Origin of the sequence: Streptomyces albiflavescens (assembly GCF_014645835.1) — a bacterium.
Classification (GTDB): Bacteria; Actinomycetota; Actinomycetes; order Streptomycetales; family Streptomycetaceae; genus Streptomyces; species Streptomyces albiflavescens.
Window position 1 is genome coordinate 224,826 of the sequence record NZ_BMMM01000014.1, and the last position, 57,671, is coordinate 282,496.

The 57,671-nt window shown below is 67.8% G+C and carries 27 protein-coding genes and 6 pseudogenes (1 of these 33 only partly in view); 16 read left to right on the forward strand and 17 right to left on the reverse strand.

Annotated elements, in window-relative coordinates:
- Nucleotides 1-648: 648 nt before the first annotated feature.
- The 3 genes and pseudogenes from IEY95_RS33385 to IEY95_RS49490 form a co-directional block, all read left to right on the forward strand.
- A pseudogene (locus tag IEY95_RS33385) lies at nt 649-1,077 on the forward strand (IS30 family transposase); the annotation flags it as partial.
- 46 nt (nt 1,078-1,123) lie between these two features.
- Entirely contained in the window at nt 1,124-1,357 is a 234-nt protein-coding gene (locus tag IEY95_RS33390) for an integrase core domain-containing protein (RefSeq protein ID WP_189189909.1), read from the forward strand.
- Nucleotides 1,358-1,579: 222 nt separating this feature from the next.
- Nucleotides 1,580-3,397 (forward strand): DUF2637 domain-containing protein, encoded by a 1,818-nt coding sequence (locus IEY95_RS49490; RefSeq protein WP_229703539.1) that lies wholly within the window; start codon nt 1,580-1,582, stop codon nt 3,395-3,397.
- Nucleotides 3,398-3,668: 271 nt separating this feature from the next.
- Here IEY95_RS49490 and IEY95_RS33400 read toward each other — a convergent pair whose 3' ends face one another.
- Both IEY95_RS33400 and IEY95_RS33405 read right to left on the reverse strand, forming a co-directional pair.
- The gene (locus IEY95_RS33400; RefSeq protein WP_189189910.1) at nt 3,669-4,220 is read right to left on the reverse strand and encodes a hypothetical protein; all 552 of its coding nucleotides are present in this window, start codon (nt 4,218-4,220) and stop codon (nt 3,669-3,671) included.
- A 52-nt stretch (nt 4,221-4,272) separates the two neighbouring features.
- Entirely contained in the window at nt 4,273-4,632 is a 360-nt protein-coding gene (locus tag IEY95_RS33405; protein ID WP_189189911.1) for a hypothetical protein, read from the reverse strand.
- A 388-nt stretch (nt 4,633-5,020) separates the two neighbouring features.
- Here IEY95_RS33405 and IEY95_RS33410 point away from each other — a divergent pair.
- A protein-coding gene (locus IEY95_RS33410) for an IS5 family transposase (protein ID WP_373294590.1) occupies nt 5,021-5,829 on the forward strand; the annotation gives its coding sequence in 2 pieces (ribosomal slippage) (nt 5,021-5,366 and nt 5,366-5,829; 810 coding nt in all).
- 9 nt (nt 5,830-5,838) lie between these two features.
- On the opposite strand, the gene IEY95_RS33415 is transcribed toward IEY95_RS33410, so the two are convergent.
- A complete protein-coding gene (locus tag IEY95_RS33415) occupies nt 5,839-9,039 on the reverse strand; it encodes a LysM peptidoglycan-binding domain-containing protein (RefSeq protein ID WP_229703535.1) in 3,201 nt (1,066 codons plus the stop codon).
- A 544-nt stretch (nt 9,040-9,583) separates the two neighbouring features.
- On the opposite strand from IEY95_RS33415, the gene IEY95_RS50440 reads away from it, so the two are divergent.
- The gene (locus tag IEY95_RS50440) at nt 9,584-9,766 is read left to right on the forward strand and encodes a hypothetical protein (protein ID WP_189189913.1); all 183 of its coding nucleotides are present in this window, start codon (nt 9,584-9,586) and stop codon (nt 9,764-9,766) included.
- A 135-nt stretch (nt 9,767-9,901) separates the two neighbouring features.
- On the opposite strand, the pseudogene IEY95_RS49500 reads toward IEY95_RS50440, so the two are convergent.
- Nucleotides 9,902-10,036 (reverse strand): annotated as a pseudogene (locus IEY95_RS49500) (TniB family NTP-binding protein); the annotation flags it as partial.
- Between the two features lie 487 nt (nt 10,037-10,523).
- On the opposite strand from IEY95_RS49500, the gene IEY95_RS33425 reads away from it, so the two are divergent.
- From IEY95_RS33425 to IEY95_RS33435, 3 genes are all read left to right on the forward strand, one after another.
- The gene (locus tag IEY95_RS33425) at nt 10,524-10,901 is read left to right on the forward strand and encodes a DUF4352 domain-containing protein (protein ID WP_189189914.1); all 378 of its coding nucleotides are present in this window, start codon (nt 10,524-10,526) and stop codon (nt 10,899-10,901) included.
- A gap of 431 nt (nt 10,902-11,332) precedes the next feature.
- A complete protein-coding gene (locus IEY95_RS50245; protein WP_268240531.1) occupies nt 11,333-18,352 on the forward strand; it encodes an RHS repeat-associated core domain-containing protein in 7,020 nt (2,339 codons plus the stop codon).
- A 1-nt stretch (nt 18,353) separates the two neighbouring features.
- Nucleotides 18,354-18,662, forward strand: coding sequence for a hypothetical protein (locus IEY95_RS33435; RefSeq protein ID WP_189189916.1), 309 nt, complete (start codon nt 18,354-18,356; stop codon nt 18,660-18,662).
- Nucleotides 18,663-18,770: 108 nt separating this feature from the next.
- Here IEY95_RS33435 and IEY95_RS33440 read toward each other — a convergent pair.
- Nucleotides 18,771-20,049, reverse strand: a pseudogene (locus IEY95_RS33440) (tyrosine-type recombinase/integrase).
- Complete coding sequence (locus tag IEY95_RS49515; protein WP_229703536.1) at nt 20,049-20,279, reverse strand: helix-turn-helix domain-containing protein; 231 nt, start codon at nt 20,277-20,279, stop codon at nt 20,049-20,051. The pseudogene IEY95_RS33440 and the gene IEY95_RS49515 overlap by 1 nt, the downstream one beginning before the upstream one ends.
- On the opposite strand from IEY95_RS49515, the gene IEY95_RS50850 reads away from it, so the two are divergent.
- From IEY95_RS50850 to IEY95_RS33455, 3 genes are all read left to right on the forward strand, one after another.
- Nucleotides 20,232-20,576, forward strand: a complete 345-nt coding sequence (locus IEY95_RS50850) for a transposase (protein WP_373294596.1) — start codon at nt 20,232-20,234, stop codon at nt 20,574-20,576. The two genes, IEY95_RS49515 and IEY95_RS50850, sit on opposite strands and share 48 nt — an antisense overlap.
- Before the next feature lie 176 nt (nt 20,577-20,752).
- The gene (locus tag IEY95_RS50855; protein WP_373294597.1) at nt 20,753-21,196 is read left to right on the forward strand and encodes a transposase; all 444 of its coding nucleotides are present in this window, start codon (nt 20,753-20,755) and stop codon (nt 21,194-21,196) included.
- Between the two features lie 23 nt (nt 21,197-21,219).
- Nucleotides 21,220-21,621, forward strand: a complete 402-nt coding sequence (locus IEY95_RS33455; RefSeq protein ID WP_189189919.1) for an SMI1/KNR4 family protein — start codon at nt 21,220-21,222, stop codon at nt 21,619-21,621.
- Nucleotides 21,622-21,889: 268 nt separating this feature from the next.
- Here IEY95_RS33455 and IEY95_RS33460 read toward each other — a convergent pair whose 3' ends face one another.
- Nucleotides 21,890-23,077 carry a pentapeptide repeat-containing protein gene (locus IEY95_RS33460; RefSeq protein ID WP_189189920.1) on the reverse strand — a complete coding sequence of 396 codons (1,188 nt, stop codon included), beginning with the start codon at nt 23,075-23,077 and terminating at the stop codon, nt 21,890-21,892.
- 699 nt (nt 23,078-23,776) lie between these two features.
- Between IEY95_RS33460 and IEY95_RS33465 the strand changes: the two genes are divergently transcribed.
- The gene (locus tag IEY95_RS33465) at nt 23,777-23,971 is read left to right on the forward strand and encodes a hypothetical protein (RefSeq protein WP_189189921.1); all 195 of its coding nucleotides are present in this window, start codon (nt 23,777-23,779) and stop codon (nt 23,969-23,971) included.
- Nucleotides 23,972-24,110: 139 nt separating this feature from the next.
- Here the strand turns inward: IEY95_RS33465 and IEY95_RS33470 are convergent, their stop codons facing one another.
- The 6 genes and pseudogenes from IEY95_RS33470 to IEY95_RS33490 form a co-directional block, all read right to left on the reverse strand.
- The gene (locus IEY95_RS33470) at nt 24,111-24,755 is read right to left on the reverse strand and encodes a DUF6082 family protein (protein WP_189189922.1); all 645 of its coding nucleotides are present in this window, start codon (nt 24,753-24,755) and stop codon (nt 24,111-24,113) included.
- 108 nt (nt 24,756-24,863) lie between these two features.
- The gene (locus tag IEY95_RS33475) at nt 24,864-25,916 is read right to left on the reverse strand and encodes a helicase associated domain-containing protein (RefSeq protein ID WP_308429368.1); all 1,053 of its coding nucleotides are present in this window, start codon (nt 25,914-25,916) and stop codon (nt 24,864-24,866) included.
- A gap of 517 nt (nt 25,917-26,433) precedes the next feature.
- Nucleotides 26,434-26,634 carry a hypothetical protein gene (locus IEY95_RS49520; protein WP_229703543.1) on the reverse strand — a complete coding sequence of 67 codons (201 nt, stop codon included), beginning with the start codon at nt 26,632-26,634 and terminating at the stop codon, nt 26,434-26,436.
- 232 nt (nt 26,635-26,866) lie between these two features.
- Nucleotides 26,867-27,211 (reverse strand): annotated as a pseudogene (locus IEY95_RS49525) (IS110 family transposase); the annotation flags it as partial.
- Between the two features lie 129 nt (nt 27,212-27,340).
- A complete protein-coding gene (locus tag IEY95_RS33485; protein ID WP_189189924.1) occupies nt 27,341-28,459 on the reverse strand; it encodes a fatty acid desaturase family protein in 1,119 nt (372 codons plus the stop codon).
- Nucleotides 28,460-28,466: 7 nt separating this feature from the next.
- On the reverse strand, nt 28,467-29,522 hold the full coding sequence (locus IEY95_RS33490) for a ferredoxin reductase (RefSeq protein ID WP_189189925.1): 1,056 nt from the start codon (nt 29,520-29,522) through the stop codon (nt 28,467-28,469).
- An 87-nt stretch (nt 29,523-29,609) separates the two neighbouring features.
- Here IEY95_RS33490 and IEY95_RS33495 point away from each other — a divergent pair, with 87 nt between their 5' ends.
- Nucleotides 29,610-30,749: a PucR family transcriptional regulator gene (locus tag IEY95_RS33495; protein WP_189189926.1), complete on the forward strand. Its 1,140-nt coding sequence runs from the start codon at nt 29,610-29,612 to the stop codon at nt 30,747-30,749.
- A gap of 1,107 nt (nt 30,750-31,856) precedes the next feature.
- Here IEY95_RS33495 and IEY95_RS33500 read toward each other — a convergent pair.
- From IEY95_RS33500 to IEY95_RS33515, 3 genes and pseudogenes are all read right to left on the reverse strand, one after another.
- Nucleotides 31,857-34,814 (reverse strand): Hsp70 family protein, encoded by a 2,958-nt coding sequence (locus tag IEY95_RS33500; RefSeq protein WP_229703541.1) that lies wholly within the window; start codon nt 34,812-34,814, stop codon nt 31,857-31,859.
- 9 nt (nt 34,815-34,823) lie between these two features.
- Entirely contained in the window at nt 34,824-35,159 is a 336-nt protein-coding gene (locus IEY95_RS33505; RefSeq protein WP_189189928.1) for a Pepco domain-containing protein, read from the reverse strand.
- Between the two features lie 2,310 nt (nt 35,160-37,469).
- A pseudogene (locus tag IEY95_RS33515) lies at nt 37,470-38,378 on the reverse strand (IS1380 family transposase); the annotation flags it as partial.
- A 694-nt stretch (nt 38,379-39,072) separates the two neighbouring features.
- Here IEY95_RS33515 and IEY95_RS33520 point away from each other — a divergent pair.
- The 3 genes and pseudogenes from IEY95_RS33520 to IEY95_RS33530 all read left to right on the forward strand — a co-directional run bounded on the left by IEY95_RS33520 (nt 39,073) and on the right by IEY95_RS33530 (nt 56,543).
- A complete protein-coding gene (locus IEY95_RS33520) occupies nt 39,073-46,602 on the forward strand; it encodes a SpvB/TcaC N-terminal domain-containing protein (protein ID WP_189189929.1) in 7,530 nt (2,509 codons plus the stop codon).
- 20 nt (nt 46,603-46,622) lie between these two features.
- Nucleotides 46,623-55,880 carry a Tc toxin subunit A-related protein gene (locus IEY95_RS33525; protein WP_189189930.1) on the forward strand — a complete coding sequence of 3,086 codons (9,258 nt, stop codon included), beginning with the start codon at nt 46,623-46,625 and terminating at the stop codon, nt 55,878-55,880.
- A 108-nt stretch (nt 55,881-55,988) separates the two neighbouring features.
- Nucleotides 55,989-56,543 (forward strand): annotated as a pseudogene (locus IEY95_RS33530) (GNAT family N-acetyltransferase).
- On the opposite strand, the gene IEY95_RS33535 reads toward IEY95_RS33530, so the two are convergent.
- Nucleotides 56,519-57,671: the 3' portion of a hypothetical protein gene (locus IEY95_RS33535; RefSeq protein ID WP_189189931.1), read on the reverse strand. It continues 248 nt past the right edge of the window; 1,153 of the gene's 1,401 nt are visible here — the last part of the coding sequence; its start codon lies beyond the right edge, outside the window; it ends in the stop codon at nt 56,519-56,521. The pseudogene IEY95_RS33530 and the gene IEY95_RS33535 overlap by 25 nt on opposite strands.

Genomic DNA, 57,671 nt, shown 5'->3' on the forward strand with positions numbered 1-57,671 from the left:
GCTGGAGGTCACTGCCGCCGCAGCCCCCGAACACCCAGCCGCTTTCGAACAGTAGCGACAACTGCTGTGCTCCGTTGCCGCATTCCACCGCGTCTCGCGAACGTGGAGCACATCGTCGGCGTCCTCGATGTACGAGCGCTCACGGTCCTGCAGCGGCTGTATGAGGCAGCACAGCGGTTCGGGACCGAGGTGCGGGTACAGGCGATCGCGCTCCGGCCACCTGGCAGGGGCCCTGCTTCACCGACTCCGGCGACCTGGCGGCGCTCGCTGCCTCACGGGCCGACCGGGGTCGGCAGCTTGGACAACTTCCAGCGTCCCGAGACGGGGCTCAGCGTGATCAGGGCGACGCGCGCGCCGGCCTGTGATCCCGACTGGCTGCCGTGCATAGCCAATTGACGTCACACCGGCAGGCACGGCTTCGCCACGACGTCTCATGGGGGATGTGCGGATGCAGGATGATGCTTCAACGAGAAGTCGCCCGGCGGATCAGCGGGCGGCCGAGATAATGGAGGTGCTGCTGACCGTCGCGCCCGATGCTGAGCTGGATCGGGAAGCGGGGGAACGGGTGACCCGTCGGCTACGGGCCGAGATTGGCGAGCTGGACGTCGAATCGGTCCGTCCCGGCCCCGGCGCCCCGGCTCCTGATGCGGCCAAGGGCACCGATGCCGTCACGCTCGGGGCCCGGCGCTGGCCGGCCGCGGCGCCGAGGCCGTCAAAGACGCGATCGCCGACACGATTACCACGCTGCCCGAGCAACTGCGTCGCTCGCTGACCTGGGACCGCGGCAAGGAACTGGCCCAGCATGCCCAACTCCGTGTCGACACCGGGCTGCAGGTCTACTTCGCCGACCCGCACAGCCCCTGGCAACGGGGCACCAACGAGAACACAAACGGACTACTGCGCCAGTATTTCCCCAAGGGCACCGATCTGTCGCGATGGGAGGCCGATGAACTCGAAGCTGTTGCCCTCGCACTCAACAACAGGCCCCGCAAGACCCTCGGTTGGAAGACGCCCGCCGGGGCCCTGAACGAACATCTACTATCGGTCCAGGAAGCCAGTGTTGCGACGACCAGTTGAGTCCGGGCAGTACACCAGTCAGCAATTCGCCACCTTAGCAACGGAGTTGGGCATCCGCCTGTCCGTCGGTCGCACCGGGCAGTGCTGGGACAACGCGCTCGCCGAGTCGTTCTTCGCCACCATCAAACGGGAGTTGCTCGACACCGCCGCCTGGCCCAGCCGGGCCGCCGCCCGCACCGCGATCTTCGACTTCATCGAGGGCTGGTACAACTTGCACCGACTGCACAGCAGCCTCGGCTATCGAAGTCCCGCCGACTACGAGACCGCACTCGCAGCCTGACCACCACACCGATGGTGTCCGTCAAAGCGGAACAAGCTCAGATCCGCGACAAGCGGACCCGAAGAGTCACAACCCACGGCGCATCGTGGGAGTGTGAGATCTGCTCAGTTGTGAGGCACGGATAGGGGGCGGTGGGACGTGAGTACGGGGAGCGGCGAAATACCCCGCCCGGCCCGGGGAAACCGGATCCTGCTGACTCGGACACACCGGGTGCTCATCGGCGTGGTCGTCGCCGGTGCGGTCGTCATCGCCGGTATCGGCTTCGCGGGTTCGTACGCCGCCGTCCGCGAACTTGCCGTCAAGAAGGGTTTCGGGAACTTCGCGTACGTCTTCCCGATCGGCATCGATGCGGGCATCTGCGTCCTGCTCGCCCTGGACCTGCTCCTGACCTGGATCAGGATTCCCTTCCCCCTCCTGCGTCAGACGGCATGGCTGCTGACGGCGGCGACGATCGCGTTCAACGGCGCGGCCGCCTGGCCGGATCCGCTGGGCGTCGGCATGCACGCCGTCATCCCGGTCCTGTTCGTCGTGGCCGTGGAGGCGGCCCGGCACGCGATCGGCCGCATCGCGGACATCACCGCCGACAAGCACATGGAGGGCGTCCGCCTCACCCGCTGGCTGCTCTCCCCGCTCCCCACGTTCCTGCTGTGGCGCCGCATGAAGCTGTGGGAGCTGCGCTCCTACGAGCAGGTCATCAAGCTGGAGCAGGAGCGCCTCGTCTACCGGGCCCGCCTCCGCTCCCGCTTCGGCCGTGCCTGGCGCCGCAAGGCCCCGGTCGAGGCCGTGATGCCGCTGCGTCTGGCCCGTTATGGTGTCCCCCTCGCCGAGACAGTGCCCGCTGGCCTGGCCGCCGCCGGCATCGACGAGCCACCGATCCAGTTCACCGTCGAGCGGCCCCCGGTTCCGGCCCAGAGGCAGAGCCCCCAACGGGCCACCGCGGACCAGGAGAGGGAACTGGCGCAGCCGGGGAGCGCCGAGCCGCACCCCGTGCGGCAGGACCCGCGCGCAGAACCGGACCAGTCCCGCGGCCCGGAGGGGGCGGACGAGCAGAGCGCCGGGCGGCTTGCCGACGCCTACCGGTCCTGGCTCGCCACCTTCGAGTCCGAGCCCACGCCCGCTCAGTTCGCCTTCTGGCTCCGGGACGAGTACGGCATCTCCACCGCAGCTGGCGGCCCGCTGACCGACGCGCAGTTGGAGCCCCTCCTGCGGGTCCTGAAGCAGCGCTACGGCCTGCCGATCGTAGCCGAGACAGCCTCCGGTGATCCGCAGCAGGCGGTCGATGAACTGTCGTGGGACGACTACTTCTACAACGCCTGGCTCACGTACGCGCAGCAGTACGGGGCCTATCCCGACGCTGATGCCCTCGCTGCGTATGTGTACGAGCGGGACGGCGTCGCGGGCGCTGACGGCCAGCCCTTCACGGGCGAGGAACTGGCAGCGTTCGTCACGAGTTTCCAGGAGCGTGAGTTCGGCGACGCTGAACCCCCCCTCGAGGAGGCGACTGCAGATCCCCGCGAACAGGCGGCTGACGAGCCTCTCCCTACAGAGGGGGACCCTGAATCGGTGCCCGCCGACGCAGGAGCCCACGCAGCCAAGGAGAAGCGAGCCCTCCGGGTGAACGCTGCCATCGAAGAGCAACAGCCGCCGCAGAGTCCTGTTGAGGGCGGCGACCTCACCGTCGTCGACCGGTACTACCTCGCGTGGATGGACTACCAGGCACAGCACGGTGACGAACCCACCGCCGAGCAACTGTCCGTCTACCTCGCGCAGAAGGGCATGCATGGCCGCGGTGGAAAGCCGGTCAGCCCGTCCACCCTGCGCCGCTACTTCCTGCCCTCCCGTGTCTACAACGTCTGGGCCGAGCACCGGATGCGCAGCGACGAACCGTCGCCGGACGCCATTGCGCAGGAGTGCGCTGCCCGCGGGATCACCGCCCAGTACAACAAGCCCATCACCACCGACTACCTCACCGAGCAGTCCGACGACTTCGAGCGGCGCCGGCTGGCCCTCATCCGCTACCACGCGGACGCGCAGCAGTGAGACGGCGCCCGAAGCCCATCGTGCATCGGGGATCCCATCAGCCCTAACAGTGTTATCGGCACGGACGACGGACAGCTCCAGCCATGCGGGTGCAGCGGGTACGGGCCTTGGGCCGAGCAGCCCTCCGTGGTGCTCGGCGCCTCGACCGCAGCAGAACCGGGCGCTTTCATGGGTCTCTGCTTCCGGTGCGGAGCCAGGTACCACCGCAAGCTGAGCAAGGTGACCGCCTGGTCGGAATCCGAGGATTCGGCGACGACGGGGTTGTGATAGGTCACTCCACGTCGTCCCAGAGTCGGTACATCGAAGTCATTTGCGTCCTCATGAGATGGCGGGAGGGGTAACCCGGCTGACAGATTTCGCACATCACGACCTCCCGGCCCTCCCGCAGGGCGCGATCTACCTCGTCGGGGGTATGGCATTCGCGCACGTCGTCCGCTTCGCGTACCGCTGCGTTGCGACGACGGTACGCCTTCTGGCGGCAGGCGTTGGAGCAGTACTCCCGGGGCCGCCGACCGCCCTTGGCCCGCCTGGCAAAAGGAACATCGCACTGCCGGCAACGCGGCGCGAACCGCTCCTCGATCCGCCACTCGCGGATCAGGGCCCGCAGGTCTTCGTCGATGACGATGGTGTCCCCGCCCTCGGGAAACCAGCTGCTGAGCAGCTCAACACCCAACGACAGGCTGTGCCGGTACGCCTGATAGACGGCCCCTGATCGTCCGAGAAAGGCGCTGGTCCAGCGCTGCCCCAGAGCGTGGGAGAGCTCTTTCGGCGTTGTTCCGTACAGCGCGCAGGCCAAGAACGTCTCTGCCTGTTCACGGTTCATGGATCGCAGAACGGTGCTCCAGGACGTGATGCGCTCCACCCGGGGGCGCTGGTTAGCCCTCTCCCGGCGTCGGCCAGTCATCGATCACCCCCGGGTTGCCTGGTTGCAGCGCTACGTCGTTCCGCATGACCACCAGGGTCTGCGGCGGCACAGTACTCGGCTCAGGGTCCGGCACGCCCGGCTTGAGAAGCGCTGGCGGAAGGGAGGGCTTGCCCCAGGGCAGGAGGCCGCAGGACGCGGAGATGACGTGGCTGAGTCCGAGCAGGACCTGCGGCAGATCAGCCGGCGCCGCCCGCCGTGCGATCAGCCAGCCCATGAAGGTCATCAGGCCGGGCACGGCCACCAAGACGAACACGGCCAGCATCACGAGCCAGATGGGTGCCCCCAGCAGGGTGGCGGGCAGGGTAGGCAAGGTGTGTACCTCCGGAGACGAAAAAAGCCCCTGGGATGGCACCCAGGGGCTCAACGGTCGGGAAAACAGAAACGGCCCATCTTCATCGAGGAGAAGAGGGGCCGTGATGTGTGCGGACACACGTGTGGTGCCGCTCCCAAAGGATGTCAGAGGCGCGATCTCTACGTCAACTCACTCAAAACAGCTGGTAGTTGGCTCAGGTCACCCTTCCAGATACCGCCGCGGAATTTCGTAACGCAGGTCGAGGACGACGCTGGGCGCCACGATAGGGACCGATCGGCAACCGGACCATGATTGTTCTCGCCGATAGCCGCTGTACCGATGTTCGCCGAAGCCGGAGTTCGGTGCAGGCTTGGCGTCTGAGTGTTGTCGCGGCAGAGTTCTGTGGGTGTCGGATGATCTGGTGCCTGATGACCTGTGGGAACGTGTCGCTCCGCTGTTGCCTCCTCGCCCGCCGAGGCGCCGGCGGTATCCCGGCCGGCTGCCCGCGGATGACCGGGCGGCCCTGCGGGGGATCGTTTACGTTCTCTGCAAGGGCGTGAGCTGGGCGGATGTGCCCACGGAGCGGATCGGCTGCAGCGGGGTGACGGCCTGGCGGCGGCTGCGGGACTGGACCGAGGCGGGCGTCTGGCCCCGCCTGCACGAGGTCCTTCTGGTCGAACTGCGCAAGGCCGGCCTGCTGGACATGGGTGATGCCGCGGTCGACGCCTCGCACGTCAGGGCCTTCAAAGGGAGGCTCATACCGGACCTTCGCCGGTGGACCGCGCACGTCCGGGCAGCAAGCACCACCTGATCACCGACCGGCACGGCACCCTTCTGGCCATCTCGCTGACCAGCGGAAACCGTCACGATGTCACCCAGTTGATGCCGCTGCTCGACGCGATACCCCGCATCCGCGAGGTCCGTGGGCGACCGAGACACCGACCGGGTCGGCTGTTCGCCGACCGCGGCTACGACTACGACAAGTACCGCCGCCTCCTGCGGGCTCGTGGCATCACACCGAAGATCGCCCGCAAGGGCACCGCCCACGGCTCCGGCCTGGGCAAGATCCGCTGGGCCGTCGAGCGGACCTCCGCCTGGCTCCACCAGTTCAAACGCCTCCGGATCCGCTACGAAATACGCGCCGACCTCCACCTCGGCCTGCTCCAACTCGCCTGCAGCATCATCTGCTTGAGACGCCTCCGAACCTCATTCTGAAATGATCAGTTAGAGCGCCCTGCGGAGCGCCGAACCTGAGTCGTTGAGCAGGTCAGTGATCAGCTGCTGGGTCTCCAGCTCCACGTCGCAGTCCAACGCCCGGTTGATTTGCTGGACGCGCGTGATCGCGGTGTGCAGCCCCTGCCGGTTTCCGGCCGCGTGCTCGATGCGCATCCAGTCCCGATACAACAGCTCCGCCGTGTCGTCCACGTCGAGACCGGTCGCGACGGCCTGGCGGGCCGCGCTCGGGTCGTGGTGCGGGCCCGCGGGGGTGCGGTAGGTGCTCACGGTGTGCGCCACGTCGATGATGCGCGTGATCATCTCCTGCTGGTGGGGCTCGGCCCAGGGCAGGGGCTTGCCTGCGAACGGGCGGCCCCGCACCAGAGCGAGCGCCTTCTCCAGATCGGGCAGGCCAGCCGGGCCCAGCGGCAGGGCGCGCTCGAGGAGCTGAAGGAAGCGGGTCCAGTCGCAGCGCACGCCGGGGGAGAGCTTGTACGGGTCCTCGCCGGAGCTGCGGCGAGGCACGTAGGGGCTGCCGGCGGGGTCGCTGCCCAGGGAGCGACGCAGGCCCTGCAGCCGGGCGTTGAGGGTGCTCGACGACCACGGGCTGACGGGATCCATGTCGGAGCACAGGATGTCGGCGTTCCGCCCGGGCCGGAAATACAACAAGGCGGCGAGCTGTGCCATCCGCGGGCCGTGGCCGGTGCTGGCCACGCCGGTCACCTCTACCGGGCCCAGGACCCGGATCTCGGGGGCGTGCAGGTCATGAGCCTCGCACTCATCCGCCTTTGGCACCTTGCCTTCCTCGACGGTGCTCTCGTCGTCAGCCTCTGCAGCCGCCGGGGCTGCCGCAGCTTGCGGGGCTGGGGGCGGCGTCGTTTCGGTGTCCGGGTCGTGTTCAGCCGCGGCTTGAGCCGATGCCGTCGCGGCGGGCAGCGGGCGGAGTCCGGACGGATCGGTGGTGGCGGCGAGCAGGGCCGCGAAGACCTCACCGCTCGCTGTCGGCGTCAACGAGGGGCTCGTGGCTGCGTCGGTCGTGGGCGCGGCGGTCTCTTGGGGCGCGCTCTGCTCGGGTTGCTGCACGCTGTCGGGCTCGTCCGGGACGTCCTGCCAGGGGCCCTCGGCCGGGTGGGCAGGTTGCCCGGACACTTTCAGGGCTGTGGTGATCTGAAGGTAAGCGGCGTGCTCCAGGCGCTGCACCGTGATGTCGGCGCCGGCGTGGTCGAGGTGCTGCGGCTCGCTGAGTGAGGCGTTGAGGATCTGCGCCTCGGGGAAGTGCGCGGCCGCCGTACTCGCCGGGGCGATGAGCGTGACGGGAACCGTCCCGGCCTTGTCGATGACGTCGGCGAACTCCCAGGCCGTGTCCGCGTCCAGAGAAGACGCGCACAGCAGCAGGTAGGGCTGGTGACTGGTCTCGGGCATCTGGTGTGCTTCCAGCAGCCGCTCGCTCAGATCGCGCAGCGCGTGCGTGGCCTGCCGCATGTGGGCGATCCGGGTGGTGGGCAGCAGCTGCGGCAGGTCCTCGCCGAACCCGATCGTGACGACCTCGACTTCGCTTGCCCACGGGCTCATCCCGAGCTCCAGAGCGAGCGAGGTGCACACCTCGGTGATGTGGACCGGGTTGCCGTCCAGCAGCACGGCGGGCACCTGGGCGAGGTTGAGCAGCAGGAGGTCACCTGCTTCGGTGCTGCCGATCGTGACCAGCCCCGGATACGGCGCCGGTATTTCGCGGGCGGCCTCCTGGTCCAAGAGAGCGGCGTCGGTGGGCAGGATCCACCATCCGGCCTGCCCGGACACGAAGGGTGCCTGCGGTTCCTGGGCGAGGTCCTCGGGCAGCACCTCGAGCGCGCGGGCGCCGATCCGCGCGGCCCGCAGCTGAGGCACGTCCCCGTCGACCTCCTGAGCCACCTGGTGGGCCAGGGTCCGCAACGCCGCGTCCAGGCGGGCTGCGCCGCCGGGCTCGGCGGCGGCCGCCAACTGCGCCTCCGCTGCGGACGTCTCCGGCGCAATCGCGATCTTCTCGCCCGGCTTGCGGCGACGGCGCTGCAGCAGTCGGCGCAGCGCGAGCGCTCCGGTGACCGCGGCGGCCAGGAGCGCGCCGGCGCCGAGGACGGTACGCAGCTGCAGTGTGCTGCCCGCCGCAGGCGAGGCGGGTTCCTGGGATGCCGTCGCGGTGGGGGAGGGGGCATCGGACGCGGACGGGTCGGCGGACGCCGATGCGGAGGCGCTCGCGCTGGGGCGTGGCGTCGTGGATTCGGCCCCCTGCTCCTGGCCGGGCTGTTGGGTGGGGCGTTTGGTCGATGTGCTGGGCGCGGAGGTCTCCGGCGCGGGTCGGGTGGACTGACTTGGCGTGGGAGCGTGGGTGTCTGCGGGGTCGTCGCCCGGCTTCTGCCTGCCGTCTGGATCGCCGGTACTGGGCGGGGTGTGCGGCTTGCTGCTCGACTTGTCGTCGTGGCTGTCGGCCCGCGGCCGATCGTGCCGCTCCGGCTGCGCGCCGGGCACGGTGACCTGCTGCCCGGCGTAGATCACATCAGGGTTGGTGATCTTTGGCAGGCCGTCCGGCTGCGGCTGGCCCTGGCTGGCCTCGAACAGCTCGGGCCACTGGGTGCCGTCACCGAGCTCCTCCTCGGCGATTTTCGACAGATAGTCGCCGGGCTGCACCGTGACGGTCTCCACGCGCTCGTCGGCGGCGGCCGGAACGCTGCCGTTCAGCTGTGTACGGGCGTTTCTCGCCACCGCGGTGAAGGGGCTTTTGGTTGGTGTGGCAGGGCGGGCATCGGCGGGCAGTTTGATGACCGCGCCTTTGGGGAGGTACTGGTCGCCAGCGGCGAGGCTTGGGATATCGGGGTTGAGGGCGGCGATGTCCTGCCACCGCTGTCCGCTGCCGAGGTACTCCTCCGCGAGGTCCCACGGCAGCTCGGTGGACGAGGTGACGGTGTACGTCGGCCTGTTGATGGCGTCGGGCGACGCGGACGTGGTGGGCGAGGCGCTGGGGGTGCTGTCGCCGGCTGTCTGGGTGGTGGTCACCGCGAGGGCGGGAGACGAGGTCGCCGCAGAGGCGGCGGTCGGTGCGAGCAGCACGATCCCGCCGACGAGGAAGGAGGCCACGGACTGCAGGCCGCCGAGGCCGCGCAGGCGCGGGGCGGAGCGGCGCCGGGCCACGGCGACGATCTCCAGGGCCACCGAGAGGGCGAACGCGGCCCAGGCCACCCAGCCGATGCAGGTGATGGCTGTGAAGAAGAATGTGCCGTCGTCGGGGCTCCACAGGACGTCGATGCCGCTGTGAGTTCTCGCCTCGTCTCAGGCGCATGAGATTGTCTGCTGCTCCGTCGACTTGGGTCCCTGCCCGTGCATGAGATTGATCTTGATATCGGTTGCGAGCTTATGACCAGCACATTTGACAGTGCGTGCATCTATGACCTGAAGTGTTGAAGGGTTTGAGGTGCGGGACCTCGATCCATCTGAGATTCCCTGACGCCGTTGAGAACCCTTATGGCAGTGAGCGGTTCTGGTGCAGGTCAGGCCCGATCCTAGGGGTCGAGCGTGGCAGCGAGACGATCGGGCTTTATCCCTCGATCGAGTAGATCCGCCCTCTGTTGTCGGGCGGGTCGCCGACCCGGGCCCCACAGCCCCGGCTGCCGCCGCCCCGTGGAACTGTCACTACCCTCGTGCACGGCCGGAGGCCGCACGGCGGGCGACCGTCCTCGGGCGCCCGGTCGGCGGCATCGCCTCTCCTCTGCTCGCCCTGGACTTGGTGCTGCGGCCGCCGCCGTCCGCGCACGTGCTGTGGGCCCTGGGCGACGACGCCACCCGCAGCGTGCTGCAGGACTGCCGGACCATCGCCCGGGACAAGACGCTGGCCTGGGTGGAGGAGGCGGTGGCAGGGTGCGGTGGGGGAGCGGCGGTCGCCACCAGGCCCCTGTCCTGGACGGCCTGATTGTCGCCGTATTCCGCCACGGGGAGCGGCGGTCGCCACCAGGCCCCTGTCCTGGACGGCCTGATTGTCGCCGTATTCCGCCACTACGAATCCCGCTCCCGTCAGCCGCTCCTCCACGAGCACGCCCTGCTGTCCGAGGGCGGCTTCCATGTCGGTGATGAGGTCGGTGAAGGGGCGGGTGTTTCCGTGGCGGGCGGGAAGGGGGCCGCAGGTGATGAGGCTGGCGCGGCCCGCGAGTTGGGCGCCGCGGATGCCGCTGAAAAGGGGTGTGGCGCCCTCACCGTGTCCCAGGCCGCCGCCCACCTGCGGGAGGGCGGGCAGGCATACCAGGACTTCCTCCGCGGGGGCGCCGTCTGCATCATGGACGCCCTGAACAGCGACTCGAAGACGGCCGGTCGGTCCTGTCTGCCCGTACCCCCGAGGACACGGCCGCTGCTGCTCGCAGGAGGAGGGGGACACACCCCGCGGGTGCACGCGGTGCGTGGCTTACCCTTGCGGCTCCTGCGGCCAGGGAGGGCCGCTGTTCATGGGGGGATGCGCTGTGCGCGCTTGTGTTCGCCGTGCCATTGTGCCGGCTGTGGTCATGTCCGCTCTCGCGGTGGGGTGTTCGGGAGAGCGTCACTCGGATGAGGGGGCTGCGAAGCCGTCGGTGTCGGCACAGGCGGTTGCGGAGCCTGTCTCGGAGCCGCCGGAGGAGCCGTCCTCGCCGGCGCTCGCCCCGTTGCTGATGGTCGGGACGGTCGGTCCGTTTACGGCCGTGGACGGGTCTGACGAGTCGGTGTCGACGAAGATGCGCGTCAGCGTCCGGTCGGCCAAGTACATGTCGGCCGCGGAGCTCGGCGCATCGCACGAGCCGAAGCGCGGGCAGTACGTCGTCCTCACGCTCACGATCAAGAACGTCGGGAACGAGACCGGGCGTTTCAGCCCGTACGGCGCGATGAGGTGCCAGGACGGGGCAGGCGCGCGGGACTGCACGACGCGGGAGTCCGTCGGCGGACGGGACGTCGACAGGCAGTACGCGCCGGGCCAGTCCGTGACGGGCAGTGTCGTCCTCGACGTCGTCCGCAGGGGCGGGACGGTGACCTACTTCGACGCCCCGGGGAGACCGTCGTTCACCGTGCTGCTGCCGAGCTAGACGCCGGACAGGCCTCAGCCTCGCTCGCGGGAATTTCCCTCCGCGGCGGGGCTGCGCTGTGCTTGATGGGGCTGGATGCGGCCCTGCGCTGCGGCCACGCAAAAACTCGAATCAGGACAATGCTGCTTGAAGTGCAGGTCAGGCTCCTGCATGGCAGGTCACCCACGTGTGGAGAACGTCACAGCTCCAGGATGGAACCTGCGAACGAACCCTCTATTCACGCCCTGTTCACAGGAACTACTGTCCCGCTTCACTGATCAAATTCCGGGTCGGGCCGATCCCATCGTGCTGGGGAGCACGTTCGGCGTGCCCGGATGACGGCAGTTGATTCATTGGACTGTCCTTGCGTGTGATGCAGGTGGCATGCGTGGGGGGTTCGAGTGGCCGTAAGGCGTGCGCGTTACCTGTCAGTTGGGCTGGCCGGTGCTTTGATGGCCGGCCTGCTGTCGACGATGTCGGTGGTGTCGCCGCCCGAGGCTGCCGCTGCGGAGGACTCGACACCGATCGTGCCCTCCCAGTCGCTGGGTACGGTGCCCGCGCAGCAGGCGGAGGAAGTGGGCAAGGCGCTGCCCGCGCCCAACTGGCCGAGTGCGGCCGAGGCGACGGTGGACCTGTCGCAGGTGGCGCCCGGTGATGCGGGGGCGGTGACGCCGAGCGCGTCCGCGTCGCAGTCGCAGGACCCAGACCTCACTGAGGTCGGTGACGTGGTCGAGGTGGCTCCTGTGCCCGAAGGCGATGGTGCTGTCGCCCAACTGGCCTCGGCACGGCTCACGGACGACGACGCGTCACCGTCCACGGGCCCCGGCCCTTCGGACAGCCCCGAAGCGGCCACTTCACCGATGCCCGAGCCGAGCGTGACCTCCTCACCCGAGCCCTCGGTCTCCGCTTCGGCATCGACTGGGCCTGCGGACGACCCGGTGTCTCCCGATCAGGTCGATGTGCGGGTGCTGGACCGTGCCGATGTCGCGCCGGCGGGAGGGGTCGGGCTCGGTCTGCAGGTCACTCGCGCCGACGGGGTTGCCACGCCGGGGCAGGTGCAGGTCAGCATCGACTACTCCGGCTTCAAGTACGCATACGGCGGCGAGTTCGCTTCCCGGTTGCGGCTCGTGAAGCTTCCCGCCTGTGCGTTGGAGACCCCTGATGCCGAGGGTTGCACGAGCCGTGAGTTCGTGCCGGTGGACAACGACACCACTGCGGGCACGCTGACCGCGACGGTGGTGGCGGAGCCGGACGACAGCGGGCTGTCCTCGCAGTTGACGAGTGGTGCGGGTGCGAGCGTGTACGCGGTGACAACCGGCTCGTCCTCGGACCAGGGTGACTACCGGGCCTCGACGCTGTCACCGACCGGGTCCTGGGACGTGGCGACCGGCTCCGGCGCCTTCACCTACAGCCTCCCGGTGCAGCTGCCCAAGCCGGCGATGGGGTCGGCCCCTTCGCTGGCGATGACGTACAACTCGCAGTCGGTGGACGGCCGCACCTCGGCCACCAACAACCAGGCTTCCTGGGTCGGCATGGGCTGGGACCTGGGCGTCGGTTTCATCGAACGGCGCTATCGCAACTGCAGCCAGGACGGTCTGAAGACGATCGGCGACATGTGCTGGGACTCGCCGAACACGGCCGAGGAGCCGGACGGCGCGGTCTACGTCATCAATCTCAACGGCGTCACCTCGCAGCTCATCCAGGACAACACCGGTACCGGCTCCTATCACGTGCAGGACGACCCGGGCTGGCGGGTGCAGCACCTGACGGGCGGGCACGGCGCGGACGACGAGTACTGGGTGATCTCCACTCAGGACGGGAAGCGCTTCTACTTCGGCTGGGGCCGCTCCGAGCGCACGAGTGAGGCGACGTCCTCGGTCTTCACCGAACCCGTGGTCGGCAACGACCCGGGCGAGCCGTGTCACGATCAGTTCCCCGAGCCGTGTTCGCAGGCGTGGCGGTGGAACCTGGACCGCACCGTGGATGCCAACGAGGTGGAGTCCGTCTACCTCTACGACAAGGAGTACAACTACTACCGCTCTGTCGCCAACACCGACAAAGCCAGGAAGTACACGGCGGGCGGCTATCTGACCGAGATCCAGTACGGGTGGCCGACGCAGATTGCCGGCTCCAAGCCGACCGGCAGGGTCGTCCTGTCCCATGTGGGGCGGTGCGTGGAGCGGATGTCGGACGCTGACCCGCTGCGCAGCGAGCCGAAAGACTGCCCCTCGATCTCTTCCGAGCCGTCGTCGTATCCGGATGTGCCCATCGACTTGATGTGTGACGGCTCGTCGGCGGACTACTACTGCGCGGGCAAGACGTATTACCCCACGTTCTTCAGCAAGGACATGCTGTGGGACATCAAGACGTACGTGCTGGACACGTCGGCCAGCGGCTGGGACCTGGTGCAGCAGTACCAGACCAAGCACGGGCTGCCCAACCCGGACGGCTCGGTCGGCAAGACGCTGTGGCTGGACTACGTGCAGCGCGAGACGTACGGCTCGGGCGACGACATCATCCTGCCGGTCATCAACTTCAACGGCATCGACCTGGACAACCAGGTCGGCACCAAGGAGCTGTACTTCCGCCGGATCGAGACGATCCACGGGGACCTCGGAGCGACCACCACGGTCTCCTACGGCTCGCCCAACGCGTGCAGCTCGGACAACTACCCCTCCCAGTCGTCGAACACTCAGGACTGCTACTGGCAGAAATGGACCCCCGAAGGGGCGACCGACTTCACCACCGGCTGGTTCAAGAAGTTCCTGGTCACGAAGGTCACCGTCGATCCGACGGTGACCAGCAACCAGGACGGCGCCCCGGAGATGACGACCAGCTACGACTACCAGGGCGGGGCCGGCTGGCGCTTCACCAACGACCCGCTCACCGCGGACGACGACGAGACCTGGTCGGACTGGCGCGGCTACCAGCGCGTCGAGGTCACCACCGGCACCGGCACCGTCAAACACTCCACCTTCCACTGGCTCTACCGCGGCCTCGACGGCGACCGCACCGACAAGGACGACGCCTCCAAGACCCGCTCGGTCAGCGTCACCGACGGTGAGGGAACCTCCTACACCGACTCGCCGTGGCTGCAGGGCAACACGATCGAGACGTCGAAGCGGGACGACACCGGCGACTCACACGAACGGGTCTTCCACCAGTACTGGGTCCACAACACCGCGACCTACAACGGGTTGCCCGACGCCCGCTTCGTCCGCGAGAAGGAATCCACCACCGCCACCAAAGTCTCGACCGGCTGGCGCGAGCACGTCGTACAGAACGAGTTCGACGACACGCTTAACACCTCCGCCAAGTACGGTCAGCCTCTGCGCGTTGACGACCAGGGCGAGAAGGGCGTCGCGGACAACCGCTGCACCACCTACAGCCGCGCCTACAACGACGACCTCTACGACGGCAGCAGCGTCCAGCGCTGGACCGTCCTCGTCGACGAAACCCGGCACTACGCAACCAACGGCACCGGCTGCGACGGACGGGCTGACGGCAACCAGGACGGCTACACCGCCACCCTGTACGACAACGCCACCTCGGTGGCCGGCAACAAGCCCGTCGACGGCAACGCGACCGAACTGCGCACCTACATGTCGTCGGCGTCGAACGATTTCCAGAAGGTGAAGTACCACTACGACAGCGCTGGCCGGGTGGTCTGGACCGAAGACGGCATGGCAAACCGCACCACCACCACCTACAGCCCGGACAACTCCTGGCCGGTGGACGGCATCACCACCACGACCCCCGACCCCGACGGCCTGGCCGCCTACCGCGGTCCGCTGACCTCCACGGTGTGGATGTCGCGCTACTGGGGCGTGCCGTACCAGAGCAAGGACGCCAACGGGAAGATCACCAAGGCCACTCTGGATGCCGCGGGCCGCACGATCGAGGTGTGGAAGCCGACCGAGACCGGCAGCTCGCCGTCCGCAAAGTTCAGCTACACCATCCCCACCTCCCCCCTCGGCGGGGTGCCCGACTCGGTCGACGGCTACCCCCGCGTGTCCAGCCAGACCCTGCAGTCCGGGTCCACCTATCTGTCCTCCTACGCCTACGCCGATGGTCTGGGCCGTGCCCGGGAGACGCAGACTCTGATCCCCTACGGCATCGACCCGTCGACGGGCGAGGAGGTACCCAACCGGCAGGTGGCAGTCACCCGTTACGACACGGCGGGCAACGTCACCGGTACCTCCGCCGTCTTCCGCAACCAAGGCACCGCCGGTTCCGGCGGACCCTCCAGCCCCGAGGTGAAGGATCTGCCCTCCTACACCGACCTGACCCTGGACTGGGCCGGCCGCACCACCGAGTCGCAGATTCTCGTCGGTGACGGAACCTCCGCCTCGCCCCAGCTGTATGGTCATGCGCTGGCGTCGTATCACGGTGACTACACCACCGTCACCCCGGCGACGGGCAGTGCAACGGACACCTACACCGACGTGTACGGGCAGACCGCGAAGGTCGTCGAGCACAACGGCAGCTCGGCCTACACCACCCAGTACACCTACACGAGCACGGGCCAGCTCAAGCAGATCAGTGACCCGCGCGGCAACAACTCCGTCTACACCTACGACTGGGCCGGCCAGCGCACCGTGGTCGACGACCCGGACGCCGGCTCATCGACCACGGAGTACGACGCCAACGGGCAGATCAGCAAGACCACCAGCAACAACGGGACGACCGTTCTCACCTACGCCTACGACGCCCTGGGCCGCAAGACGTCCGTGACCAGCGGAGCCGATGAGCTGGCCGCATGGATCTGGGACGGCCAGTCCGTCCCAGGCGGCAAGGGCCAGATCACCTCGGCCATCAGCCGGGACACGAACGGCAACACCTACACCACCAAGGTCAACAGCTTCGACGACCGCGGCCGCCCGGAGAGCACGACCGTCACCATCCCGGCCAACGTCAACGGACTGGCCGGCGACTACACCAGGGGCTTCACCTACGACGCCGCCGACCACGTCACCTCGGTGAACTACCCCGCGGCCGGCGGCCTCGGCGCGGAGACCGTCACTACCGGATACGACTCCTACGGGCAGCCCCGCAGCCTGGCATCCGACGAGCAGACCTACGTCAAGACGACGGTCTACGACGCGTACAGCCGTCTGACCGACCGCTCCTACGGCATGCCGACTATCGGGGCCGGCAGTGTTACGGCGCAGAGCTCGTACAGCTACTTCGACGACAACGGCACCCGCTGGCTGCAGGGCATATCCACAACCACCACCGTCGACCGGCTCATCACCGAGTCCCAGAAGGACACTTACAGCTACGACTTCGACGGGAAGGTCACCCAACTGCGGGAACAGGCAAGCGGTCAGGTCGAGCAGTCGCAGTGCTTCCGCTACGACGACCAGGTGCGACTGACCAACGCCTACACCCGTGCAGGGGCGGCCACGTGCCCCCTGGGCAACACCTCCGACTTCACCGGCGAAGCCCCCTACCAGACCGCGTACACCTACGACCGCCTCGGCAACCTCCAGTCCGTCACCGACACCGACAGCACTGGCAAAGCCACCAACCGCGACTACCTCTACCCCGGATACAACGACTCGGGCACCTGGACCACCGCCAACGCCGACTGGCCACACGGCGTTCGCAAGATCAACCACATCACCGCAGGCACCACCACGAGCACCGACACTTTCACCTACGACGCCGACGGGACGATGCTCAAGCGCGTCGAGCCGGGCACGACCACCGACTACGCCTGGACCAAACTGGGACAGCTCTCCACGGTCAAGACCACCAAGTCCAGCGGCAGTGACCTGACCCGCTACGTGTACGACGCCGACGGCAGCCTCCTGGTCCGCACCACCCCGCAGGAAACAGTCGCCTACATCGGCGGCATGGAACTGCGCACCACCGACGGCACAACCGCCACCGCGACCCGCTACTACAGCTCCGGCGGAGCCACCGTGGCCATGCGTACCACCACGGGAACCAACACCACCGGCGGCAAGCTCACCTATCTGATGGCCGACACCCAGGCCTCCACACAGCTCGCCGTCGACGCCGCCACCGGCACCGCAACCCGCCGCCGCTACACCCCCTTCGGCGACGAACGCAGCGCCCCCCTGCCCACCGGCACCGACCGCGGCTTCCTCGGCAAAACCGAAGACACCAGCACCGGCCTCTCTCTCCTCGGCGCCCGCGCCTACGACCCGCATCTGGGCCGCTTCCTCAGCCCCGACCCGCTCAGCGCCCCCTACGACCCGCAGAACCTCTCCGCCTACAGCTACAGCGGCAACGACCCCATCAACTACTCCGACCCCACCGGCCTGACAAGACACCTCGACCAGGGCGGCAGCGACTACGAACCCGGCGGTAAAGGCGACGGTTACGGCGGTACCAGCGACTTTCAGGCGGGTAATGATGCAGATGGTGACACTGGAGACGACGACACGTCTTGCGGGTTCCTGGACCTGAGCTGTGGACTTCAGCAACTGGTCCAAACTGACTGCAGCTTCTGGGACGTCAAATGCGGCGTGCTAGAGAGCGCCCAAGCGCAGGTCGACATCGTCTGGCAAACCCCCACAGATGCTTGGAACTGCGGCGTACATCATCAGGATGAAGCCTGCGAGTGGACTGCCCTCAACATGTTCACGGCCGGGGAAGCCAGCATGGCCAGCTCCCTCATCAGGCACCAGGCCGAATCCATGGAGACGGCAGCCCGGATTGCTGCCCACTGCAAGAACAGCTTCGTCCCTGATGAAGGTGTCCGTATGGCGGATGGGTCCGCCCGTGACATCAAGGACGTCGAGGTCGGAGACAGCGTCCTTGCCACCGACCCGATAACAGGGAAAACCGAAGCGCGTACCGTGCTTGCCACCATCGTCACCGATGAGGACAAGGACTTCACCGAACTCACGGTGAAAACGCATGATGGCACTTCCCAGATCATTGCTACTGATCACCACCCGTTCTGGTCCCCCTCCGAACACGCGTGGATCGACGCAGGTGATCTCAAACCGGGCATGACGCTGCGCACGGCTGACCGCCACGAGGTGACAGTCGACGCGGCGCGGTCATCCCGCAAGCGGCAGGAGACACGCAACCTCACTGTTGACGGACTGCACACGTACTATGTGCTGGCGGGCGAGACGCCGGTCCTGGTTCACAACTCCGGTGGTTGTATTCCGTGGTCAAGTGGAAGCGTTTCTAGAGCGTCTAAATCCTTGGCTGATGGCGCGACGAGCGTCACGGTGAAGAGTCGTTCAGAAGCAGAAGAGCTTTTCCTTCGGACGTATCAAGGAGACGGCTACAGAAACGCGTCTGGAATGGACGGCGTTGGAACGAAGCAATACTACGGAACTAAGCGCGGAACGTATCACTGGGATGACCAGCTCGGGGAGGACGGTCGAGTCCTTGGACACGGCGCCGGAAACCGCGATGGGGATCTTCCGCACCTTCAAGTCCACACCTTTGACGGTCCGATCGTTCGAATCTTCTGGGAGCCCTAACATGCAGATTCAGGCGGTGAACAGGCTTCTCATGTCGAAATCAGAGGTCGCTGCCCGCAGGACGTCTAGTTCCGCAGAGAGCGAGTCTTGGATCTGGGTTATCCCACTCCGATCCGGAGAATTCAGAGTTCGGGCATTTGAAGTTCTTCGCGATCTATTGGCCGACGACAACGACATCTACGATGGGAATATGTCCATCGTTCATGACGAGATCGTCTCGTCGATTGACGATGTTGACGAGTCGGTCATCCGGGCGGGTGTTGATCCCGAAGAGCTGGATGTGCCGTGGAAATGTGAATTTCCGCTTTAGCTGACTCGTGAGATTCTGCAGCCCCGTGGAGCGGCCCTGATGAGAGGTTTTCATCAGAGCCGCTCCACGGGGCTTCTGTGGTGCTTGACGGCAACGCTGACGGCAACGTCAGCGGACAACGCCTGCGGTGGGTGGGTCATCGGGGGCGTCGGTCGGGCCGAGGGCGTTGCCGAGGGTGTCGATGGCCTGGCGCTGGAGGCGGAGGCGTACGTGGGCGTAGACGCCGGCGGTGACGCCGATGTGGGCGTGCCCGAGGAGTTCCTTGATGACGACGAGGTCGATGCCCTGTTCCAGGAGCAGGGTGGCGGTCGAGTGCCGGAGGTCGTGGAAGCGGATCGCCCGGAGCCCTGCGCTCTCGAGGAGGCGGCGGAAGCGGCGGGTGGCGTTGGTGGGATCGAGCGGTTTGCCGTTCGGAGTGGTGAAGACGAGGCCGTTGTCCGTCCAGCCCGTTCCGGCCGCCTGGCGCTCTTCCTGCTGCTGTTCCTGGTGGATGTTGAGGGAGCTGAGGCACTCGGTGGGGAGGGCGATGCGCCGCTCGGAGGCCAGGGTCTTGGTGTTCAGGACGGTCAGGCCCTGGCTGCGGGTGCGCTGGAGGGAGCGGTGGATGGTGGCGGTGCCGCCGTCGAGGTCGAGGTCTTCCCAGCGGAGGCCGAGGAGTTCGCCCTTGCGGAGTCCGGTGCGCAGGGCGAGTTCGTACAGGGCGTTCAGACGGTCGCCGTTGGCTGCATGGAGGAGCTGCCGGGCTTCGGCGGCGGTGAGGGGCTGGAAACGCCTGGGGCGGGGCGTGGTCGTCTTGACGTTCCGGGCGACGTTGCGCGGCAGTTCGTCCTCGCGGACGGCATGTTCCAGGGCGGACTTGAGCACGGCGTGGACGTACGTCACGGTCAGCGGAGACAGCCGCTTCTCACAGCACTGGCCGATGGCAGTAGGACCGCCGGTCCGTGTCCCGTTCCTGGGCGCAGCACTGGCAGGTGGTGCGGAGTCCGTCGAGGAAGGTGCGGACGTCGCGGGTGGTGAGCCGCGCGAGTTTCTTGCTGCCGAGACCGGGGTTGAGGTGGAGGCGGATGGCGGCGGCGTAGCGCGCGTGGGTGTTCTCCCGCAGGTGGTGGACGGCGACGCCGTTCAGCTAGTACGTGAGGTAGGCGCTCACGGTGCTGTCAGCCGCTGCGACCGGCAGGCCGAGGTTGCTGGCGGCGATCTTCTCGGTGAGCTTGGTCATCGCGTCCTTGCGGGTGGTGCCGTAGACGCGGACGCGCTTGCGGGTGTTGCCGGGGGCGAGGACGTATCCGGCGGCTTCCCAGCGTCCGTCCTTGCGCTGGTAGACGGTCCCGTCGCCGTTCGCACGGGTACGGGAGCGACGGGACGAAGCGGGGCGGGGCGTGGTCATCAGGCGGCTTCCTGTTCGAGGCGGGTGTGGATGAAGTCGGTGAGGGCGTGGGTGGGGATACGGCGGGCGCGGCCGAGGGTGATCGAGGCGAGCTGTCCGGTGCGGAGCAGGTCGTAGACGGCGGAGCGGCCGAGCTGGAGACGGGCCTCATCGACTGCGAGACCGGCCGGCCTCTTGACCTTCTGCCCGGCCGCGACGCTGCGACCCTGGCCGACTGGCTGCGTGAACATCGCGGCTCCGAGCTCATCTGCCGGGACCGGGGCGGTTCCTATGCAGACGGCGCCCGCACCGGTGCCCCGAACGCGATTCAGGTTGCCGACCGCTTCCATCTCTGGCAGAACCTCGGAACCGCCGTCGAACGCAGCGTGCGACGGCACAATGATTGCCTGAAGAAGGTTGCCGTCAGAGACGATGGCCTGGCGAACGATGCGGATGCAGAGAAGGAAATGTCGCCGATCGAGGCCCGTATCCGCGAAACAACACCGTCCGCCGCACCGCACGAGCTACGGTCCCCGAAGAATTACTGAGCGGGCGTCGCCAGCCCAGGCCCAGCCAGCTCGACCCCTACAAGCCCCACCTGGACGAACGCTGGGCAGCAGGATTCACCAACGCGATCCATCTCCACGCCGAGCTCCAGGAGCTCGGCTACCGCGGCAGCTACCAGACGATCAGCGACTGCCTGCGGCCGAGGCGCCGCCGACGCATCCGTGTTGTCGCCCCGGCACCACCGGGCGTCCGGCAGGTCACCGGCTGGATGATGCGCCACCCCGACCACCTGGGCGACGAAGAACGCCCGCAGTTCACCACCTTCCTCGCCCAGTGCCCAGAACTCACCGCCCTCAATAGGCACGTCCGCACCTTCGCCGAGATCCTCACAACACGCTCTGGCCAGCACCTCAAAGACTGGGTCACCGCCACCCGCGCCGAGGATCTTCCCGGACTGCACACGTTCGCCACCGGCCTGGAGAAGGGCTGGGACGCCGTCGTCCAGGGCCTGACCACCCGCTGGAACTCCGGTCCAGTGGAGGGCCGGGTCAACCACATCAAAATGATCAAACGCCAGATGTACGGACGAGCGAAACTTCCCCTCCTCCGGAAGCGAGTCCTGCTCACCGCAGCTCAAGGCAGCCATCGCCACCACGCCTGACCCGGCCTTGATAGAACGGCCTCATGAGTTCGAACGACGACCAGATCGCGCAGGCTGAGCGTCACTTCGGAGTCCGATTTCCCGAGGACTACCGAAACTTCCTGGCCACGGAAGGGAGTATGGCCCGGTTCGTTCCTCCTGCGGACGACTTCCTGATGATCAATGCCCTAGCGGAGCTCATCGAAGTCAATGAGGCTGGCGACTTCCAGGAACGCTTCCCCGGGAGCGTCGTCATCGGCGGGGACGAAAGCCGAGAAATGCTCACCTACGACTTTCGGCAGGAACCCCCGTCTCTGGTCCTACTCGACGTTTCCGCTCAGGACTGGTCGTCCGCCATCCAACAGGCGACTTCGTTCTCTGCCCTGCTCGAGCAGTTCCCCGAAACCGGATGGAAATGGGACGACTCTGAGCCCTCGTCCTACTGACAGGTGTCCTCACGGAATTTGTGCCTGATCCGAGAACGGGCACCACTTCTCGGCGAATCTGGACACCGTTTGTCGATCACATAGCCGCGACATGTTGACGAGAACTGACACCACTACGGGTTGTGCGGGCTCGCCGATGTGGCCCGACGGGCTTTCGCACCGTGCGAACACGAGCCAGTCCAGGCCAGCCGTTGGATGCTCGCTTCGGGACTCCTGCGCAGACTGCCTGTCCGCCACACGTACTTCCCGGTCCTGTCTGCGGTTTCGGTCAAGTCGTCGCATACCCCTCGGTATCGGTCTTCTGGAGGATTCCACCACCGCCGGGGGCGGGCCGGACGACCCAGCCTGGCGGCCAGGCTTGGATTATCTGGTCGCCCTCCGGCGTCACCAAACGCGTCACCTGAGCGCCCTCGAACCCGAGGTTGCCGGTGAACGCCGCGCCTCCGAACCAGGGGGGGTCGGTGAACGTCGCGTCATCGAACGAGGTGTTGCCGGTGAACCTCGCGTCATTGAACACTGCGTTGAAGGTGAACGTCGCGCCAGCGAACCAGGCGTCGCCGGTGAACCTCGCGTCATCGAACAGTGCGGGCCCTGTGAACGTCGTGTCCGCGAACGCGCAATGGCCGGCGAACGTCGCTCCCACGAACCAGGCATCGTCGGCGAACTCAGCTCCCAGGAACGAGGCGTCGCCGGCGAACGTCGCTCCCAGGAACGAGGCATCGCCGGTGAAACTCGCGGCCTCGAACAAGACCTTGCCGATGAACGTGGCATGGCTGAAGTTTGCCTCCGCGACGTGGCAGTAACTGAAGTCCAAGTGGGTGAGGGTGGCGTGGGCGACATCGATGCGCAGGCCTTCCCAGAACCGGTCGTCGACCTGCGTGTTCTCCCGCTCGTCCGGGGGGCGGGTGTCACGGAGGTGAGCGGCGAGAATGTGCTGGGCGGTCATGCGCACCTGGAGTTCCTGGTGCCGCTGATCGTTCGCCTTGCCCCGGATGAGCGCCCGGGCGGCCAGTTGGGCGCGGGACAGCGCCGCAGGCCATAGTCCATGTCTAGGCGTGGGGTCTGCGGGTGGGGTGTAGGGCATGCGCAGGTAGGCGCAGATGACGTCCACGATGGTCTGGCGGTGGTCGGGAGCGGTCTGTCCGAGGCGTTCCAGTGCGTACAGGCCGCCCAGGCGGACGGGGGCCTGGGGGCTGCCGAGCTGCTCGACGGCCTTTGTGTAGAGCTCAGTGATGCGCCGTTCAGCGGCGTCGTGTTCGGTTTGCGCGGTGGCCGTCTCATGGTGGTGCTGCCGACGCAACGCCAGCAGCACCGTGACTGAGGCGCCCACGCCCGCACCCGCGGCCAGAGCAGTGCGCACGACATCGATCCGCTGCCGTGTCCGTTCACGGTCCGGCCGAAGGTTGTCGGTCTGGGGCATCAGCAGCGCCGTGGTGATCCACACCGCGGCCGCCACGGCCGCGAATGCCAACGCCGCCCACCACCATCGGATCGGCGAGGCAGACCGGCGGTGCTGCCGCGGTCGTGTGCGCCGGTACAGCTCGCCGGCTGCCGTGGCACAGGCCGCGGCAGCGATCACGAGGACGAGCGGGACGATCTGGATGCGGACGGCCGGGCCGACTAGCCGATTCCAGGAAACAACGACCACGACCAGGAGACTGGCCGAGACCGCGGTCAGCAGGTGCGCCGTGTTTCGTCTCCACCGGGGCGGGCCCATGGTGTCTCCTTCCTGGCCGATCCAGCGGGCTTCAGCCTCGGAGGAAACCGTGAGCGATGTCAGCCGCCGCGGGGGGCGCCGACTCGCCGTTGCTCAGCGTCCCTCACCCGAGCAGGCCACTGTGGCTACGGCCCCGGGTTCATCCCTGCGCAACGGGCCCCCGTGCGACAGGCCTGCACAAGCACAACGGCGGATCGCCGCGCGCGAATCGATCTTGGATTGTGGGTGACATCGGCGCTTCCTGCCCTGCCCAGCCCTGCCCTGCCCAGCCCTGTCCTGTCCTGGCCTGGACTGGCCGCCGCAGCCCGAAGCGGCATGCCCGGTGGCAGCAGCGACGCCCCTGATGCCCGCTTGCTGCTCCTGCTGTCGGCTCTGGGAGACCGAGGGCCTGCCCGACACCGCCGCCTCCGTCTCGCGGTCGCGCTGGCCGCTCGGACCATGGTGAACGACCCCCACCGCCTGGCCGGCGCTCTCCTTGCCGAGCAGGGGCAGCCCGGCCGCCCCGCCCGCTGGACGATCGACTCCGACGGCACCCGCACCGATGACGGCCGCTACTCCTACCGCAACCCTGCCAATCCGTTCGCTCCCCCGCCCCACCGTCTCGTCCGAGTCTCCGCAGCGCTCCGCCCATAGCCCGTCACGGCCGACGACCGAGCTGGCCTTATGCCCAGTCCAGCCCAGCTCCGACAGCTGCGCGGGCTGCTCGGACGTCAGCTTCGCCCTGCGGGTTTCGGTGTTGGTGATCCGCACACTCTGCCGGATGGATCTTCCGTCATGTGGAACCTGACACGTAGAACAGAGACGCCGGAATCGGCGGCCCCGCTGCCTGTGCCTGGACGAATCCCTCTTGCACCAGTTCTACGAATCGAGAGCTCCGACGGCCTCGTGTGGCTGCCGTGTTCTTCCAGTTCTCGCCCTGCATCTCCCAAAATTCGCGGCCGATCTCTCCTTGGAAGAGATGCGTAGCCGCGCCCTGCAAGACTGCATCGGTGAGGCGACCAACGATGAAGTCGGCATGCCAGAAGCTGACGATGAGGTTTACGTAGGCGTGTTGTTTGGCTCGTATTGCCGAGATGGGTCGAGGCGGAGGCCCCCAACACACGAGCAGGTCGGGGTCTTCAAGTAATCGCATCGTCAATTCTCGATGCGCAGCGAGCTGGGCATCCTCTCGATCGTTATGGACCTGTCGGGCTTGGTAGGCAAGGGATGCGACAACACCGATGAGTGCGACGCCTGAGAAGGGAATCGAGATGGCGGCATAGGCCTGGCTGATGCTGGCGAGCTCCGTCCAGTCTGAGCGACTCGGAGTCGCATGGCGCAGCAAGAACGGAGTCGCTACGACCAGTGCGATCAAGCCGAAACCGAGCAGAGACCAACCAGCGATCCAGCCTTTCCAACGCGTGCGCGCAGCGCCCATGGCGTCCCCCAGATGCGTGGCAGACTCGCATCGTCCCGAGTGCTCAGGGGAACGGCAAGATGACTCGAGCCAACCTGCCCGGCAGGACCTGACGAGAAGCGGGGCGCCTCAGGCTGCCCACCCGCACCCGAGTTGGGCGAGGGCTTGCCGCTGCTCGTCGTTGAGTTTGGCGCGCCTGGTTTTGGTGTTGGTGAGCCAGACTCCGAGCCGGATGTCGGTGCCGTCTTCGAGCCGTTCGATGTGCCCCCGTGGGACGGTCACAGAGCCGGTGCGGGCCTTGTACTGCTGCAGGGCTTGCAGGCCGCGCTCGAAGGCTCCAGGGGCCGCCTTGGGGGCCTTGGCGGGCGGCTCCTGCTCCGGGGGCAGGGGCACGATGCCGAGCTGCTGGAGGCGTTGGCGTTGTCCTGCCTTCAGTCCCTGCCAGGCGGTGTGTTGGCGTTGCCGTGCGAGCCACTTGCCGATGTCCATGCCGTGGACAGTGACGCCGGGCAGGATCTCCGTCGGCTCTGCCTGGCCTTCTTCGTCACGCAGCAGCTCGCGCACGGCGGCGTAGTGCCGCTGCCAGTCGGCTGGCCAGGCGGGGTTCCAGTCGGGGTCGATCGCCGCGAGCGCGGCCGCCCGCTCCGGGTGCCCCTCCAGCATCCCGGCGCGGCGGAGGTTGGACAACCACTGTCCCATCGGCCGGTCCAGCGCGGTGGCTGTCCGCGGGGCGCACAGCGTCCAGTGCTGCTCGTAGTAGACGCGCGCGGCCGCGAGGTTTTCCTGGAATTGCGCGTCCGAGGCGTCCCACGCCATGCCGAGCTGTTCCAGCCGCTCGGCCCGTTTCCCGTTCAACTGTCCGGCCCCGTAGGCGCGGCGCTGTTCTGAGACCCACTGTCCGAGGGGGTACGGACCGGGGGCTTCCCTGTGGTCGTAGGGCACGCGTGCGTGGTGCTCGCGCTCGACGAACCGGCGCAGCGCGGCGTAGCCGCGGGCCCAGTCTTGGCGTTCGGTGTCGATGACGTTGAAGCTGACCCACTCGGCGACCATGACCGGATCCCTGGGGGCAGCGAATCGCAGCAGCAGGCGTGCTTCTTCCTCGCCTTCCTGGGGCGCATCACCGATGTAGGTGAAGGGCTTTGTACGGGCCGGGCTGTCCTGGGGCACGGCCAGCAGTTCCACGGCCTCTTCGTCATGTGCTCTCAGGCCCTTTATCTAGTGGTGGTGAAGTGATGGGCACGTTTGGCGTGGTTCAGGGGCGGCCCTCTGTTATGAGGCGGTTTTTGTCCCGATGCCGTGGGCGAGGAGCTGCCCGGGCAGCGCGAGATGCGGGGAGACGGGGCGGGCGGCACGCGAGGTCTGGACGGCGTTGCGGCGTTTGGCCTGCAGAGGTCGTCGCCCACATCCGCGAGCGCGGCTGGAAGCGGCGGGCCCTCAGTACGAGCATCCGCACCCTGCGGGTCCCGGGAGTGCCTGGCCTGGACGAACGACCGGGACCAGCGCTGCGCCCCCTGTCTCAGCTGGGCTCCTCTGCCTGCGTCCGGCCGGGGGAGGACTGCGTCTGCGGCAGGACTGTTTCCAGATCGGTGGCTGTGCGCTCGGCCGATGCGATCTCTTCCGGGGTGGCGGTGCCGTTGAGATAGGTGCCCGGCCCAGGGCTTCCAGTAGCGTGGGATGGAACGGGTGGGATCGCGGAAGATCAGCTTCTCGCGTTTGAGCGCGCGGAAGAGCGACTGCTCAGGGGCGCGATGAGGTTGCGCAACTCGGCATCCGCTGGGGCCGCCACCCAACGCCACCGCGCGTCCTCTTCCTCGCCGAGACCCACTACGACCTCGTCGGCCAGCGCTTCGGGGCGCACCAGATCTTCGGTCTGCTCGGCCGCGACCGGCTCCGCCGTCATCAGGTCCGCGACCGTGCACTGCAGAGCGGCACAGGGTGGGCGCCTCACCGTCCGCCGCCCCGGACGACTCCATGCACAGAACACCGATGCCGCCGCTGGGAGCCTGTCCTGGCCTGCTGCGGAGCCAACCGAAACCGCTTGTGAACGCATGCTCGACCAGCGCCCGCAGCAAACGCTCCTGACCGTCCGCGAAGCCTGCCGCACCTGCTGGCGGTCCTGGAGGAGATGGCCGCCGAGCGCGGCGCACCGCCCGAGCTGTCGCTTCTGCGTCGATGACATCGGTCTTCCCACGCTGCCGCCGGGCGGCACGGTCTGGCCGGTTAACCTCGGTTACCTGCACGCCTTCGGCAAGCAGGTATCGGCACAGCGATATTCCGTATGATCCTGTGCCCTCCACCCCGGCTCGATGAACGATGCCGAAGGAGCGAGTCCAGGCCAGCAGATCGCGATACCCGGCCAGAGTTGCGGGGAAAGACCTTGTGGCCAACAGGGCACCCAGCACGGTGAGCACAGCGGCGACGTGCACGTCCTTATGGGTATCAACACCGAGGACCTGGCGCACGTCCAGGCAGCGCAGCCGGACACCGGGCTGCCCGGATCCCGTGTCGTACGGTCTGATGTCGCGGCCGCCCACCGTCCGCAACGGATCTCACCGAACCCGGCGGTGCCGCCGGTACGGCCGAAAGATCTGAACCAATACCGGGAATCAGGCCGCGACGAGCTCCTGCTCGCGGTCCGGCGTCTTGACCTTGGGCTTCTTGTTCGGCAGCGAGAGCCGGAAGACCTTGCGCCACGCGGAGAACACCTGCTTGGGCAGCGGCCCGGTGACGTACTCCAGCTCGTACTTTTCGAACAGCGCGCGCACCTTCACCGCGACCTCGGCGTACCGGTTGCTCGGCAGGTCCGGGAACAGGTGGTGCTCGATCTGGTGCGACAGGTTGCCGGTCATGAAGTGCATGGCCCTGCTGCCGCTGATGTTCGCCGAGCCCATCATCTGGCGCAGGTACCACTGGCCGCGTGTCTCGCCCTTGATCGACCGGCGCTCGAAGACCTGCACGCCCTCGGGGAAGTGCCCGCACATGATCACCGAGTGGGACCAGATGTTGCGGACCAGGTTCGCGGTGAACGTGGCGGCGAGCGTGGGGAGGAACGACGGGCCCGACAGCAGCGGGTGGATCACGTAGTCCTTGAGCACCTGCTTGCGGATCTTGCGGCCCACGGCCTTGGCCCGCGCGCGGAACTCCGGGTTCTTGCGGCGGCGCTTGTGCAGGTTCTTGCCGAGCTCCAGGTCGTACGCTGCGATGCCGTACTCGAAGAAGCAGGCGTTGATGAAGTTCCACAGCGGCTGGCCGAGGTGGAACGGGTGCCACCTCTGGTCCTCGTCGACGCGCATGATGCCGTAGCCGAGGTCGTTGTCCTTGCCGATCACGTTGGTGTACGTGTGGTGCAGCTCGTTGTGCGAGTGCTTCCACTGGTCGGACGGCGAGACGTGATCCCATTCCCAGGTGGTGGAGTGGATCTTCGGGTCCCGCATCCAGTCCCACTGGCCGTGCAGGACGTTGTGGCCGATCTCCATGTTGTCCATGATCTTCGCCACGGACAGCCCGGCGGTGCCGATCAGCCACGCGGGCGGGAAGATCGAGAACAGCAGCACGCCCCTGCTGACCAGCTCGAGCTTGCGCTGCGCCGAGATGACCTTGCGGATGTAGGTGGCGTCCTTCTCGCCGCGGCTGGCGATCACCTCGTCGCGGACCGCATCCAGCTCTCGGCCAAGCTCCTCGATCTGCTCCGCGGTCAGGTGGGCGGTGGGGTCGATGGCGGTCAAGGTGCTCCTACCGTTCGATGTCGCAGGGGCCCGCCGCGGCGGACACGCAGGTCTGGATGAGGACGCCCGGCTCGGCCTCGGTGATCTCGCCGGTGCGCAGGTCGCGGACGGCGCCCGCCTTGAGCGGCGTGATGCAGCCGAAGCAGATGCCCATGCGGCACCCGGAGGGCATGAGCACGCCGGCCTCCTCGCCGATGTCCAGCAACGGCGTGGCGCCGTCCGCGTCGACGGTCTTGCCGGTGGCGCTGAACGTGACCTCGCCGCCGTCGCCGGCGACGACGATGCTGGGGCGGAAGCGTTCGGTGTGCAGGCGCTCTTGTACGCCGTGCTCGGTCCAGTGCTCTTCGGCGGCGTCGAGCAGGCCCGCGGGCCCGCAAGCCCAGGTCTCGCGCTCGGCCCAGTCGGGCACGAGTTCGTCGAGACGGGCGATATCGAGCATGCCGTCTGTGTCGGTGTGCACCTCGGTGAGCCGCAGCTTCTTGTCCGCGACCAGGTCGTGCAGTTCGTTGCGGAAGATCACGTCTTGCGGCTGTGGCGCGCAGTGGACCATGACGACGTCGTCGAACTCGATGTCGCGCAGCATGCCCATCACGGGCGTGATGCCGCTGCCGGCCGTCAGGTAGAGCACCTTGGCGGGCTTGGCCTGCGGCAGCACGAAGTCACCGGTCGGCTGGTCGAGCTGGATCAGCGTGCCCGGTTTCGCCCTGCAGACCAGGTGGTTGCTGACCTTGCCGTCCGGGATCGCCTTCACGGTGATCGTGACGCGGCCGTCCTGGCGGTTTGTCGGCGAGGTGATGGAGTAGGCACGCCACAGGCGCACCCCGTCGACGTCGACCCCGATCCGCACGTACTGACCGGCTGTGTGGCCGCGCCAGCCCCGTCCCGGCCTGATCACGATAGTCGCGGCGTCACCCGTCTCGGGGTGCACGGCCTCGATGCGCCCACGCAGGTCAGCGCCCGCACGCAGCGGGCTGACCAGGTCGAGGTAGTCCGACGGCAACAGCGGCGTCGTGACCATCTCCAGCAGTTTCCACGCCCTGCTGCGGAGGGCTGCACTCGTCATGACTCCAGCTTGCTGCGCCTCAAGGCGTAAAGTCCTGACCGCAGGACGTAAATCTGGTCGGCTGAATTGTTCGCAGGGAACAAAAACGTGAGCCATGCAATCCGGAGGGCCAGCGAACTGGCCCTGGATGAGACGACGGTCACCGCACTTCGGGCCGCGCTGAAGAGCACCGCCGACGAGGTCGTCCAGGCGATCATCGACGAGGTCCCTCCCTACGCCAACGCCCTTTCGGGCCGCATGGGCGGCACCATCCGCCGAGCCGTCCGCACCGCCCTGGGGCACTACCTGGACCTCGCGAGCGGGAACGCCACAGGCGGCGACGCCGGTGACGCAGCCTACGAGCTGGGCCGCGGCGAGGTGCGCGACGGCCGTTCGATGGACGCCCTACTCAGCGCCTACCGCGTCGGCGCCCGCGTGGCCTGGCGATGCCTGGCAGCGGGTGCCGTACCCGCAGGTCTGCCCGCCGCCGAGGTCGCCAAGTTCGCCGAGCTGACCTTCGCCTACATCGACGAGCTCTCCGCCGCGAGCGCGGCGGGCCACGCCGACGAACTGGCCGCCCGGGGCAGGGCCCACGAGCGCCTCTTGGAACACCTGGCCCGCGACCTCCTCGCCGGCGCGAGCCCGGACGTGCTGCTGGCCTCTGTTCAACGGGCCGGGTGGCAGCCTCCGGTTTCGCTGACCGCGGTTCTGCTGCCCGCCGCCCAGGCCCGGCCTGCCTACCGCGCGCTCGACCCGAGCACCCTCGTCCTCGACGATCTGCCGGACGCCACCGGTGTGCTGCTCGTCCCCGATGCCGACCGATCACATCTCTTGCGGCAGCTAACCGACCGCACCGCCGTGGTCGGCCCGGCCCGGCCATGGACTCGTGCGTCCGCCTCGTACGCACGAGCCGTACGCGCGCGCTCCCTCTCCTCTGATATTCGCGACACCGAGGACCACCTGCCCGAGCTGGTGCTGAGCGCCGACGTGGACGCGTTCGCAGACCTGCGTGCCCGAGCCCTCGCACCGTTGCGGACCTTGCCTGTCGCGACCGCACGGCGGCTGGAGGAGACGTTGCGGGAGTGGCTGCTGCACCAGGGCAGGCGGGACGAGGTGGCGGCGGCGTTGTTCGTCCATCCCCAGACGGTCCGGTACCGGATGTCGCAGCTGCGGGAGCTGTTTCCGGATCTCGCATCGCCACACCGGGTCCTTGAACTGACGCTGGCGGTCGGTCTTCGGGTCAGCTGACGCGTACTTCGACCGTCCACGACTGCGTCCGCGAGCGGTCCAGGAATCGTGCCTCGTTCTCGGTGCCATCAGCTGGCTCATGCGGCCCGGGGAAGAGCGGTATTAGCCAGCTGAGACCGGGGGTTGATGTGAAGAACAGACAAGGCCTCGGGAAGCCCGTCGGGGGCGCTGTCTCTGAGAAGCGCGGTGGCGGATACGGCTCGACTGGATCCGGTGGACGATGCGCACCGGCCCGCTCGTCGACGCGCTCATTTAGCATCTGGTCGGTGATCTGGGCCGCTATGCCCTGGAAAACGGCTTTCATGTCGTCGTGGAGGGCGCTGTCCTGGCACGAGCTGACCCACGGGCGCGCGGCGGGCTGCCGCCGTCCGGGAAGTTCTCCAGGGTCGCCGAAGCGGCGGTGATCGTCTTCCCGGAACCGGTCGCGGACACGACCGTGCCCCCAAGCCCCTGAGCGGGCACGGATGCTCTTGCAGGGAATCCCACCCATGTGCGGATACGCGCATTCGCGTCCACCTGGTGTTGCCTGTGCCGGATGACCGGCATGCCACGCCTCTTTTTAGGCTGTGTGGTGAGTCGGCCCTGAAGCCCTGATCCTTCGATCTGTCGCCTTTTCAGAAGCTGCTGATGCAAAGGCAGTTCACGTCGTTGATTGACTGATATGGCGTGGTCACGAGGAGAGTGGCGCATTAGAATATGAGTCATGGTTAACGACTTCTGCGAAGTCATGCTCCTTCCCTCTTCTCAGTGCGACCACTGCCGTTCAGCCCAGTCGGATCTGCCTCGGAGGGTGTACGTCACCAAGGGAGGAAGTGTTTACCACCGCACACCGAGCTGCGAGGGCCTCAAAGACGGGCAACGGTACGCTCGATGGAAAGGGCAGGATGTCCACGACGTCGATTCCGTCCCGCGCAGCGACGTCCAGACCCGGCTTGGCGCCTGCGAGGTATGCCGCCCCGACTTGCCACCACCTTCCTGGTAGGCCTCGCCGACCCGGCCCTGTTCCCGCTGCGGCGGTGACTATGTCGTCTCAATGTGAGCGCAGGAATGGGCTACCTGAAAGGGCTTCTGAGCCGCGAGGCGCCGGGCTCGGCCGAGGCCGACCGGCTACGCGCCCTCCACGTCTCCCTCGTAGAGCCGGGCGAGATGTCGGGCCTCGGTCTTCGCGCCTATGGCACGCAGCGCCCGGAACGCCTTCGGGACGCCCTCCGAAGCGGTCTCGGGGATGGTCTCGTGCCGGGTCAGGACGGCGGCCAGGGCGTTCCGGACCGTCGCCAGCGCGGGATCGCCCGTCAGCTCGTGCCGAGCCAGTTCGATCCGCTCGGCGACGTCCGACCAGGGCACGTTTGGGCCGGGCCAGGTGAGCAGGGCGTGCACGGATTCCGCGAGCGCGTCGGCGCCCTCCGCCTTCCGGCCGAGGGCGAACAGGAGCCGGGCGACACGGCGCAGGACCGTGGACTGGGCGTCGTTGATGCCCGCCGCATAGACGCCGCTCGCCTGGCGGGCCGCGATGTCGAGGTCGAGGTTCTTCCTCAACTGGGCGATCTCCGCCCGGATGTCGAGGCTGTCCAGGGTCATGGGCACTTTGTCGCCATCCGCGCGCGAGGTACGGAAGGCGGGGTCGATCCGCTCGATGTCGTACAGCGTCCAGCCGTCCAGCAGCAGGTCGATTGAGTTGTGATAGACCCAGTTCGGATCGCGGTAGTACTGGTTGAGCTGGTAGCGGCGGTAAGTATGGTTCGTCCTGTCGGCCACCTGCAGCAGCATCGCGCTGTTGGCGTCGATCTCCACGGTCAGCTCGATATCCACCTCCGCTTGTTCCACGGGGAAGGAGATGACCCCGATCTCGACGTCCTCGTGCGACGTCTTCGACTTCTCGACGACGGGCAGGACGACATCGGCGCCCGGGCTTCCCACGAAGGTGAAGTACTCGCTGCGCATTGTGGGGATCGTCGTGAGCCGCTCGATCAGCACGACGGGGAAGGCGTTCTCGTCAGGAGCCTTCCTGTACCGCTCGTCCAGCACTTCGGGAAACTCGGGAAAGACGTTCTCGCTAGGACCCTTCTTGTACCGCAAGCCGCTGTCGTCGGCAGTGCCGGCGTATGAGCAGCGGATACCGATTCCCCGGTGGCTCAGGTCCAGCAGCAGCGGCACCGCTCCCTCTCGGGCCGCCGACGCGCCCGAGAGCAGCGAGGAGTACAACGCCAGGCCGTGGGCTACGGCAAGGTCCTGGTACGTGGCGACGAACTCCACGTCGTCCAGGATCTCTTCGAGACACTCCCGTACGGTGAAGATCTTTCCGCCCTGCCCGCTGAGCAGGACGACGTCGATGGGATCGTCCAGATACGCGTCGTCGATGGCCGCCCGCACCACCTCAGCGAACCGCTCGGTCAACTCCGCGCAGACTTCACGGAATTCGGCCCGCTCGACGGTGAAGTGGTGGGATAGCACCTGCGCCCCGACCTCGACGTCCCGGATGACGACCTGGGCCGACTCCTGCTCGGTCAGCAACTGTTTGGCCCGCTCGGCCTCATGGAGGATCTGCGCCTCCAGACCCGCGTCGAACGTCACGGCGTTGTTCCAGGCGCGCAGCCGCTCCCGAAATACACCGGCAAGAACGACGTCGAAGTCCAAGCCGCCGAGGTGGTTGTCGCCGTAGACCGACTTGATCTCGTGAACCTGGTCGCCGACCTCGGCGACTGCCACGTCGAGCGTGCCACCGCCGAGATCAACGACGAGGACGTTGCCCTCCCAGTCCGGCCGGTCCAGGTGCAGCAGTACACAGGCGATGTTGGGCTCGCCCACCATCCGCCGCGCCCTCAGCCCCGCCAGCTCGAACGCGTGCAGCAGGCTGTTGGCCTGTCTGATGCTGAAGTTGGCCGGGTAGGCGATCATCGCCTCCCGCGGCAGCTTGCCCAGCGCATCCTCGGCGTTGCTGCGCAGGCTCCTGATCACGAGCGACGACAGCAGCTCGGCCGACAACTCCTTGCCGTCCACGGGGACGGCGTACTCGGTACCGAGGTGCCGCTTGATCGCCCGTACAGTACGGCCGGCGGAGAACCGCTCGAGATCGACCGCGCGGGAGCCGACCAGATAGTCGAGATCCGGCACGAAGGTGATGACGGAGGGCACGAGCCGCCGGCCGTCCCCGGCCGGAACGAAGTGAACCCTCGAGTCGTCGTCGGCCACCGCGATAACGGAGTTGGTGGTTCCAAAATCGATGGCAAAAGGTGCCCGCTCGGAAATCTTCGCGCTGTTGATACGGATCACCGAGCGCTGCCGCAGCTCCTCGCCCACGCCTGCCGACGCACGCCACTCGTTGCGCTTGCGGAGCGAGACGATCTCCAGGCCGACAAGCGCGGCAGGTTCGACCCGCGAGTAGGGCTCCTGAACCGGCTTCTCGTACTGCCGCGCGAGCCGGGGCACATGCGCCGTCAGATAACCGTCGAGGTGCTCGACCGTGACGCAGCGGCCTTCGTCGCCGAAGGCGTTGTACAGCGCCTCGGTGAAGATGCCCGACTTCAGCTGCTCACTCTCGTAGGAACTCGTGCCCGGTCCGCACGAGCAGAACGAGACCATGCCGGGCGGGCAGAGTCGCTCGACGTCGACCTTCTCCGCAGCCGCGAAGAGCGACTTGCCGCCGGCAACCGGGGTACGGCAGGCGTCCAGCAGCAGCACCACATGCTGGGCGCCGGTCGCACGCAACATCCTCACGAGGAAGACGAAGTTGAGACTGGTGTCCTCCAGGGCGTCGGTGAGCGACTCACTCGTTATCAGGTAGTCGTCACCGTCCGACGTCGAGTGGAAGCCGTGTCCGCTGAAGAAGAAGAACAGCCGGTCGATCGGAGCCGCGGCGTGTTTGGCCAGCTTGGACAGGGTGCGGATCACGTTGTGCTTGGTCGGGCCCGCGCCCGGGAGGCCGTCGGCGAAGGTGAAGACGGCCTCGTCCGAGATGTCCATCGAGTTGATGAACATGTCCCTCATCCGCATCGCGTCGAGATGGGCGAACCGCAGATCCGCGATGTCCTCGTCCTCGTAGTGGGAGCAGCCGACGGCCACCGCCACATTCAAGACTCAGCCCCCCTGCTTGCGCTGGAAGATGAGCTTCATCCCGCCGTTGACTTCGGCGGACGTGGCACCCACGAGCCGCACCTCGCCCTTGCCCGTGACCTGGACGTGAACCTCGAGACCGGTCAGTTCGAGGGTGTCCGAGGCGGTAGACGCCCGGTCGAAGACCCCGCCGACGTACTGGCACAGGTCGGCGACGTTCTGCGCGAGGATGTCGGAGCTGATCCGGGTGACGTGGGTGACCGCCGCCCGGGTGCGGGAGAAGACGGACTTCTCACCATCATCGACACCGTAGTCGACCGTGACCACCGGCACCCCCGTGCCCGGTTGTTCGCTGCTCATCCCTAAAGTGTGCTGGATCGGAGGTCCTGGGGTCCCGTGATCGCAGCAAAACCCGGCTGCCGCCCAGGGAAAAGAGAGAATCGGCCCCGGCGAAGGTCTGTGGTGACCGCTGCAGACGCCTTGTCACATCAGTGAGATCGCGCTTGAAGCCAATCAGCAGCATGCGGCACAGCCCGCCTGGACCGGCCTCCTCAGTCGAACAGGCCGAGGTCTGTCAGCTGCTGGCGCCAGACGACGTGTTGGCGGTGCCGTGCACGGTTCCTGGACTACTTCCTCGCCGTCGCCGACTTCATCATGCGGGCCAAGAACGACGGCATCGCGGTCAAGTTCCCGAAACGCCGAATCCCGCAACATCTCTTGCGCCTTCTCTTGCGGCTACTCCTGCGGCATCTCTTGCAACATCTCTTGCGCGAGCCCTTCAGGGAGGGGCAACGTTTCCTCAGGTCAACCACGGTTTTCGAGCTTGGTTGGGGGTCTGACACCCCCTTAGCTGCCACTTCTTGCGCGCTGGTTGGAGGGTGAGTGAGGGATGGGGGCGGGTGTAGTCGGATGGGGGCCCCGGGGTCGGGGCGCGGCCTGGAGCCCTGCCGGCTCCGGCACCCGGCCTGACGGCCGCCCTGGGACGGCGCGCCCGGGCCTGACGGTCCGCGTGCGGAGGGAGGTCGCCCCGCTGCGCGGGGCTGGGTGCTTTGGCCTGCTCCGCTGGCGCTCCGCCAAATTCCCGCGCAGGCACGGGAATTGAATTCCGCAAGCGGAATTCCCGCCGTGCGTGTACACCATGTCGATCACGAAGGGGCCATCCCCGCGGGCGCGGGGAGCAGAAGAGCAGCGCGGCGAACATGACGGCGCGGGCGCAGGGACCATCCCCGCGCGCGCGGGGATGGTCTCCGCGCCGAGCTCCGGCAGCAGTCACTCACCTGCTCCCCGTACGGCGGGGATGGTCCCCGCCGTACGGCTACGCGGCTGGACTACCGCTGCTGCTGGCGGCGAGCAATACTCCAGCACGCCGAATGCTGACCATCTCGATGACTGACTGTAATCGAGAGCGAACACACGCAGTGGCCGATGACGAGCCCTGGCGAGGGCATCTGCTGGCTGCCAACCTGGAACAGGCGGTTGACCGTGTTCCGCAGCTTCGAACCGTGCTGGCGGGCAGTGCCGATGTCGATGCCTGGCGCGAAGATGACAACCGGGACACCACAGAGGTCTGTTGGATCCCGACGCTCTTACCGGCATGCTCATCGCCGGCAACACGCACCAGACCGTCTCCCTTGCCGACGCAGCGGCCCTGGTCCAGATGGGTGGCGTCAAGAAGATAGAAATTTACGCTTCGGCCGCGCTGCGGCCCACTGCCTCAAGCAGCGACCGGCGGTCGATCAAGCGGTCGAATCGACGATCGGGATCCAGGAGTGCGACAGCATCTCCCCGCGCCTGCGCGACAGCTCGGACCCTTTCCTCGGCCGACCACGAGCGATCGTCGAGGACGTAGTCACCTGCGCGGATAATTTCGCTAAGTGATCCGTCGACAAGGTCTGAGACCGCGATCCAGGTCGCATGCTCCCAGATCCTGTCTCGACCGGGAGCATCGGGAAGCCGGAGCCAACCGGCTTCCGGCTCCGCAGCGCCCATCGGCTGGACCCACTGAACCAACTCTACGAATCGCCGTGGAATACTCAGCGGGTCTATATACGGAGGTTCGTTCCCTCGCCTGCGCTGCCACCACTCGTCGATGCCGCCAGAAAACGAGACGTTTGGCGTCGGAGCTACCAAGTTGTTCGGGCGAGATGGCTGAAAATACCCGGCCGGGTCCGGCAGTTGGCCCACCTGCTCTGCTTCGGCCTGTAATTGGGCCATGCGCAGCCACGGTTGAGTCGCTGCCAGCGCCTGCAGAAGCTCCTCGGATTCGGCTACCCCGAGGAAGCAACGCGCTACGTCGCCGCGGGTTGCTGTAAATACAACGGATCGCACACCTTTCATCCGGCTCAGTAGATAAGTGAAGAGGTAAAGCCGCGACGTCAACCATTCCTTTCGGTCGTCGCTCTTCAGATCCACGATGAAGTAGTCTGCGCGCCCCGAAACCTGCAATGACTGCCGCAGGGTATCGAAGTAAGAGTCGTTGACGTTCTGCGCCGCTACCAGTCCGCGCACATCCGCTCCTCTGACGCCCCGCCAGGGCGGAACTGTCTCGGTCTCCACCGCAAGCTCGATCGTCACCGACATCACCGACACCTGCGTGATCCGTCCGCCGACGGCTGACAGGAAGCCGCTGATCTGACGGCGTAGCGTGAGCCCCAGCACGAGTACGACAAGGGGCCACACGACGTGCCCCACCAGACTGACCCAACTCGCTTCCGTCATTTTCCTATCGTCGTCCTGCTGAGCGACAGGAGCAAACCAGGAATGTCCAGGAGCGACACCTCGAGTACGGCCTGGTGAATTGCGTCGGTGATGGTCATGCCGACCGAATACGACAGCCACCGTCCGCGTTTCGCGAGCCAGGCCACGAACTCGTTGGTGCTGCCCGCGGAGTCGGTGCGGATCAGCGTCCGGCGCCCGCGCCGATAGGACTTGGGCAGCTGGGCCAGGGCCAGTTGGGCGGGCGTGATGTGATCGGCGGCGGTGTTGCTGCCGGCGTTTCCGGGCCTGAGTAGACCGGCCACCGGCTCACCGGACCCGCCCGTCCCGTGGTCGACGAAGCCCATCAGCGGGTGGTGGCCGAAGGTCTTCTTCCAGGTCGCAGCCGTGTCTTCCTTGTCGGAGTGCGCGATCACCAGGACGCCGTCCAGGTCCACGGTCACAGAACCGGTCGCATCCGGCGCCGTCTGCCCGGCCAACTTTCATACATATTGGCGCACTTGGGACCGGGCACTGCGGATCGCGTTCAGGGCGCGTTGCGCCCGCTGCGAGCGTGTCGATCAGCTGGGAGACTGTCGGTTCCGAGGCCACCGGCCCGAACACGGCCGGCTCGGCTCGCAGCATGCCGATGTCGGCCAGGCAGTCGCCACCGAGGGCGACCGCGAGCGCCACATCCAGCAGGATCTTGCCGGGATCGTGGACCGCCCGCAGCTTGCGCCAGGGTGCCAGAGCCGCAGATGTCGCAGTATCCAGGCCCGTCTTGCGGACTGTCTCCACCAGCAGCACGGTCCCGGCCTGCGAGACCACTCCACGACCGCTGCCCTCAACGCGGACACGCGGGTACGACCCGATACGCTTCTTCACCTGAGAAGTGCTTCTTTCCACGGGATGATCTGGACCCTCGACAAGTCCCATCGTTCCAGGTCAGGAGCACTTCTCGCGTTTGTGATCAAGCCTCGGACAGACCACCTCGTGAAAGCCCAAGGTTGGCCACCCATCGGTCCTTCCCCGATCTGCGCAGGCTGGTGGTCTCGATCAAGACCGGTGCTGGTGACGTCCACAGCCAGATCAGTGGTGGCACCCAGCACGGTCCGGTGCTGCAGGGCCGGGACTTCTCCGGCCTCTCTTTCGGCAGCCCTCCATCGCCGCCTCCGTCGCCGGAGGGATAGGCAATGATGGGCGACGCGCGCCGGACGCCAGATGCGGCAGTGTCGAATGAGATCACTGGCGGGGTGTTCTTCCGCGCGGTTATCCAGGGCCGGGACATCGCCGTCTGTGCCGTACCGCTGCGTGCGGCGAGACCACCCCCGTGGGGTTGGCACCGATCGCGGCCCACCCGCTCTCTGTTGCCGTCCGCTGCGACGGCGCTGTGGGATCTAGGCCGGGCCGTCGTCGGTCACATCGATATCTGGATGCGATCCCCGACGATGTGGTGTCGCACGCGTGTGTGATCTGCGCCACTATGAGAAGGATGGGGTAGCAGGAATTCCATCCTTCACCTCTTTGCGCCCGGCCACCTGTTTCGGCCCGATGGACAGAGGCGATCGCGATGCCTGGAGTGTCAGCAAAGCCGGCCGGTCCCGATCTCGCAGGTGTATTTTTGCCAGCTCCCGCGCTGCCCAAAGGCGGCCTGGCCGTCCACGGGCTTGGCGAGAGGTTGGCCGTGAACACGCAGACCGGGGGCTGCTCGCTGTCCATTCCGCTGGCGTTGAGCGCTGGCCGGGGGGCGAGCTCGGCGGAGCTCGCGCTTGGGTTTCAGTCCGGCGGCGGGCGGTCGCCGTACGGGTGGGCGTGGGACATCGCGGTCCCGCGCGTGAGCCGACGTGCCGTCAAGGCGCTGCCTACCTATACCGACGCGGACACCTTCGTGCTGTCGGGCTTCGACGACCTGGTGCCCACGCTGCTGCCAGGGTCCTGGCAGCCGTACGACGTGACCGTCGTGATCGACGGGCAGGCTCACCGGGTCCAGCGATTCCGGCCGCGCACCGATGACACGCGCATCCGGGCCGAGCGATGCACGAATCTCAGCACTGGAAATGTTTTCTGGCGAACCGTCGACCAATCCAACGTCGTGATGGTGTTCGGGCGGTCCCGGGAGGCCAGGATCACCGATCCAGCCGACCCCACGGGTCAGTGCCGGGTCTTCCAGTGGCTCCTGGAGGAGGTGCGCGACGACCGTGGAAACATAGCCAGGTACGAGTACAAGCGCGAGGACACCGCCGGCGTCGCGCCGGAGCCGGGTGAGCAGCACCGGCTCAAGCCCGGCGTTCCACCGCAGTCGAACCGCTACCTCAAGCGGATCCGGTACGCGAACGCGACTCCCGGGGACGCGGCCAGTGGCCGGCTACTGGTGGTGTTCGACTACGGCGAGCACGACCTCGCACCCGACGAGGTGCGGACCTGGCCGTCCCGGCTGGACGGGTACTCCGACTACCGTGCAGGGTTCGAGATCCGCACCTGGCGACTGTGTCGGCGCGTCATGATGTTCCACGACTTCGGGGCCGATCTCGGCGCGGGGCCCACACCCCGGCTGGTCCGGACCATCGAGCTGACCTACCAAAGCGACCGTGTCTCGTCCCTGCTCACCGCCGTCCGCCAGGTCGGATACCGCTGGAACGGAGCCAGCTACGACACCGCGGCGCTGCCGCCGGTCGAGTTCCGCTACTCGGCGGCCCGGCAGGCCGACCAGGTCCGGGACATCCGGCTCACCGGCGTCGCCGACGGCGCGCGTATGCAGTTTGTCGATCTGGATGGCGACGGGCTCCCTGGGGTTCTTGCCAGCACGCCCGCAGGGTGGTGGTATCAGCGGCCGGCCGGGGACGCCGCGTTCGACCCACCGGTCAAGGTCGATGAGCTTCCCCCGACCGGGCGGCTCGACGGGGTGCCGCCTCCGCTGCGCGATGTCGACGGCAGCGGGCGGATCGCCTGCGTGGCCGAGGGATCAGGCCCCGTCGGTACGTCGCTGCGCCGACCGGACGGCAGCTGGGAACGTTTCCACCCCTACCGTCTCCGAACCGTACAGGATCTGACGGACAGCCGGCTGCAGCGCGTCGATCTGGATGGCGACGGCGTGCCGGACCTGTTGTGTCGCGGACCGGACGAGGTGAACTGGACCACGGCCACCGGCCAGGACGGCTACGGCGCGACCCGGCGTATCCCCACCGCAGCTCACGAGGAGGCCGGGCCGCGACCACCGGGCAATGACGCCGGCCATGCCTGGTTCGCCTCGGACATGTCGGGCGACGGGCTGGTCGACCTGGTCCGCGTCCGCAACGGAAGCGTCGACTACTGGCCGAATCTGGGCTGGGGACGCTTCGGCGGCCGCGTCACCATGACGGGCACCCTGTCCTTCGACAGCAACGAGAAGTTCAATCCGGAGCGGATCCGGCTGGCCGATCTCGACGGCAGCGGCACCGCCGACCTGCTCTACCTGGGCGACCGTGACATCAAGGTATGGCTGAACCAGTCCGGCACCGGCTGGTCACCCGGCCGCGTCATCGCCCCCATACCGGCCGTGGACAACCTCGACGAGCTCCAAGTACTGGACCTCGTCGGAGCCGGCACCCCGTGTCTGGTCTGGACGACCTCATCGCCCAGCAGCGGCCCCGTCGCCCGCTACCTGGATCTGGCCGTCGACGGCAGGCCACGCCAGCTGCGCCGGATCACCAACAACCTCGGTGCGCAGACCACCATCGCCTACAACTCGTCCGTTCGCCTGCAGCTGCAGGACCGACGAATCGGCAGACCGTGGCGCACCACACCGGCTTTCCCGGTCGAGGTGATCAGCCGCGTTGAGGTGACCGACCAGGTCGCCGGAACCCGCCTCGTGACGCTCTATCACTTCCGGGACGGCTACTTCGATCCCGTGGAACGGGAGTTTCGCGGCTTCGGCTACGCCGAGAGCTCCGACGCCGAGTCACTCGCACCTGGAGACACCTTTGATCTGCCGCCCACACGCACGTGTGAGTGGTTCCACACCGGCGACCCCACCAGCGGCGCCCCGGATCACGTCTTCACCCTCGACCCGCAGGCCGCACCGCTCGCCAGTCACGAACTCGCCGGTGTCACGGGCGGAACTGAGTTCCGGCAGGCCACTCGGGCACTGTCCCGTCATCGGGTGCGATCAGAACTGTACGTCGACGACGGCGGCAGCACCGCGCCCGTCACGGTCACCGAGTCGCGGGCCAAGGTGGTGCAGTTGCAGCCGAGCCGGGCGGAGCGGCCCGCCGCGTTCCGCGTCGAGCCGCTGGAATCGCTGAACCGCCACTATGAACGCACGATGGACGATCCGCGGATCACCCATGAGCTCACCTTGGAGAGCGACGATCACGGAACGCCGACGTCCACCGCGAGCCTCGCCTACCCGCGGCGCATACCGGTGATCGACGAGCAGAACCATGTCCTGATCACGTGGACCCGCACCGACCTAGTCAGCGTCGATGCCCCCGAAACCCACCGGATATCCGTGCCCACCGCCACGCGCGAGTACGAGATCACCGGGCTCGCCGTGCCCCCGTCCGGCCGCTTCGTCCCGGCCGACCTCGTCACCACGCTCCCCGGGCTCCCCGACCGAGACTTCACCGACCCGCCGACCCCCGGCCTCGGACAGCGCCGCCTGGTCAGTGCCACCCGCTACGAGTACTGGAACGACGGCCTCACTGCGGCGCTGCCGTTCGGACAGGTCGGATCCCGCGCGCTGCCGCGCAGGCTGCTGCGGTTCGCGCTGACGCCCCAGCTCGTGGCCTCCGTGTTCGGCACGGTGGTCACATCGGCGCTGCTCAGCGGAGCGGGCGGCTACGCATGGCTCGACAACCTGTGGTGGACCACCGACGGCATCCGCCAGTACGACCCGGCCGCGTGCTACCTGCCCACCGCGCACACCAGCCCGTTCGGCAACACCGCGCAGGTCGCATACGACAGCCATCACCTGCTGGTCACGGCCGTGCGCGCCTCGACCACAGCACCGCTTTCACTCAACGCGACTAACCTCCTGAACGACTATCAGGCGCTCGCGCCCCGGCAGCTCACCGACCCACACGGCACCCGCGACCGGGTCGCGTTCGATCCGCTGGGCCGGGTGGTCAAAGTCTGGCGGATCGCAGCGGACGGAAGTGGCGACACTGACATCCTGCCCGGCGTGGTGCACTCCTACGGCTCGGACGCGTGGCAGTCGGGCCTCGGCCCGGCCTGGTCGCACACCGCCACCCGGGAACAATACGCCGACCCGGCCAGCGGATGGCAGGAACAACACCTCTACATCGACGGGCTGGGCCGGGTCGCGATGACCAAGTCCAAGGCCGAACCCGGCGAGGCGTGGGCCGACGACGGGGCGGGCGGGCTGGTGCTGGTCGACACCAGGCCGAACGCCCGGTGGCTGGGCACCGGCCGGACCGTGTTCAACAACAAGGGGCTCCCGGTCGAGCAGTACGAACCGTACTTCGCCGCCGAGCCCGCCTTCGACACCGCCGATGCCCTGGTCAAACGCACCGTCAGCCAACGGCGCCACTACGATGCGCTGGGCCGGATCGTCCGCATCGATCATCCGGACGGCACCGTCGAAACCGTCGAGTTCGGCCCCTGGCAGCAGGTGAACGCCGACCGCAACGACACCGTGCTGAGCAGTGACTGGTACGCGCGGCGGCAGGGCGGCGCGGTGCCGGCCGCCGAGGCACGCGCCGCCGCCCTGACTGCCGCCCACGCCGACACCCCCACGACCAGCCTCACCGACGCCCTCGGCCGGGTGGTGCGCACCCGCGCCGACAACGGACCCGAGGGGGTGTACGAGACCCGGTTCCACCTGGACCTGGCGGGCAACATCACCGCCGTGGACGACGCCCGCGGCGTACGGACGGTCGAGCAGCTCACCGACGCCGCCGGCCGGATCGTGAGCACGGACAGCGTCGATGCTGGGCGGCAGCGGGCCCTCCCGGACGCCACTGGCCGGCATCTGCGGCACTGGACCGCGAACGGCGATCTGGTGTCCTGCACGTACGACTTGCTCGGCCGTCCCACCCATCTGCTGGTGCGCGCGGCGGGCGCGGCGACCGACCGGCTGGCCGAGTACACCGTCTACGGCGAGCAGCATCCGCAGGCCGTGGGCCGCCACCTGATCGGCCAGGTGCACCGTCGCTACGACCGGGCCGGTCTGTCCCGCGCCGAACGGTACGATCTGGCCAGCAGCCTGACTGAGGGTTCCCGCCAGCTGCTGACGGCACCGGACCCGCCCGACTGGTCCCCGCTGGACGGCCGGCCACTGGCGGACCTGGACGCGCTCGCTCTCGGGGTGCTGGACCCCGAGACCTTCACCGCCACAGCCCGCTTTGATGCGCTCGGACGTCCGGTGCGCGAGCGCCTGCCGGACGGCACTGAGCTCAGCCTCGACTACCAGCCGGGCGGGATGCTGACCTCGATCAGCGCCCGGCTCGGCGGCGCCACGGCGAGCACACCCTTCATCACCGGCATCTCCTACGACGCCAGACGTCGGCGTACCGGCATCCGCTACGCCAACGGGGTGGCCAGCCGCTACGACTTCGACGCCGAGTCGTCGCGGCTGGTCAGCCTGAGCTCCCGGATCGGTGCCACTGTGCTGCAGGATCTGGCCTACACCTACGACCCGGTCGGCAACGTAGTGCAGATCGACGACCACGCCGCTCAGAACGTTTTCTTCGCTGGCGCCGTGGTCACCCCCGGCAACCAGTTCCGTTACGACTCGGTGTACCGCCTGCGGACGGCCAGCGGCCGGGAACACGCCAGCTTGGGGACACAGCCGGACGGCGCCGAACCGGCTATGCCCACCCTGCCGCACCCCAACGACGCCAACGCGCTGCGCAACTACACCGAGAACTACAGCTACGACAGCGTCGGCAATCTGACGGCGTTCGGTCATGCTGCCACGGCCGGCAGCTGGACCAGGCGCTACCTCTACGCGCCGGGCTCGAACCGGCTCACGGCGCATCAGCTGCCGGGAGATCCGGCGGCCGGACCGTACAGCGCGGCCTTCGACCACGACGGCGGAGGCAACACCACCCGGATGCCGCACCTCGACGCGCTCGGATGGGATCACGCTGACAAGCTCGAAACCGTCGACCTGGGCGGCGGAGGAACCGTCACCTTCCACTACGACGGCGGCGGCAACCGGGTCCGCAAGATCTGGCAGCGGATCGGCGCCCTCCGCGAGGAGCGGATCTACCTCGGCGAGTACGAGCTGTTCCGTCGATACCGAGCGGGAGTGATGGTGTTCGAGCGGCGAATCGCACACATCCTGGATGGCGATCGCCGCGCCGCGCTGGTCGAGACCGTCACGGTCGACACCGATCACCCGGGCTTCGACTCCTCCCCGAGGATCCGCTTCCAGCTGGCCGACAAACTCGGGTCCAGCGCGCTGGAGTGCGACGACGCCGGCGCGGTCATCTCCTACGAGGAGTACCACCCGTTCGGCACCACCTCTCTGTGGCTGGCCCGGGATGCGGCCGCGGTGAGCGTCAAGCGTTACCGCTATACCGGCCGGGAGAAGGACACCGAGACGCGCCTCTGCAGCTTCGGCGCCCGGTACTACGCCCCGTGGCTGGGCCGATGGCTCAGCCCGGACCTGGCGGGGCTGGCCGACGGCGTGAACCGGTACAGCTACGTCGACAACAACCCGGTCCGGATGATCGACGAGACCGGCCTGGCCGGCGAGGACGACGCTCAGTTGTGGCTGAGCGAGTCCCGAGGGCTGTGGGCCAAGATTCGCGCCACCGCGACGACCCGAGGGTTCACCAAAGCACTGAAGCAGTACTTCAAGGCCATTCACACGCTATGGGGCGGCCCCGCTGAGTACGACATCGGGCATATGGAGAAGCCGTTCGCCCTGCTTGCGCCGGGGGAGGAATCCGCTGTCGGGCTACAGAACCGCGGCCCCAACCGAAGCCAGGGGGCGTCGCTGGAGACGGCGACGGTAGCCGAGGCCAAGGAAGCTGGCCTGCCCACGCGCGACCCAGTCACCGGCCACTACCCGGGCGCGACCAAGGGCGTCAGATACGAGCAGCCCGCGCCCCCGGAGGTCGGCGGCATCGGCAGCAAACCGCTCTCGACCGGCGGCAAGACCGCCGCGACAGCCGACGAAGCGGCCGTCGCCACGACGGCAGCCAAGCCACCGCCGACGACCGCCCCGGCGGGCGGCCCAGGCCCGACCGCCCTGAAGGTCGAACCCCAGCAGCTGGACCTGCCGTTCAACCAGCCGACGAAGGCAGCCGATGTGGCCGCGGACGGCTCTGCGTTGGGCAAGAGCGGCACGGCGGTCGACGACGCCACCGCCGTCTCCAAGGCCGTCGCCGGAACGCAGGAGGCGGCGGCCGCTGTGCCGCCCGCGCCTACGGCACAGGCGGCCCCGGCGGTTCAGGAGGCGACCAGCGCAACCCAGAAGGCCGCCCCGGCGATCGAAGAGACCACGGCGGTCAGCAAGGCGGCGGCTCCGGTCGAGGAGGCCACCGCGCTGGGGAAGACCGCCCCCACGGTCGGTGAGGGCGCAGCGGTCACCAAGGCGGCGCCCGCCGTGCAGGAGGCGAGTGCACTGGCCAAGGCCGCGCCGGTGGTCGAGGACGCGCAGGCGGTGGCCAAGGTCGCGAAGAGCGCCGCACCGATCGTCAAGGAGGCCGCGCCCGTCGTGAAGCAGGCCGGGACATTGAGCAAGGTCACCAGCGATGGCGTCAAACTGCTCAAGGCCATGGCGCCCGCCGCCAAGGTGGTCGGTGAGGTGGCCAAGCCCCTGGGCGTCATCGTGGCCGCGGCCGACCTCGCGACCGCCAACAACAACACCGACCGCCTGGTCGCTTCGGGCGACCTGGCCGCGGGCGTGGCGATGTACTGCGGCCCGGTCGGCGAGGCGTTCTCTGTCGGCTACACCGTCGGCGGCCTCGCGGACAAGGGAATTGAGAAGGCGTCTAAGGCCCTCGTGGGCGTGGACCTGTCCCCGTCCAACGGCATAGCGCACTCGCTCGACGCCAGCGACCGGCTCGTCTCGGCATTGGTCCCGGACAACTCGAGCAAACCCGCCTACAAGAACCAGAACAAGGTCGCCTGGTTCCTGATCGACACCCTCGGATTCTGACCCCCGGCCCGGAGACCTCCATGAACGACACCTATCGTGCGCTTTCAGCCGGCCAGTCGGGCGATGCCGTCTGGCTCCTGCAGGCCCGGCTGCTCGACTTCGGAGCCGAGCTCGCACACGACGAGCTGGTCGAAGGCCTGTTCGGAGCCAGCACCCGGCACCAGCTGCTGGCCCTGCAGCGGCAGCTCGAGCTGCCGGCCACCGGCGTCGCCGACGCCGACACACTGCGCACGTTGGCAGAAGCGGACGTCCCGCACCGAGGCTATGTGGTCGGGCTGGTGCTCGGCCCGGACGAACGGCCCGTCTCGGACGTCACCCTGCACGCCCTCGACCGGGATCTGCGCAGTGAGCAGCTGCTCGGCGCGGCCAGGTCGGCCGACGACGGCTTCTATCAGATCAGCTACCAGCCGGAACGGTCCGCGCGACTCGAACAGGGCAGCGCGGATGTCTTCGTCCGCGCGCTGCAAGACCAGACCGTGCTGGTCGACCCGCCCGTCGAAGACACGGTGTTCAACGCCCCGCCGCTGGTGTCGATCACGGTACGGCTGGCGGTCCGGGTCGCGCCGGAGCGCACCGAGTACGAGCAGGTGGTGGCCACCGTCGAGCCGCTGCTTGGCCAGCTGCGCTGGAGCGAGCTGGCCGAGGACGGCCAGCACCAGGACATCACCTTCCTGACCCGCGAGACCGGCCTGACCGCCGCTCAGATCGAGCATGTCGCCGTCGCCCAGCGGCTCGGCGGCGAGGCCAAGATTCCCCTTGCCTTCTACTACGCGTTGTTCGCCCTCGACACCCTGGGCGCCGCCCAGACCTGGTCGAGCCTGATCCCCCGGCTGCGCATCGGCCTGGGCACCCTCGTCAAGCCGCTGTTCTACGACATCGTGCTGCTTTCGGAGGAACAGCTCACCGCCGCGGTGAAGCAGGCCGTCGAGCGGTTCCTGGTGCCCCGGACGGTGGCCGTCCAACTGCCCGAGATCCTGGGAATCCTCGCTGAGTACCGGGACGCCGCTCGCGAGTTCGCGCGCTCCCAGCGCCAGCGGCTGGTGCTGGAACAGGTGGGTCACCTGCTGCGCACGGACGTGCCCGACCGCGTCACCGCCCTGCTGGCCGCCGACTCGTTCGGGGATCTGCCAGGGCTGTTCGCCCAGTTCCGCGACCTCGAGCTCGCCCCCTCGGAGCGGGCGGCCGAACAGGCGCAGGCCCGGCTGGCCCTCGCCGAACTGCTGGGCGACGACCAGACGCTGATCGATCTCGCGCAGGCCCTGCACAGCATCGAGGGCCCCGAGCAGCTGCACCGGCTAGCACGACTCGAACAAGCGGACTGGATCGAAGTACTGCGGACCCACGCCGCGACGCGCGACGTCCCGCTGACGGACGAAGCGGCGGCCCGTCAGGCCGCACTGCTGGAAGCACGGATGGCGACGCGCTTCCCCGCCACGGCCTTCGCCAGCCGCCTGGCGAGCGATCCCAGCCCGCCATTCGCGCAGGCCGCCACCGTGGCCGAACTGCTCCATGCGCACCCGGAGTTCGACCTCGCAACGGGCAATGTCACCACCTTGTTGGCCGCGCACCCGGAACTGACCAGCGCACCTGACGGCGCGGCAGCCGTGGCGGCGCTGCGGACGGCACAACGCGTGTTCCGGTTCGCGCCCCATTACGCGGGCAGCAAGGCCCTTTGCGAGAAGGGCCTCACCTCAGCGGGCGCCATCCAGGCTCGCGGGCGGGAACGCTTCGTCCGCGAGACGGTGCAGTCCGGCGCGTTCAGCGCACAACAGGCGCGGCACGCCCACGCCACCGCGGCCGACCTGCATGCCGCGAGCCTGCTGCTGGCCGGTCAGCTGTCCGGTGCGGCGTCCGCCACGACCGTGGCGTCGCTGGCACCCGCACCGGCGAAGCTGGAGCCGGTAACCAAGGACTTCCCAAACATGAAGAGCCTGTTCGCCACCGCGGACATGTCCGAGTGCTCCGAATGCCGCTCGGTGCACGGCGCGGCGGCGTACCTGGTGGACGTGCTGGAGTTCCTTGGCAACAGGCTGGTGGTCGACACCACCGCCACCCCGGCGGTGGTTCTGAAGGGCGCGCGCGACGTGTTGTTCGGCCGCCGCCCGGACCTTGGAGTCACCGACCTGAACTGCGCCAACACCATGACGGCCATGCCGTATCTCGACCTCGTGTGCGAGCTGCTCGAGGATGCGGTGGCCCCGGACCTGGGCATTCCGTTCGCGGGCGCGGTCACGGCAGGTGTCATCAGTCCAGCGCTGCAGGGCGCGCTGCAGGCGGCGGGGCTCGCGTTCACCGACCAGGCCGCCGTCTTCGGGCCGGACCTGGACGGCGGCTTCGTGGTACGCGACCGGCGTGCCGTCGCCGGCATCACCCCGGACGGCGGCGGCTGGCGGATCCGCACGCTCCGTCAGACCTTTGGCACCGAGGCCGAGGTCGGGGCGGCGCCGGAGTACATGAATGACGCGGCGTATGCCACCCTGGCGGCCAGCCCGTTCTGCTTCGTGCTGCCGTTCGACCTGTCCCATCAGGAGACCCGCCGGTATTTCGACCAGTTCGACGTGAACCGGGCCGAGCTGATGTCCCGTCTGCAGGTCGGTGGCAACCCGTCGGACGCGACGTGCGCCGCCGAACGGCTCGGCCTCAGCGACGCCCAGCGCCAACTCGTGGTCACCCCAGATGTGGCGGACCAGCACACCATCTGGAACACCGGCGGCAGCCCCGCGTCGGCGACCCTGTCCAATGTCGGAACGTTCGTCACCCGCGCCGGCATCAGCTATCACGACCTGCTGGAACTGCTCCAGCTCAGCTGGATCGACGGCGGCCAGAACCTGTTCGTCCAGCACCTCGACTCGAGCAGCGACCTGACCCAGAAGCGCATCGCCAACCTCGACGACTCCGGTCTGGACCGCATTCACCGATTCCTGCGGCTTCGCAACGCCACCGGCTGGCCGAGCAGGACCCTGGATCGCGCCATCCGCAGCGCAGCCGGAGGCGGCTCGGTGCTGGACGACGCCTGCCTGGTGCGCCTCACCCGGCTGGGCGAGGTCGCCCAGCAGCTCGGCCTGGGCCTCGACGCGACGCTGGACCTGCTGGAACCACTGTCGATGACCGACCCCGCCGGCAGCTACGCCGCGACCTTCCTCAACCCGGTCGCGTCGGGCTCCGTCGATCCCCGCTTCCTCCCGGCCGCAGTGCTGGCGAACGAGGCCGCCGAGGCGGCGGTCCCCGGCAGCGGGATCAAGCTTGGTGCGGCCGCCCACTTCCTCGGCCTGGCACTGGGCACCAGCCCGGCGGACACCGTAGCCTTGATCGCCCTGTCCGGGCCGGACCCGGTGCTCACCAACGGCACCATCAGCCGCACCTACGCCTTCTCCCGGATCCGCACCGCGCTGCACCTGACGGCCCCGGAGCTGAGCGGGCTGGTCGCGATCACGGGTGGCGACCCGCTCGCGTCCTCGGCCGCGCTGCGGGACTTCGCCGACGCGGCGGCCGCCGCCCGAGCGTCCGGGCTGCCCATCGAGCTGTGGCGCTACCTGCTCCGGCACGATGCGCCGGACCTCGCCAGTTACGATCTCTCCCCCTCTGCCGCCGCCTCACTGCTCGGCCAGCTGCACGACGCTTACGCCGCCGCACGCGCCGCCGACGCCTCACCGGTCAGCGCTGCCGCCACCCCCGAGGAGAACAGCCGCGCGGTATGCCCCTTCCTGACGAGACTCCCCGGAATCACCGACGCCACGGTGTCCCGACTGCAGACCCTGCTCGACGATGCCTGGACCGATCCCGCGCTCAGTGAGGCAAACTTCGTCGACAACGCCCTGGCGGGCTACTTCGATACCACCGCCATCAAGGCGGCCCTGGCCGCGCGGCAGGCCGCGGTACCGCCACGGGTCGCCGAGCGGAACGCGGTGATCACGGCTGTCGGCGCGGCAGTGAGCGACTACCTCTACCTCCGGGATCGGGACGCCGCCTTGAGCAGCACGGTCGCGACCGCGATGACGATCGGCGAGGATCTCGCGGCGGTGCTGCTCAACCACGCGTATCTGAAGGAACCGGCCGCCGCCGTCACTCCCACCCTGCACGACGTGCTGATCGACGACTCCGGCACGTCGGCGTCAGCCGATCTGCAGCAGCGCGCGGTGGAGCTGCTGCACACGATCACCCTGTCCGCCGGCAAGACCGGCCTGCCCACCGGCACCGTTGGCTGGGTGCTGGACCATGCGGCCGCCCTGGGCTGGCTGGAGTGGGACCACCTGCCCTACCGCCCCTGCCAGCCCGCAGCGGGCTACCCCGCCTGGCGACGGCTGCAGGGCTTCTTCGACCTCCTCGACGCTTACCCCGACGTCTCCGACCCCGCGCACCCGGACACGCCGGTCACGGTCGCTAGCTTCTTCGGCCTGGTGCTGTCCGGGGCCGCGATCGCGGATGTGCTGGCCTACCTCGCCCGGCTGACCGGGACGGACCCGACCGTGCTCGGCGCGCTCGACGCCCACCTCGGCCTGTCCGCACCGAACCTGTCGGCCTACCAGGATCCGGCCACCGTGAGCCGACTGCTCGGCACCGCCGCCCTGCTCCGCACCCTGGGCCTGGACGTGCCCACGGCCGCGGCGGTCACCCAGCCGGTGCTGACCCCAGCCGACGCGGCGAGCATGCGGTCGGCGCTGAAGTCCCGCTACGCCGCCGAGGAGTGGCTCGGCGTGCTTCAGCAGATCCAGGACGGACTGCGGCCGCTCAAGCGGGACGCCCTGGTGGCCTACCTGCTGGCCGTCGACCCGGATCTCCAATCGGTCGACGACCTGTACGACCACTTCCTGATCGACGTCGAGATGGGCTCGTGCATGCCCACCTCCCGCATCGTCCAAGCGCACGCCACTGTGCAGCTCTTCGCCATGCGCTGCCTGATGGGCCTGGAGCCGGCGAGCGTGGCGAGCGTGGGCCACGACGACGGCTGGAAGCAGTGGGACTGGATGGCCAACTTCCGGGTGTGGGAGGCCAACCGCAAGATCTTCCTGTGGCCGGAGAACTGGATCGAACCGGAGCTGCGGGACGACAAGACGGAGCTCTTCGCCACCCTGGACAACGATCTGCAGCAGGACGAGCTGACAGACCTAGCCGTCGAGGACGCCACCGGGGCCTACCTGGAGCGCCTGGACGACATCGCGCACCTGGATGTCATGGCGGCCTACTACCAGACCGATCGCCGGGTGATGCACGTCTTCGCCCGCACCAAGGGCGGCAGCCCGACGGTGTACTTCCACCGGCAGTTCCAGCAGGAACGCTCCTGGACGCCGTGGACCAAGGTCCCCCTGGACATCACCGGCGACCAGCTGCTGGCGTTCGACCGCAACTCGCGGCTCACCCTGGCCTGGCCGCTGTTCACCGAGGAACCGGACTCCTCCAAGGCTCCGCCGGACACTCCTGACCCGAACAGCCTGTCCGGCGGCAAGTCGAATGACAAACCCGACAAGCGCTGGAAGATCCAACTCACGGTCAGCGAGTACGCGGGCGGACGCTGGCGGGAGAAGAAGGTGTCCCAGGGGGCGCTCTACACCTCGTTCGGCCAGGCCCTCCCCGATCAGCGGCAGTTCAACTTCTTCGTCTGGACGCTCGGGGCCACACAGGCGATCAGCTGCTTCTCCCCTTCCGGGTTCGTCGGCTCCTTCGCCTTGACCGGGTGCAAGGGCTACCCGGAACCGCGTCAGGGCGGCAGCATGACCGGCTGGCTGTTCCCTCGATTCGCCGACACCGAGCTCGATTCGGGCCGGTTCATGGAGCTGGAGCATTATGCCGGAGGAGAATTGGCGATCCTTCAGCTTCCGGGCCAGAACGCGCAGCTGATCCTGCAGCAGACTCCTGCCGGGCTGTTCGACGTCGCCTATCCGCTGCAGATGACCTTGATCGACTGGATCCTGGTGGCGCTGGAGATGTGGGCGGGAGCGCAGTCGACGCAGCTGCGGACGTACGGCCGCGAGCACCGGCTGGCGCTGCCGCTCGGCACGCTGCTGCCCTACTTCTACGGCGACTACAGCCGCGGGTACGTCATCACCCCGGGCTTCTACCCGCGGGCGCGTGAGCGCGCGGGATCGACAGGCCCCGACCTCGCCCGGACCAAGAAGACCGCGTCCGACGTGCTGCGGCTCATCGACGACGCCATCGCGCTGCTCACCAAGTACCTGCACAAGCATCAGCAGAACCCCGGCGTCCCGCTGAGCGATCTGATCAACGAGCTGCGGCAGGATCCCGACTATCTCAAGTTGGTCGAGGAGTTCCAGGCGTTCCGTAAGTTGCGCTACGGCCTGGACATCCACAACTTCTACCACCCGCTGGTGTGCCGCTTCCGCGCCGCCCTGAACGCCTCGGGCATCCCAGCGCTGATGGCGCGCGATCTGCAGCTCACCAACACGGGATTCGATTTCAAGACTACCTACCAGCCCGGCAGTGAGGTGATCAAGCCCTACCCGCGGGAAGACGTTGACTTCCAGCTGGACGGCGCCTATGCCTCCTACAACTGGGAGTTGTTCTTCCACCTGCCCTTCGACATCGCCCGGCGGCTAAACCAGGACCAGAGATTCGCCGCTGCCCGGGACTGGTACCACTACGTGTTCAACCCGGTCGGCGCGACGGACGCACCGGCGCCCCAGCGGTACTGGGTCACCAAACCGTTCTTCCAAACCACCGCCCAGGACTACCTGGACGAGCGAATCGACACCATCCTGAACGCGATCGCTGCCGACCCCTCGGCGGCGAGCATCGACGACCTGGCCTTCGCGGTCTCGCAGTGGCGCGACAAACCCTTCAAACCCGATGTGGTCGCCCGCTCCCGCCCGGTCGCCTACCAGATGTCGATCGTCATCAATTACATCCAGAACCTCATCGACTGGGGCGACAGCCTGTTCCGGCAGTTCACGCGCGAATCGGTGAACCAGGCCACCCAGCTCTACATCCTGGCCGACAAGCTGCTCGGCCCCAATCCCAGGGTGGTGCCGCAGGAGGTGTCGGTTCCAGACATGACGTACCACCAGCTGCGCGGCGAGATCGACATCTTGGGCAATGCCCTGCTGGATCTGGAGAACCTCATCCCGGACTTGAACCTGCTCCCGCACCACGGCGCGGAGCTGCCCCCGCCGTCCGCGACCCTGACCTCGCTGTACTTCTGCATCCCGCCCAACGAGACGCTGCTGAAGAAGTGGGACGTGGTGGCCGACCGGCTGTTCAAGATCCGTCATTGCCAGAACATCGACGGAATCGCCGCCTCGCTGGCGCTGTTCGCACCCCCCATCGATCCCGGCGCGCTGGTACGGGCGGCCGCGGCTGGACTGGACGTCTCCTCCTTCGTCGCCGGGCTGGGCGCGCCGCCGCCGCACTACCGGTTCTCCGTGATGACGCAGAAGGCGAGCGAGCTCACCCAGCAGGTGGCGAGCCTCGGCGCCGAGCTGCTGTCCGCGCTGGAGAAGCGCGATGCCGAGCAGCTGGCCCGGCTGCGCGCCGACCAGGAGCTCGCGGTACTGGACTCGGTGCGCGAGGTGAAGCAGGCGGCCATCGCCGAGTCCCAGGGGGCGCTGGAAGCGCTGAAGAAGAGCAGGGCCGTGATCGAGGAGCGGATCACGTTCTACTCCTCGCAGCCGTTCATGAACCCCTGGGAGATCACGGCGGTGGCTCTCAATGGCGCATCGCTCATCGGAGAGAGTGCGGTGGCGCTGGGCTATGTGCTGGCGGGCGGCCTGAAGCTCATCCCGAACTTCGTGGCCGGCGGCGCGGGATTTGGCGGTTCGCCCACGGTGACCGTGTCAACCGGCGGCGACAGCATCGGCGGGGCGGCGGAAACCGCAGTCCAGGTGCTCTCGTCGTTGACGCGCGTCGCCGACAAAGCGGCAGGCATGGCCAGCGTGCAGGCCGGCTACCAGCGACGACAGGACGAGTGGGACTTCCAGCTCGCACTGGCCCAGAAGGAACTGACCCAGATGGACCAGCAGATCACCAACGCTCAGCTGCACCTGGACATGCTGGCCAAGGACCTCGCCACCCACGACCTGCAGATCAGGAATTCGCAGCAGGTCGGTACGTTCATGCGGTCCAAGTACACCAATCAGGAGCTGTACGGCTGGATGATCGGCCAGGTCAGCTCGGTCTACTTCCAGGCCTACAAACTCGCCTTCGACGCAGCCAAGAAGGCCGAGAGCTGCTACCGCTACGAGCTGGCCAACGACACCACATTCATCCGGTACGGCTACTGGGACAGCCTGAAGAAGGGCCTGATGACGGCCGAGGCGCTGCTGCACGACATCAAGCGGATGGAGACGGCCTACCTCGACAACAACGTCCGCGAGTACGAGCTCACCAAGCACCTCTCCCTGGCGCAGCTGGACCCCGGCGCGCTGCTGCAGCTCAAGACCACCGGCAAAGTCACCATCCAGGTGCCGGAGGTCGCCTTCGACCTCGACCACCCCAGCCACTACGCACGCCGCATCAAGACTGTCAGCACCTCGCTGGTCTGCAACGCCGGACCGTACACCCCGGTCGGCCTGACCTTGTCGCTGGTCAGCAACAAGTACCGGAAGACGACTGCCGTGCGCGCCGGTGCGGCCACCGACAAGGACAAGTATGCCGAGCAGGTGGGCAGCGACGACCGTTTCGCCTACAACGTCGGCAGCACCGCCTCCATCGCCACGAGCAGCGCGGTCTCGGACGCTGGCCTGTTCGAACTGAACTTCCACGACGAACGGTACCTGCCGTTCGAGGGAGTCGGGGCCATCAGCACCTGGAACATCGAGCTGCCGACCACTTTCCAGCAGTTCGACCCCGACACCATCAGCGATCTGATCCTGCACATCCGCTATACGGCGCGCGAAGGCGGCTCGGCGTTCCGGACGATGGTGGAGAAAGCCCTCGCCGCGATCGTCAACGACACGCTGCTGGTGGCCGGTCGGCAGGGGCTGTACATCTCCTTCACCCTGCGGGACAGCTTCCCCAACGAATGGTGGCAGCTCACCCAGACCGGGCAGACGACGCTGACACTCGGCGAACAGCACCTCCCCTACCTGGCACGGTCCCACGCACCGAGCCTTACGTCCTTGACATGGGCGGCGAACGTGACCGGAGCGCCGGCCAGCTACGCGCTCAACGTGGACGGCACAGCGCTGACCCTCAACCGGGACGCGACCATGAAGTCACTGTGTCTGGGCACGGGCGGCTCGCCCGTACTGGGCACACCCCTCACCATCAGCGCGGACCCCGCGAAGCTACAGGATCTGGTCGTACTGGTGCACTACACACTCAGCTGATTCGTGCCCGTTGGCGGAGCGTGCCCGGTGCAGGGGTATCGGCTCAACCATCAGCGCCGCTCTCCCAATGGGTGCGCGCCTGCGTCCCGGCGCAAGCACCCACACCCCATACTCGGTCGGGAACCACGCCCGGAGCCGTCCCCTCCGCGGCAGGGTGACGCGCTCGACCAGGCCCTCGCCGCGCAGCTTCGACAGCCACCGCCGCGTCTGCTCCATACGCACCCCGGGGCCAGCCGAACGCGCGGTCCCTGGGGTGCCCGGGCGGCGCCCTGGCCTTTTCGTGATCGATCTCGACGGAGCGATGATCGGCATGATCACGCTCGATCGGCGCGATGCGGAGCGTCCGGGTCACGTCCGTCCGGATGCCGGGGAGGCCGAGCTCGGTTACAGTTCCTGCCGGAAGCGCGGGGATGCGGGTACGCCGCCGAGGCGTGCGCAGCGGCACTCGACTGGTTCGCCGACGCACTTCCCAGCGAGCCGGTGGTGCTCTGTACCCAGACCGCAAACGACCGCGCGATGCGCCTCGCGGCGAAGCTGGGGTTCACCGAGGTGGAGCGGTTCGAGGAGTACGGCGCCGAGCAGTGGTTCGGCGTGTGGTCCTCGGTTGAGCTGGCCGTCAAGTGCGGCGGACCTGGTCCCTACTCGGGTTCGGTGGGTGCCTGAGAGGCTTGGAGTCGGCTGGCGACATAGCTGGCGCGATCTCCCCCGTTGAGCTTGTGCCAGTTGTGGGCCGTGCCGTCGGCGAGGCCGAGGAGATCGGCGAGCATCTTCCAGTGGACGGCGCCGACCATGGACAGCCAGGCCCCATTGCGGGCCTTGCTGGTGCTGGGGATGCCCAGGCGGGTCAGTCGTCTCTGCAAGGTGGTGGATGTCACGGCCTGGTCGGGGCGAAGGCCGGGGAAGAGGTAGGGCGTCTTGCGCGTCCTGAGCGGGGCGGCAAGTGGACGTCGTTCGTTGATCAGTTGTTGGAGCAGTGCCGACAGCCGCGGCCGGAGCCAGAGTGGGTCTCGGCCGAGTTGAAGACCGAGAACGCCGGGCTCCTCTGGGTGGACCAGAATGTGGTCGGGTGTGAGCTTCACCAGTCGGTCGGTTCGCAGCCCGTATTGCAGGACGAGACAGCCGGCGACTCGGTCGGTGATGTGCTCAGAGTCGTCGGTCTCCAGGCGGAGAGCGGTGAGGATCCGATCGGCATCGCTCATGATCGACCGGTCGACGGTCCTGGTCGCGCTGGCGATCGCCACGTTCCGGGGGATCAAGTGGCAGGTAGCAGCACAGAGTAAGAACGAGCGGGCCTGGTTCTGGCGGCTCTTATTTGCGATCAGCCATCGGTCGACAAGGGTCTGGGTGACGTTGTCGAGAGTGTTGCCGCGACGGCGAATGTGGGTGAGCAACACGTGCGCCGTCTGCAGCTTGCGACGGAGATGCTCCCGCTGGAACCGGTTGAAACCGGACCGTTCGAGGCGGTGGTGAGCGAGGGGCATGAGATGCCAGCGTGCGTACCGGGCAAGGACAGTTCTGTCGTGCAGATCCGCCACTTCTTCGAGACACACCCTGACATCCCGCTTGAACTGGGCAAGTTGCTCCTCGCGCGGCTCCAGCACTTCGGCAAGCACCAGCAGTCCGCGCAGGTGCTGAACGGACGCTGTTTGCCGCAGGGCGTCCAGGGCCTTGTGTGAGCATTCCAGGTCACCGCTGGCCATCGCCCGGATCAGCTGACCGCCAGGCCGTCGCAGGTAGAGGACCAGGGAGTACGGCTGTTCGTACTGCTCCAGGACTTCGGCCAGCGGGGCG

Coding starts and splice junctions, on each gene's coding strand:
- IEY95_RS33400 (WP_189189910.1), bottom strand. CDS start 4,220: ATGAACCGTGAACAGGCAGAGACGTTCTTGGCCTGCGCGCTGTACGGA.
- IEY95_RS50245 (WP_268240531.1), top strand. CDS start 11,333: ATGGCCGGCCTGCTGTCGACGATGTCGGTGGTGTCGCCGCCCGAGGCT.
- IEY95_RS33435 (WP_189189916.1), top strand. CDS start 18,354: ATGCAGATTCAGGCGGTGAACAGGCTTCTCATGTCGAAATCAGAGGTC.
- IEY95_RS49515 (WP_229703536.1), bottom strand. CDS start 20,279: ATGTTCACGCAGCCAGTCGGCCAGGGTCGCAGCGTCGCGGCCGGGCAG.
- IEY95_RS33455 (WP_189189919.1), top strand. CDS start 21,220: ATGAGTTCGAACGACGACCAGATCGCGCAGGCTGAGCGTCACTTCGGA.
- IEY95_RS33465 (WP_189189921.1), top strand. CDS start 23,777: ATGGTGAACGACCCCCACCGCCTGGCCGGCGCTCTCCTTGCCGAGCAG.
- IEY95_RS33470 (WP_189189922.1), bottom strand. CDS start 24,755: ATGGGCGCTGCGCGCACGCGTTGGAAAGGCTGGATCGCTGGTTGGTCT.
- IEY95_RS49520 (WP_229703543.1), bottom strand. CDS start 26,634: ATGACGGCGGAGCCGGTCGCGGCCGAGCAGACCGAAGATCTGGTGCGC.
- IEY95_RS33490 (WP_189189925.1), bottom strand. CDS start 29,522: ATGACGAGTGCAGCCCTCCGCAGCAGGGCGTGGAAACTGCTGGAGATG.
- IEY95_RS33505 (WP_189189928.1), bottom strand. CDS start 35,159: ATGAGCAGCGAACAACCGGGCACGGGGGTGCCGGTGGTCACGGTCGAC.
- IEY95_RS33525 (WP_189189930.1), top strand. CDS start 46,623: ATGAACGACACCTATCGTGCGCTTTCAGCCGGCCAGTCGGGCGATGCC.